Here is a 57,671-nt window from a genome sequence, read left to right as displayed (position 1 = left end):
AGAAGAAAAATTAAAGAACAGATCGAACGCGGTCAACTGGTCTGTTTAACCCATCCAAACCGTAGAACGGTGATTGCTCGAAACTATGTCAAAAACGGCTTAGAAGTCATCCGTGATCGTGAGCAGCGGGGGCAGCTGATTCGTTATAGCTCCAATCTTCTCAACTCAATGATCAAGGAACGTGAAGTACGCACGCTGATTTTTAATCGTCTGAAAAGTGCTTTGTTTTAACCCTTACCCTTTAATCATTTGAGTGAAAATCCATGTCACTTACATCCAATTTGCGGCAGTTTCAGTCTGCTGCTCGTCTGGAGCAAATTTTAGGCTCCGTACATGATAACAACAACGATTTTTCTTGGTCCGCTGCCATCGAGCGTGATGAGAAGGAGCAATATCCTCAACGTGCTGTTGATTTTCTGAATGCGGTGGGTATGAACCGTTTCTATGTGCCTTCAGAGCTCGGAGGTCGTATGGAAATTGGTGAAGAGTTGCTATATCTGCATCGCGTGTTGGCACGACGAGATCTAACTATCAATTCGACCTATAGCACGAATGCTTGGTCTGTGATCGTATGGATCGGCGGTAATGCGAATCAATGCCAAAACATTGCTAGCCGAATTTTAAGTGGTGCTGCTCCAGCATTGGCTTATAGCGAGAAAGCGCATGGTGCTGACCTACTATCTAGTGAAGTGACAGCACAGCCTGCCGAGAGTAAATACATCTTAAATGGAGAAAAATGGTCAATCAACCGCGCCACTTTAGGAGACTCTTTAAGCCTGATCGCTAAAACATCGAACGATCGTGGACCACGTAGTTTGAGCGCATTCTGGCTTGATAAGCGTCATATGGCTTCTAAAGGAACATATAGTTTGAACCGCCTGCCAACAGTGGGTATGCGTGGTTTAGATATTAGTGGTATTGGCTTTAACAACGCTGAAATTCACAAAGATGCTTTGATCGGTGAAGAGGGCCAAGGGTTGGAACTTGGACTCAAAACCCTACAGGTAACGCGTGCATATTGCAGTAGTTTCTCGCTGGGGGCTGGCGATACGATGCTACGAATCGCGACCGAGTTTGCTATCGAACGCGAGTTATATAACAAAAAAGTAATAAGCATTCCATTAGTGCGTGAGCAACTTGCTACAGCCTATGCCTATCTATTAGCAGCGGAGGTGTTATCACTCGTTGGCGCGCGCGGATTACACGTTTGTATTAATCAGTTCAGTACATGGTCGCCAATCGTCAAGGTACTGGTGCCTGAGTATGTAGAGTCACTTGCCAAGATCACTTCTTCAGTGCTTGGGTCACGTTTCTTCTTAAGAAATGCATATGCAGATGGAATGTACCAGAAAGCATTCAGAGACCATCTGATTGTTAGTGTGTTTGACGGAAGTAGCACCGTTTGTCTAGACAGTCTGAGTTTCCAGCTCAAATCTGCCAATAAAGGTCGTAGCAAAAAAGCCGACCATCTCAACCAAGTTGAAGCTAAAGCACGCTATCGCCAGTTGTATGACTTACAAGTGGAGACAGACGCTATTGATTTCCGTGGGCTTGAGATTTTCAACCGAGATGGCGATTTGGTGTTGGAGTCACTGGAGACAATCATTGAAATGCTCAACGATGCCGAAGCCACAGTAGGGTTATCTACTGAAATGCTATCTACGCTACGTGAGCATGCAGATCGGCTTCTCGTTGAACAGCGTACATTAGATCAAAAAATTCAGAATTACTTTTCAAGCTCTGAGGAAAGCAAAGAGTTTGAAACGTTGCGTTTTAGTCTCGCTCGAGGCTACGCCGAGCTATTTGCCCGCATTGCTGTGCTGGGTTTCTGGGTCTTTAACCGTCATGGCTTAAGGACTGCTTTAAAGGATGGAGCATGGTTGATCATTTTCCTAAATGCTGCTGAAGGGCAGACATCTCCTCCTATTACGTCATTACGTGAAAGCACATTAGCAGATTTGCTAGACCGAATTTCAACCAACCACATGTTATCTGTTATCGATTTCGCATTGGCACCGCGTGATGCCAAACCAGTTAAAGAGGAGATTACCCCATGAATAAGGATAAAGTTTACTGGAGCGCGATCATTCGTACGCTAGTAGCTAAAGAGATGCGTGTAGAGCCTGAGACGATTGATCCAGAGCAAAAATTTACCAGTTATGGTCTTGATTCGATCGTTGCTTTGTCTGTGTCTGGGGACTTAGAAGATCTGACAAAACTGGAACTTGAGCCGACACTGCTATGGGATTACCCAACAATCAATGCATTGGCTGAATATCTGGTTTCTGAGTTGCAACAGGGAGTTGCTTCATGAATAACATTGCGAGCCTAGAACCAAAAATTCTGTCGCGTCATGCGATTTCTGCAGAACAACTTGGTATTTGGTATATCCAGCGTCTTGAGCCAACTTGCAGTGCCTACAATATGGTGGTGGCTTTTGATGTGAAGGTCAACCAGCCATTAGGCAATAAGCCGATGGAGATTTTGGAAGCAGTGTTACATGATTATCCGTTACTACGTGTAAGCATGCCTGCCAATGATCAGGGTATCGAGCAAATCATTTGGGATCGTGTATATCCTAATATCATTCTCTCTGATGCTCGTCATGTTGAAGCTTCTGATTTGACGAAATTAGTCGAACAGGATACCAAGCAACCATTTGACCTGACTCAGCCACCGTTGTGGCGTATCCATTGTTATGAGCGTGGTCAGAATCACTATGTGATTGCAGTTGTGATTCATCATGCCTTAATGGATTTCTGGTCGATTGGTCTATTGCTGCGTGATGTCTGCAAGCGTTTTGGACTGGTAACAGAGTCAAATGTAGTGAACGGAATCGAGTTCGCTCAATATGCAGATAAGCAGAAGAGCAACGTGATCGGTGATGCTGATGAAAGCTTACTGTTTTGGAAAAATGCGTTAAAGCATGCTCCACATGTGCATAGCATTCCACTTGATTATCCACGTCCAGCTGTGCAACAACATAAAGGTAGCTCGGTAATTTTCCGTGTACCTGAGTCAGTATCGTCTGGTCTTGTAAACTTGGCGAAAGATTATGAAATTACCTTGTTCGGTCTTGTATTATCGGGCTTCTATATCCTGCTGAACAAACTATCGAATGAAAATAATCTAGTCGTTGCCACAGCAGTAGCAGGTCGACTTGAACGCTCTTTGCGCAATGCACTAGGACAGTTTGTCAATACAATTGCTCTTAACATAGACATCGATGCTGATCAGACTTTACGTCAATTTACACAGCAGGTGCAGGAACAATTAAAACAGAGTCTTAAACATCAAAAAGTTGCTTTTTCCAGAGTGGTTGAAGCTGTTTCACCAAAGCGTGATGGCAGTATCAACCCATTGGCTCAAGTTGGAATGTTTTGGGAGCGTCTAGGTGGTTTGGATGAGTTTAAAGAATTACTCTTACCAATCCAGAATCCAGCTACTTTAGCTGGTCAAGACTTGACGCTAGGAAGCTTTCCAGTCCGCCAACAAGAAGGCCAACTAGATATTATGCTAGAAATGGGCGGTGAATATCAGGGTGAACTGGTTGGTGTACTGAAATATAACTCTGAAATATTTTCTGCGGAGTCTGCCGAGAATATGGTGCAACTACTGCAAGTTGTACTATCGGAAATGGTGGCTCATCCTGAACGTAAGATCGTTGAGTTAGATATCGCACCTGATTATGCGAATGGCATTCAGCTAGGCTATCTATCTGGTCAGGTGACTGATTATCCTCGACATGATCTACTGGGAATGATTCTGAAGCAGATCGATGAGCGTGGTGACAATCATGCTATGACTTCTAGAGATCATGCTGTCAGCTATCATGAGTTAGGTCAGCATATTGCTGGGATTGCTGAATATTTACGTGCACATGGTATTACCAATGGGGATCGTGTAGGTCTGATGGTAGACCGCACTGTGCTATTGCCCGCGGCAGTCCTCGGAATCTGGGCGGCAGGAGCAGCATATGTACCGTTGGATCCTAGTTTCCCAAGAGAACGTCTGCATAACATCGTAGAAGATGCTGAACCTAAAGTCATCTTGACCCAAACTGACTTGATGGATGCTCTTACAGTCTCTGTACCACGTCTAGATATCAATCAAGCTGGTGTTATTCCCCTTGAGCAAGTACGTGAGACGCTTGCCTTTGGTGATACCGCTTATGTGATGTACACCTCAGGTTCGACAGGTAAGCCTAAAGGCGTGCGTATTGGGCATCCTTCAATAGCTAATTTCTTGTTGTCTGTGAACGATAGGCTTCACGCAACTGCTGATATGCAGTTATTAGCGATCACTACTTATGCGTTTGATATTTCTGTTGTTGAACTATTGATTCCACTGATGTACGGCGGTGTGGTGCATGTGTGCCCACGTGAGATATCTCTAGATGGTAACCTGCTGGTTGAGTATATGCAGGCGAAGTCGATCAATGTTATGCAGGCAACGCCGTCCTCTTGGAAAATGCTCTTGGACAGTGAGTGGAAAGGTATCCCACATCTAACTGCACTTAGCGGAGGCGAAGCGCTAGATCCTGTACTCGCAGAAAAACTACTGAGCAAAGTCAGCTGCCTTTGGAATGTCTATGGCCCGACCGAGACAACTGTGTGGTCCAGTGCAGCCCACATCACCGATGCCAAATATATTGATTTAGGCGAACCAATGGCGAACACCCAGCTTTATGTTCTTGACGAACAGCAGCGATTGGTTCCACGAGGCGTTATGGGAGAGCTCTGGATTGGAGGCGAGGGTCTTGCAGTCGATTACTGGCATCGACCTGAGTTGACAGATGCACAATTTAGAACTTTACCATCCCTACCAAATGCTGGTCGACTCTATCGCACCGGAGATAAAGTCTGTCTGCGAATGGATGGACGTTTGACTCATCATGGACGTTTGGATTTTCAGGTCAAAATCCGTGGATTCCGTATTGAGCTAGGCGAAATCGAGAATGTTCTCAAACAGATCGATGGTATTACAGATGCAGTAGTCTTGGTTAAGACCACAGCCGACAATGATCAGAAGCTGGTGGCTTATGTGACCGGACATGACATTGAAATGGCTGGTCTAAAAAAGACTCTGCAAATCCATCTTCCGGCTTATATGGTGCCAAGTACGTTTATCCGATTGGATGAGTTTCCAATGACGGCTAACAATAAGTTAGATCGTAAAGCATTCCCTGAGCCAGTGTTTGAGCAGAACAACGATTATGTTGCTCCACGCGATTCGATCGAAATCGAGTTATGTACTACCTTTGAGCAGATTTTGTCAGTCAAGCGAGTTGGTATACATGATGATTTCTTTGAATTAGGTGGGCATTCATTACTGGCTGTGAAACTTGTCAATCATCTCAAGAAGGTATTTGGTACCGAATTATCAGTTACTTTACTTGCACAGTACTCAACTGTTGAGAGTTTGGGGGAGATCATCCGTGAAAATAAAGAAATCAAACCTTCAATCGTAATCGAACTGCGCCGCGGAACTTATGAACAGCCGCTATGGCTCTTCCATCCGATTGGTGGCAGTACCTTCTGTTATATGGAACTCTCGCGTCATCTCAACCCGAACCGTACTTTACGTGCTATTCAATCTCCGGGTCTGATTGAAGCAGATGCTGCTGAAGTAGCGATTGAAGAAATGGCGACACTCTATATTGCTGAAATGCAAAAAATGCAGCCTCAAGGGCCTTATTTCCTCGGTGGTTGGTGTTTTGGCGGTGCGATTGCATACGAGATCAGTCGTCAGTTGCGTCAAATGGGACAACAGGTCACAGGGATTGTCATGATCGATACACGTGCTCCAATTCCAGAGAATGTGCCTGAAGATGCTGATGATGCCATGCTTTTGTCTTGGTTTGCTCGTGATTTGGCTGTGCCTTATGGCAAAAAGCTGACGATATCAGCGCAATACTTGCGTGAATTGAGTCCAGATCACATGTTTGATCATGTGCTTAAAGAAGCTAAGGCCATCAATGTCATACCTCTGGATGCTAACCCATCAGATTTCCGACTTTACTTTGATACCTATTTGGCTAATGGCGTCGCACTTCAAACCTATTTCCCAGAGCCTGAAGATTTTCCGATCCTCTTGGTTAAAGCCAAAGATGAGTCTGAAGATTTTGGGGAAAGTCTCGGCTGGGATCATTTGATCAAAGATACGCTTACACAAGTGGATCTACCTGGTGACCATTCATCGATTATGTTCGCTGAGAACGTTGCGGCTGTGGCCAAAGCAATTGATCAGATGTACCCAATTCCTGCATAAGAAATACAAGAAGGTAGAACCACTATGGTGACCATAGAACATGCTTTCCTTATACCGGCCGAGATTGATAAGGTTTTTAAATATCTTGCAAACCCGGGCAATGATGCAAGCTGGCAATTGTCATGTAAGCATTCAGAGCTACTAGACACTACTCCGCGTGTGGGCAGCAAGTATGAACTTAATTTGAGCTTTGCTAGTCGTGAGTTGGCCTTTAAAGGTGAAATTACACATCTGGTACCGAACGAATTGTACGCCTTCCAAGTGTTAGAAGGACCGTTTTATTATAAAGGTACTTATCGCTTCAAACCGCATCCAGAAGGTACATGGATTGAATGGTTGTTTGAGGCAGAGCCGGGCGGCTTTTTTGGTGTATTTCCTAATGCACTGCTAAAAAAAATGGTTCTTGCCCAGTTCAAGAAAGATCTTGCTAATCTTCAGGCGCTAGCTCAGAAGGGTGGAACCTATGAGGCTGTGAGTACGCAAACGCAAGAGATTGAAGAGCCATTGGTAGAAGTCAAAAAACCATTGCAGGAGATAGAAGAACCATCGCCAGAGATCAAAAAACCATTGAAGGAGATCAAAGAATCATCGCAAGAGATCGAAAAACCAGTTCAAAAGACTCATCTAGTGATGGAGCAATATGCGCGATGGATTCTTAGCCATCGCCGTATTGTACTGACGGTGGTCATGCTTTTGACGATTGCCTTGGCATACCTTGCATCTGGTGTAAAAATTATTATTGATCCAGGCGCACTTGCACCGAATGGGCATCCTTATATCACCTCGACCAAGCTGATCGAAAAAAAATTCGGCTCCAAGTATATGGTTGTGATCGGTATTACACCGAAGCAAGGTGATATTTATCAGCCGCAAGTGTTGGAAAAAGTCAAACGAATTACCGAAGAAGTGGACAACGCCCCCGGCGTTGTTCGATCAACTATGATGAGTTTGGCTGCACGTCAAGCGAAAGGGATCATGGCTAATTCGGAAGGGTTTGATGCCAAAAAATTATTGCCGACCAGTTCAGTCACTCAGGATGATATCGATCAACTGAAAAAAGTGTTGGCAATGAATCCAACTTATATGAATTCAGTGGTGTCTAAAGATCAAAGAACTGCTGCAATTTTGCTTGAGCTTGAGGAAAGTCCAGAGGGCTTCCAGAAGATGATGGCTCCGATCAACAAAATTGTAGAAAGCGAACAATCTAAAGATATGACGCTCAGTGTCGGCGGTAATCCTGTCTATCTGGATAAAGCTGAAGATTACTCTAAGCGTATCAATATTTTGTTCCCGATTGCCGTATTGGTGATTGGATTGTTGCACTTTGAAGCATTCCGCAGTAAGCAGGGCTTGATTCTGCCACTCGTTACAGCTTTGTTGGCTGTGGCATGGGGTATGGGCATGATGGGGCTGTTCAAACAGCCGATGGATATCTTTAACTCGCCTACACCAATTTTGATTCTGGCTATTGCAGCAGGGCATGCCGTGCAGTTGCTCAAACGCTACTATGAAGATTTTGATCGTCTGATTGCTCAAGGGATGGAACCTAAAGCTGCCAATAGCGAAGCTGTGGTGCAGTCTTTAGTTCGTGTTGGTCCAGTTATGGTGCTGGCTGGCGGAATTGCGGCGGCTGGATTCTTCTCTCTGTTGACCTTCAATATTCCGACTATTCGTTCATTCGGTATTTTTACTGGAATCGGGATCATCAGTACGCTGATCATTGAGATGACTTTTATTCCAGCACTACGCTCAATGTTGCCACCGCCTTCGGTTACGAAGGTCAAACGCAAAGGGCTACCGATCTGGGATTGGATTCCAAATCGTATTGGCGATGCCATTTTGTCAGTTCGTCCACGAATGATATTAATGACTGCAATTGCGACAATTGGTGTCTTTCTTGCGATCGGCACGAGCCGTATTGTGGTAGATAACGATAGTCGGAATTTCTTCTCTCGTGACCTACCGATGCAGCAGGATGACAGGTTCTTGAATCAGTCACTTGGTGGCACAAACAGCCTTTATATTATGGTCGATACGAAGGTCCGTGACGGTATTGAAAACCCAGAGATCCTAAAAGCGATTGATAATACAGAGAAGTTCGCGAATTCAATTCCAGAGGTTGGTAAAACAATCTCTATCGTGGACTATATCAAAAGGATGAATCAGGCAATGAATGCCGATCAGCCACAGGCATTTCAGGTTCCTGCAACCAAAGATGTTGTTGCTCAATATCTGCTGTTGTATTCAATGTCTGGTGAGCCGACTGATTTTGAATCCTACATTGATACTACTCAGCGCTATGCCAAGATCACGATTCTTATGAAAACGGGTAGCAACCACCGTATCAAAGAAATCCTTGAATCGCTAAAAACGTATATGGCGGCTCAATTGGGGGACAAGGCTGTAGTGAGTTTTGGTGGTGACGTGACGCAAACCATTGCTTTGACTGAAACAATGGTTCACGGCAAGCTTATGAACATTCTACAAATTTCATTTGCCGTATTCTTTATTTCAGCACTGGTCTTCCGTTCGATTTCAGCTGGACTGATTGTTCTGACACCACTTTTGTTCTCAATTCTTGCCATCTTTGGTGTGATGGGCTGGCTCGACATTCCGCTCAATATTCCAAACTCCCTTATCTCGGCCATGGCTGTAGGTATTGGTGCGGATTACGCAATTTATTTCCTCTATCGTTTGCGTGAAATCTTGCGCGAAGAAGGTGGAGATATCAAAGATGCTATTCGTAAAACATTAAGTACTGCTGGTAAAGCTTCTCTTTTTGTCGCGACTGCGGTCGCTGGCGGGTATGGCGTATTGTCGTTGTCCCAAGGCTTCCACGTACATCAATGGCTGGCGATGTTTATTGTGATTGCGATGCTATTCAGTGTGTTTGCAACCTTAATTATGGTACCTACAATGATTCTAATATTAAAACCTCGTTTCATCTTTTCCTCAAATAAGAAGAGCATCCCTGTTGCACAAACTGTCGTGACAAGCCTTTTGTTGGGTACTGCGCTCACCTTTTCATTACCTAAAACATCTCATGCAGATGAAGTTCAAGACATTGTTAATCGTAGTGATGATGCCTCTAAATTTCTGACCTCAAGTGCTAGTGCCAAATTTATTTTGACTTCTAAAAATGGTGAGCAACGTGTGCGCTTGACTAAAAATATGACCAAGCTTGCTGGAAATACTCAGAACAATATGCGTTTGACCGAGTTCATCTCGCCTGCAGATGTACAGGGAACCACGACGCTATTGATTGAGAACTCAAAAGGCAGTGATAGCATGTTTGTCTATTTGCCTGCATTGAAAAAAGTACGTCGTCTTGCCTCAGCGAATAAGGGGGATGCTTTTATTGGTACGGACTTTAGTTATGGTGATGTACTTGGCTATAAGCTAAGTGACTGGAAGTACACCAAACTTGCAGATAGCAAATTTAATGGCAAAGATTGCTACATGATCGAAGCAACGCCAATTAATAATACGGTGAAGAGTGACTTTGGTTATAGCAAACGTCGCATGTGCATTCTCAAAGACAACTTTGTTACAGCAACCATTGATATATGGGACACAGCAGGCAAACCGTTAAAGCATATTGAGTTCACGGATATCCGTCCTTATGGCAAAGTGAAACCAAGATGGCAAGCCATGAAATCTATGGCGAAGAATCTGCAAACTCAGCATATGACACAAGTGATCGTTAATGATTTTGTCGCAGAGAAAACTTTATCCGATAAGATTTTCTCACCGCAGAGTCTTGAAAAATGACGCAAGGTGCCTATTGGGTATTTGCATGCTGCAGTAGCTTTATGCTGCTGCAGCATGCTTATGCAGATGACAGCGAAATGAGTTTTGTAAGCCAGAACTCAGCCAGACTCGATGTCTGGTCATCAGATCGTGATTTAAGTTCGTTAAAAAACATTGGGCAAGCAAGTTTCTGGTCCAATGGTACGCTCAAGTTTAACCCTGAGTTTAAGATCCATTACGACATAAATATTGGAGACGAAACGAACCATACTGTAAACCCAGATCAGGTGAGTAAGGTGAATCGCAACTTACGTGAGTTGTACGCCTCTTACAACTGGGACCAGACCGTCTATGTCGATGTTGGTCGTCAGATTGTCGTGTGGGGGAGAGCTGATGGGATTAATCCAACAGATAATCTATCGCCCCGTGACTATACGCGCCTAGTACCAGATGAGACAGATCAACGTCTTGGAAATGATGCACTTAAATTGACATATATTCCTGAATCTGGAACTAATAAATGGACTGCATTGTGGTATCCGCGTAGTCGTTCAGATGTGATTCCATTGCGTCAGATTGCTGGTGTTCAATATGACATAGACCGTAAGAGCCGACCTGCATTTGCAGTGCGCTGGGATTATTCTGTAGATGGCTTAGATGTTGGTGCATCATATTTCTCGGGTTTGGACCATATGCCCGATCTGTCACTGCAGTCGTTATCTCCAACAGGAGCAACTTTACAACTGAAAAATAATCCTATGACCGTCTATGGATTTGATTTCAGTTATAACTATAACGATATCGTATGGCGAGGTGAAGCAGCCTATACCCACACTGATTCAGAAGGTAGTGAAGATCTTACGCACAAAAAAAATAATCTGACTGTAGTCATCGGTCCAGAATTAGCATTGAAGAATTCCACCGTGAGTTTAGTAGGTGTCTATAAACATACGGAGGACTTAAGATCTGCCGATAGTCTAACAAATCCATTATTGAGAGAAGTTTACCGTTATCAGCAAACCATCAGTAACCAATATGAGCGTGATCAATATGGAGCTATGCTGCGCTATGCACTTAACCTCCTGAATGACAATCTAAAGTTAGAAGTAACAGGTTTCTACTTTGCACCAGAGCCCAATGAGATGTTGAGAGTTCGTATTAATTACAACCTTAATGATCACTGGCAATTGAATGCAGGTGGTGATCGGTTCTGGGGCAGAAATGATACGGTGTTAGGACAATTTAGAGATAACAGTCTGGTATATGTCCAGGTTCGATATAACTTTTAAGATAATTCGCTCCAAAACAATGCTGGAGTTTGCAGTCCCTAATTAAGGTGATTTATGAATAATTTAAATAATGCAAAAAAAGATAATTTTTCACGGAAGACCATATTAGTAACAGGTGCAGCAGGTTTTATTGGCAGTAGATTGATCGTTGAACTTCTACGAGATGGTCATCAGGTGGTTGCCGCACTGCGTAATGCGGCAACTAAGAAAGAAAAGCTATTAGGTTTCATTGCAACACAAGGGCTGACAGATCCATCTATTTCTTTTGTTGAATATGATTTAAGTCATGACTTTAAGTTGGACTCTCTACTAACGGATACTCAAAAAAAGATCCATGTTGTTTATCATCTTGCAGCATCATTTAATTGGGGCATTAGCAAAGCTGAAGCTCAGCGTACGAATGTTAAATCAGGACTTGCTCTGATTGAATGGGCTGCGACATTGAAGCAGCTTGAGCGATTTATCTGGATTGGTGGATATCGAGTCGCTACTCCACCGCAAGAGTCTGCTGATGATTTGTATTATAAATATGGTGGTTACGAAGCTTCGAAAATTTTAGGGCATCAGGCTTTTATTGAGACATGTAAGCGTTTAAATGTGCCATGGACCGCAATAAATCCGGCGACAGTCATTGATGGTTTTTATACTTATGGTGATATGCAATATATTGGTATTGCCGAAATGATTGATAAGTTATATCAAGGACGTCTGCTGGCGCTGCCTGGAGGGAGTGATACATTCCTGCCACTGTGCAATATGCAATATATCGTGAGCTTTCTCATCCGAACGATATCTTTTCCTGAGACTATTGCTCAAGAGTATGTGTTACTTGATCCTGCGACACCTAAATGTCATCGTCTAGTTCACCTAGCTGCCGAGCACTTAGGGGTTAGCGCACCACATTTGCAAATACCTAAAGTTCTGCTCGAGAAATTACCCGAGGTATTGCTTGGTGGCTCAAAAGAGCAGCTCGCTTTCATTTCTAATGAAAACTATCATGTCACTGAAACAGAAAAGATAGCTGTTAAGATGGGTATCGCAGACCTAATCAATACCAGTCCTTATTTTTCTCGTTGGATTGATCGTCTGGTCCTTACACGTTTTGGTCGTATGCAAGCTCCAACGCCTAACTGTTTCAGCTATCAGAATCGATATTGGATAGAAATCTATACTAAACAACCAGTTGGTTCAGAAAAATCTTCTGCATTATTTTTACACGGTATTCCATTCGATAGCACATGTTGGCTCCCAATAATTAATAAAATCACCTATGATCAGGTCGCTATGATGGACCTACCTGGACTTGGGCGTTCAGGTAGTTACGAGGTGATGGAAGATAACAATCATCAGTTTATTGATAATGCTGCAAAGCTTTTAGCACCAAATAGTGTTGTTATTGCTCACTCGTTAGGATGTTTATTTGCATTGAGTCTTGCACAGAAATATCCAAATAAAGTTGCACGTCTTATCCTTATATCGCCTTATTTCGTGCAGGCACAGGCCGCAAAAATATTTCAAATACAAACGATCTCTAATCTAATTTTCCGTTTTGTATCGAAAGATAAAATTGCTAAAAATCTGCATCCAGATGGACAAAAAAATCTATCTGTTGGTTATGCGATGGATTCATTACACCGGGTGTCGGTAGCCAAGCATATTAGTGAGTATATGCATCGTATTAGTTTGCCTCAGCAGAGAGTATCTCAAACAGCTTTGTTAAACGAGCTTGGCTCTAAAGTTGAAATCATTGTTGGAGAGAAGGATCCAATTGTTACTACAATAAGTCCTAATATTCCTGTACATATCATTGCTGGCGCAGGCCATAATCCGCACGTTACCCATGTAGAAGCGGTTTATGATTATCTCACACCAGTTCTAACCAAATATATCAGCACCACAGTACAGCTCAGTGATGTCTGATATTTCCAAAGTACAGGTTTATGTCTGCCCGGTTTCACGCGTGCCACAAAACCATCTCATATTGAGTCATTATCTCAGCTTTCTCAATGCGGCAGAAAAGTTGAGATATGATCAATATCATCCTCATGCTGCACGACTTTTCTTAATCTCTCGTGTCTTAACGAAGTCTGTTTTAGCAGATAAGTTGGGTATTTCACCCTATGAGGTCATCATTCAATTACAACCTAACGGCAAACCTTTTATACAAGGTAGTAAAGCTATTTATTTTAATCTTAGTCATTCAGCAGATGTTATTGTTCTTGCGATGACTGAAAAAGGAGAAATAGGAGTTGATGTTGAACGGCTGGACCGTGGGTTCGATTGGATGCGTGTCGATAGCGTCTTAGCGCCAAGTGAAATTGAATGGATTCAGGAAAATGAAAGGATTGATCCATCCAGTGTATATCAGCGTTTTTTTCAAATATGGACCTTAAAAGAATCCTATATTAAATGTACTGGCGAAGGAATGAGTCGTCATTTAAAGAAGCTCAACTTTCATGTGTTAGCTGAACATATAGATTTTCTCGATTCAACTCGTGATATTCAAAAGACAGAAGAATATTATTTCCAAAGCTATGTCTATGATCATAACTTTATCTTTTCAATCTGTTTACAGCAGCTTCTTGCCCAAGAAAGATTTGATCTGGATTGTTTTCAATTAGTGCCATGTATATCTACACATCGAATAACGCCAGTACCCTGCAAATATAACTAGATTAACTCGATACAATTACTTATTTAAAAATCTGAGTCTATTAATGAAATATTCGGCCTTGAGCTGAGCTATTCTCAGAATATACTGTGAATTGATAGAACGTAAAATCATCGACCAATAAAAAGAAAAAAGCCCCAGTCTTTCGACTAGGGCCTTTTAAATTTGGAGCGGGAAACGAGACTCGAACTCGCGACCCCAACCTTGGCAAGGTTATGCTCTACCAACTGAGCTATTCCCGCATATATAAGCAGTTTTTACTAAAACTTTCTCAAAAAAAACCAATTTGGAGCGGGAAACGAGACTCGAACTCGCGACCCCAACCTTGGCAAGGTTATGCTCTACCAACTGAGCTATTCCCGCGTGCCGCTTATAATACATTAAGCAAAACAAGGGTCAACAACTTTATGCAAATAATTATGCTGATTGCATAAAATAAAAACAGAAATGACCATTTAGCGGTATTTTTGTTGTTAAGTTGCCGAATAAATAGACATTTTGTTTGAAGTCAAAGCATACAAGAGCAACTTTTGTTTGTGTGTAGACAAGGTATACTAGGTTCAAATATACGAATAATCGTAAAAGGAAAAGCTATGAGCCTTGAACAACAGTTGATTGAACGGTTACAAACACTTGCACCTAGTCATTTGGAAGTGATCAATGAGTCTGCCGGGCACGGTGGTTATTTTCCAGGCAAGGAATCTCATTTTAAAGTGATTATAGTGAGCAACGAATTTAATGGATTGCGTTTAGTTCAACGTCATCAAAAAGTATACGCGTTAGCTTCTGATTTAATGAATCCAGGCCAAATTCATGCTTTAGCGATTCATGCTTATTTGCCAAGTGAGTGGCAAGGTCAAGCACCTGCTAGCCCAGAATGTGCACATGCACCTAAAAGCTAAGGGTTAATTTCATGGATGCACATTTACTCACTAAAATTATTCATATGACTGCGGTAGCTGCTGCACTTATGGTCTTTGTTTTACGCGCTTCAACTCTGTTTATAGGTGTTCAAGGTGAACAACCCAATCCAGCAGGGCGTAAAGTATTAGTTGCCTTACAACATTTGTCATTTACCGTGGTTTTCATTACGGGTGCAATTTTGTTAGTCATGAAAGACTTTCAAGTACAACCGTGGTTTTACGCTAAAATTATTCTATTTTTAGTGTTGTTATCTTCCTTGATGAAAGCCTTTAAAAAAGATGACACTCTTTTGTTGGCACAGCGCCGTGCAGGTTTAGTCATTAGTGCGATTGCATTTATTGCTATTATTATCTTAGTGATTGTGAAACCTGTTTTTGCTTAATTGTTCTACATTCTTTGCCTTTTTGATTAAGCTCTAGGTTAAACTGCGTACAGTAAAATAATATGCAGAGGGAAACATGTTAACTCGTGTGGTGTTTAACCAAAAAGGCGGTGTAGGGAAATCAAGTATTACTGTAAATTTGGCTGCAATTAGTGCCAAACATGGCTTAAGAACATTGGTGATCGATCTTGATCCTCAAGCCAATTCTAGTCAGTATCTTTTAGGTGACGAAGCAACCTATTCTGCTGAAAAATCAATTTTAGAGCCAAATATCGAAAATTTCTTTGATGATGTGTTGGGCAACAATCAACAAAAGGGTTTAATCGGTAACGCATTAGGTTCAATTTTAAAAGCTCCAAGAAATAAAGATCTCGACAGTTTTGTTCATTCAACTCCTTTTGCAAAATTAGATGTGCTTCCAGCAAGCCCTACACTTGGCGCGCTTGAACATGCGCTTGAAAGTAAACATAAAATTTATAAATTACGTGATTCGATCCAAAACTTAGTTGGGCGATATGACCGTATTTATATAGACACACCACCAGCATTTAACTTTTTTACTCTTTCTGCTCTGATTGCGGCAGATAAAGTACTTATTCCTTTCGACTGTGATGTTTTTTCAAAGCGTGCGTTACAAACATTGATTGAAAATGTTCTCGAAACGCAAGATGATCATAATGATCGCTTGGAAATTGAAGGAATTGTGGTGAATCAATTCCAATCCCAAGCAAAATTACCTCGGGAAGTGGTTCAGCAGTTAAAAGATGAAGGGTTGCCTGTACTCAATAGCATGTTACCGCCTTCGATTTTGATGAAAGAATCGCATCAGAAAAATTTACCTTTGGCCCATTTGGCACCCGAACATAAATTGACTCAAGCTTATGAGACATTGTTTGGTGAGATTGAGCCAAAACGATAAGAGAAAAATGATGAAAGGCTTATATATTGCGCCTTTGGTGGCAGCCACTTTACTCCTTGGCGCTTGTGCTACAACGGTAAAACCGACTTATGTGTCTCCGACACAATATCAATCTTTGAGCTGCCAACAGCTACAAAGTGAATATAACCGTATTCAGCAATATATCGACAATGGCGTGCAAACTCCAAAAAGTACAGGTATGGGTGTTGGTCTTGGACTCGGTGGTGGCTGGGGACGAGGTGGTTGGGGATTCGGTCCATCTATTTCTGTAAATATGGGACAGTCTTCTTCAACGAAAAATACCGAACTTTCACGTGTTTTAGGTCAACAAGAAGCAATTGTTCAGGCTGCTCAGTTTAAGAATTGTCCAATTATTGTCCGTAAAAAGACCAATTAATAGTCAACTTTACATCACAATATGCTAACTAAGGCATGTTGTGATGAATAAAGTTTAGCAAAATGTTTCATAATAAAATTAATATAAATAAGTGGTTTATCAATTTTTAAGCTTCCAAAATTCTGTATTTTCTGTAATCAAAAAGCCTTATAAACTTGCTATATTTTGCCTGTTTCGTTTAAGGTGGCCCCATCTTGGATATTATGGAAACTTTATGATTGAGAGTTGGTTTTTTGTATTGGCAATGTTGGCTGTTTTGCTCATTCCTGGGCCGACAAATGCTTTACTTGCAACCGCTGCTCATTCTCAAGGTTTATCTAAAGCATTTTGGCTTATTCCTATGGAATGGTTAGGCTATGCCTACGGTATTAGCTTTTGGGCTGTGTTTATTCATTTGGCAGCACCAGTTTGGCCGGCGTTATTGCTCATTTTACATATTATAAGTGTGGCGTATGTGTTCTGGATGGCATTCCGATTATGGAAAACCACCCATTTACAACAATTTAGTCAAACTCACCGTAACATTCGCCCACGTCAATTATTCTTCTCAACCTTAAAAAATCCGAAATCTTTACTTTTTGCTGCAGGTATTTTCCCTGCCGAAACATGGAATTCGCCTGAAAATTGTCTAATGGTATTTGGTATTTTTACATTGACGCTCATTCCAGCTGCGAGTTTCTGGATGATTTTTGGACGTGCACTATTAACGGGCCCAGTACAAAAAATAAAAGCCGATCATTTATATAAAGGATCGGCTATGTTGCTTATTTTATGTATGCTTCCAGTGGTATTCCGTTTCTTCTAAATTAAGCCTTAAGCATTGGTTTTACGGCTTTTTAGCTTTTCACGTATAAAGCCGATGATGCCCGGTAAAACACTAATAATAATGATGCCAAAAATAAGATGAGTGAAGTTATCTTTAACGATTGGCATATTTCCAAATAGATAGCCCAACGCCACAAAAGAAGCGACCCAACAAAATGCGCCAATCACATTATAAGTTAAGAAAAACTTATAGTTCATGCTACCAGCACCCGCAACAAAAGGGGCAAAAGTACGGGCAAATGGAACAAAGCGAGCAAAAATAATCGTCTTGCCACCATGACGAGCAAAGAATTCTTGAGTTTTAATTAAATGCTGCTTATTAATGAATCGTGAATTCATTTCAAATACACGTGGACCGATAAAACGACCAATATGGTAGTTCACTGTATCGCCTAAAACGGCAGCAATGAAGAGTAGAGCACCCAATAACCATGGATCCATCGCACCTGTAGATGCTGCTAAAGCACCAGCTGCAAATAGTAAACTATCTCCCGGTAAAAACGGCATAACCACTAAACCGGTTTCGACAAAGATAATTAAAAATAAAATGCCATAAATCCACGTCCCGTAATTTGTAATAAACTCGGCGAGATGTTGATCAACGTGTAGAATAAAATCAAGAAGTTCCATGAGATGATTAAGTGGTAAACCGTGCTCAAATCCTAGCAGTGACCCTATAGAAAGTCAGTATAAAACATCAAAAATATACAAATTGATCATCCTGTTTGTGCAACGATATATATGGATTTTGAGTATTTAATTATCAATGTCCCAAACCTAGAATGAGCTCATCAATAAATAAGCATTTAAATAAAGGTGGCAAAATGTTTAATCCAAATGTAGTGGTCAAAAATATCGTAACGCAATCAGGCGCGGACAGTTTTATTAGCCTTATTGCTCGTCTTCTTATGGCTTATATCTTCCTTGTTGCTGGTTGGGGGAAAATTACCGGTTATGCAGCAACTGCAGGATATATGGAAGCAATGGGTGTACCAGGTGGGATTCTTCCTTTAGTGATCTTGGTTGAGTTTGGTGGTGGTTTAGCCTTGTTATTTGGTTTCCAAGCACGCTTTGCAGCTTTTGGTCTTGGTATCTTTAGTATTTTAACTGCATTCTTGTTCCACCAAGGTGGGGCTGATGCAGCGGCACAATACAATAATGGCATCCACTTTATGAAAAACTTAGCAATGGCAGGTGGTTTATTCTTCCTAATGCTTCATGGTGCTGGCCGTATTAGTCTGGATCATGCAATCGAGAAATAATATTCAAGACAAAATAAAAACCGGATGAGCAATTCATCCGGTTTTATTATTTCTTTATTTTAAAAATTAAAGCATAAATTGGATTTGCAATTCCCCAACCACGAAACCAAGAACTGCGCCGACTGCAATCAAGGCCCACTCATCTTCTTTAAATGCAGGACGTAACATCCCTTCAAATTCAGAAGGTGTTAATTTTTGCATACGTTCAATGAGTGTGCTACGAATATTCATTGCATCTTCTGCATAAGACTCTACATATTTCATCGTCTCTGGAAGCTGTTGCATAATACGTTCAGCAACTTGTGATTTCATATTCTGATATTTTTCTCCGCCAATTGCATATACAACTAACGGACGAATAACCCCAGCTTGCATATCAATTTCTTGTTTAACATGGCGGTTAACCAGATCAATAACACGTGCAGAATGTGTACCCGAAAATAACTCTTCCATCATGTGACGTGAAGTCAAAAGCTGTTTAGAAATTAAAGCTGCATAGTCAGCTGCAACTTCATTTTGACGTTTAATAAACAGCCCTTGCCATGTGTAACCCAATATCTTTTTAGGATAAAGTGGTCTAAACATCATTTGTAGTGCAATCCAGTCACTGAAGAAACCCACAAAACCACCAAACAAAGGTAGCATCCAAGGATATTTTCCTTGAGTGACAATCCAGCACAGCATCTGAATCACACCAATACCGAAGCCAAATACAAAACCTACATTACTGAAAAATTTAAATTCTTGTTTCCCTACACGTTTAAAAATATTGTTCAGTAAACGTTTATCTTTAAGCAAGTTACTGATAACAAGATGTTTAATATCAAAGTATCGATTCACATCACGTTGTACTTCGCTCATGATGTGTTCAACAATTTCTGGTGCTTTTGATTGCACACGACGGATGAGTCTTTGGCGAGCAAATTCTGGCATGCCTTCCCATAAACCAGGCTGATACTCTTGAGCAACGTCACGGGTAATATCTTCAGCCGCTGCAAGTAGGGGTTTTTCTATTTCTTTGGCAATACGTTTAGGATCTAGGCGTGCAAAAATTTCTTCAGGCTTAATGAGCTTTGCTGTCATGAGCTCAACAGCAATGGTTGCCATTTTCTCGGCTTTGCGAGGCACGATGCCTTGCCAACCCAAAAATGGTTTAATACCTTTAAATTCAAGTGGTGAAAACATCATCTGGATGGCAACCACCTTGGTGATATAGCCAATTAAACCACTCATAAAAGGAATAGAGACATACAACCAAAAATGTTGCTGGAAATCTGCAATCATAGTTTGAAGCATTGTTGTTCCTTAGATTTCTATTGATTTTGATAGGGGGCAACAAGCCATAAAAATGGATAATTGTTTAAGCACAGACAAATATCGCTTATGGTATTTACCTTTCCATGGTAATGCCTGTTTTATCGGCTCATCTTAACATCAAATTCAAGGTGATGTTGCATAGAATGTGATGAATTTATCAATACACATGGAGTTTTTAAGCGTAACCCATACAGTTGATAAATATAAGTAAATTTTGATTTATATCAAACAATCCAATTATAGAAATGATTCTGATATGAAAAAAATAAGATATATGATGATTTGCGGTGCGCCGAAGCGCGAAAAATGTTAAAATGGCGCGCTTAATTCTTTTGCCATTTAGTGGTTTGTCATGACTACCAATACTCAAATTACTGAAGATCGTATCCTGATTCTGGATTTCGGCTCTCAATATAGTCAGCTCATTGCACGTCGTGTACGTGAAGCTGGTGTTTACTCTGAAATGTATGCTTTTGATATGTCTGAAGAAGACATTCGCGCTTTTAAGCCAAATGGCATTATTTTGTCAGGTGGACCTGAGAGTGTGCATGAAGAAGGCAGCCCTCGCGCACCACAAGTAGTGTTTGAGTTAGGCGTTCCAGTATTGGGTATTTGCTATGGCTTGCAAACCATGTCTGAACAGTTAGGCGGTAAAGTTGAGCCAGGTACTGTACATGAGTTTGGTTATGCCGAAGTTGATATCGTTAAACGCGACCAACTGATTGGTAACTTACAAGACCGTGAAAACCAACTTCATGTTTGGATGAGTCATGGTGACAAAGTTAGCCAGATTCCAGAAGGCTTTACCATTACTGCAAGCACACCAAGCTGTCCAGTTGCTGCTGTAAGTGATGAAGCGCGTCGTTTCTATGGCGTGCAATTCCACCCAGAAGTAACACACACGGCAAAAGGTGAAGAGTTACTTGCAAACTTCGTTCATAAAATTTGTGGATGTGGCGGTCTTTGGACGCCTGAACACATCATTGATTTACGTGTAGAACAATTACGTGAACAAATTGGTAATGAAAAAGTTCTTTTAGGTCTTTCTGGTGGTGTTGACTCATCTGTCGTTGCTGCGCTTTTACACAAAGCAATTGGCGACCAGTTAACATGTGTATTTGTTGATAATGGTTTACTTCGTTTAAACGAAGGTGACCAAGTGATGCAAATGTTTGCTGAAAACATGGGTATCCGTGTTATTCGTGCAGATGCTGAACAACGTTTCTTAACTGCATTGGCTGGTGAAGTTGATCCAGAGAAAAAACGTAAAATCATTGGCCGTGAATTCATCGAAGTATTTGCTGAAGAAGCACGTAAACTTGATGGCGTGAAATTCTTGGCACAAGGTACGATTTACCCAGACGTAATCGAATCTGCTGCAAGCAAACAAGGTAAAGCACACGTAATTAAATCACACCACAACGTGGGTGGTTTACCAGAAGATTTAGCATTTGAATTGGTAGAACCTTTACGTGACTTGTTCAAAGATGAAGTTCGTAAGTTAGGTACTACACTTGGTTTGCCACATAGCATGATTTACCGTCATCCATTCCCAGGGCCTGGTTTAGGTGTTCGTATTTTGGGTGAAGTGAAGAAAGAATATGCTGATATTCTTCGTCTTGCTGATGACATCTTCATGCAAGAGCTTCGTGACAGTGGTTGGTATGATAAAACTGCTCAAGCATTTGCTGTTTTCCAACCAGTTAAGTCAGTTGGCGTAGTAGGTGATGGTCGTCGTTATGCATGGGTAATCGCACTTCGTGCAGTTGAAACAGTTGACTTTATGACAGCTCGTTTTGCACATTTACCATACGAATTAGTTGATAAAATCTCAACACGTATTATGAATGAAATTAAAGATGTATCACGTGTTGTATACGACGTGTCATCTAAACCACCAGCAACGATTGAGTGGGAATAATTAAATGAAAAGGCAGGATTTAATCCTGCCTTTTTTATATCTGTTTCTTCCGAAGGAGGTGAGAGATGCCTGATTTAATTCAGTTAGAATATCTACAAGAAAAATTACAGCAACTTTTAGCGGAATCATTATTTGCAATTTATCTTTATGGTTCAGCTGTTGACGGTGGTTTAGGGCCAGAAAGTGATCTTGATGTACTGGTCGTGGTCACTCAACCATTAACTTCTGCTTTACGTGAGCAGCTTGCACAAGAATTACTAAAAATTTCACAGCCTGTTGGGGAATTACAAAGACCATTAGAAGTTACTATTTTATTAAAAGATGAGATTCAGTCTGGAATTTATCCTTTAAGTTATGAAATGCAATTTGGTGAATGGCTGCGTGAAGAGCTCAAAGAAGGTGGCACACTGAGCTCACAGAAAGACCCAGATATTAGTATATTGCTTAGAAAAGCGAGATCTCATCATACAGTTTTATTTGGGCCAGCTTTAAACCAATGGGCACCTGAAATTTCTGATCAAGAACTATGGCAAGCAATGTCTGACACTTATCCCGAAATTGTAGCGTATTGGGATGAAGATGCAGATGAAAGAAACCAGATTTTAGCTTTATGCCGGATCTATTTTAGTTTAGTGATGAAGGATATTGCTTCAAAAGACAATGCTGCACGATGGGTTATGTCTCAGCTTCCTGATGAGCAGAAATTCGTATTGCAGCGACTTATACAGGAATATAGAGGGGAAATCGGCAAACAAAATTGGCAAGAGGAGCATTATGCTTTGCAGCCTATTGTCAATTTTTTGAGTTCAAAAATTGAAGAGCAGTTTGAGCAGAAAAGAAATCTGATCACATAATAATTTTTGATTCTGGCTTTATTTACCGACTTTGCTAAACATGTGGCTATATAAGAGTGCTTAAGCACTCTTTTTTATTACTTAGATTTTAAAGCTCAAAATTAATTTTGATAACTATCAAACCAATAGAACAACTCTTATTACTTTTACTTGATCAAAGATATATTAAGATATATCTTAATAATTATAAATTGATCATTTTGGATCTTAAAAGATGAAGCAACAATCAGAACAGCATCATACTGAACATCATCGTTCGGGACGCCGTGGAAGACTTTTTGAAGCTGGACGCATGAAACTTTTGGTACTTCATCTCATTCAGCAAAACCCAAAGCATGGCTATGAAATCATTAAAGAAATAAGTGATTTGGTAGGCGATGGCTATACGCCAAGCGCAGGAACAATTTATCCAACATTAACCAGTCTTGAAGAAATGAATTTGATTAATTTGCTGGATGTAGAGCGTAAGCAATATCAAATCACGGAATTTGGGAAGGCTTACTTAACTGAACAACAAGACAAGTTGAAAGAGTTATTAGAAAAACTACGTTTAAGACGAGAAATCCACAGTAATGATGAATTAATCGAAATTCACCGTGCAATGGAAAACCTAAAAACAGCCTTGCGTTTGAAGCTGAACTCGGCAGGTTTACAGCAAGAGCAGATTTATCAAATTGCCGAAAAAATTGATCAGGCTGCTGTTGCGATTGGGCGCCTATAAGTCGACCTTAAACAAGTTGAAATTTTTCAAAGTTATTAATTTTAAGAGAGAATTTATATGTGAAACAACATCAATATCATGTCACGGTACAACACTTAAAAAATGCAAAAGGAGAAGCGTCTACTTATACAGAACGCCTTGAATTCTATGCGGGAAATCATGACGATATTTTTGAAATTGTTGAACGCTTAAAAAAATCAGATTTTTTTGATGATGAAACAACAAAATCTTTTGGAGTTGGACTAAAACTTTTTAGTGAGGTTATGCTTGAAAACCGTGACCACCCACTATTTCAAGAGTTTCTCCCACAATTTGGTCAATTTATGAAAAACCTAAAACAGCTCGTTAAAACTCAATCATCTTAAGCTGCTCAATGCAGCTTTAATTTTATGTAATTAACAAATGATTGTCTCATTCATAGCACCCTGTGTATTACTAAAAGACTATATTGAATAATGAGTGTATTGTTAAGATCATTACAACGACTCATTGCAAAAGCATAGGTAAAAGAGAGTAATATCATGAGCAATAATAATGATTACGATATTTCTGATTCAAAGGATTGCGAAAAATTTGCCAATCAGTTTATTCAGGAATTTCCAATTCGCTCTGCTGAAATTGGACAGGGGACAGTCATTAAGCGGGCTTTACCTAGCCGACAAAAACGAATGATTGGTGCGTGGTGTTTCTTAGATCATGCAGGCCCAGTAACTTTTCCGGCGGGTGATGGTTTAGATGTTGGTCCTCATCCTCATATTGGTTTGCAAACCTTCACGTGGATGATTGAAGGCACCATGATGCATACCGATAGCTTAGGCTCAAAACAACTGATTCGACCTAAACAAGTTAATTTAATGACGGCAGGTCACGGAATTTCACATACAGAAGTTGCACCTGATACTGAAACTCAAATGCACGCTGCTCAGCTCTGGATTGCCTTACCAGATGCTAAGCGCAACATGGATCCGAAATTTGAACATTATCCTGAACTGCCTGTTGTTGAGAAAGACGGTCTAGAGTTTACCGTGCTTGTGGGTGAATATTTGGCAACGACTTCCCCAGTCTTGGTACATACACCGTTAGTGGGTGTTGACCTCATTGCTACCGAAGATACTAAAACCCGCATTCCATTAAATCCTGAGTTTGAATATGGTTTTATGGCATTAGATGGTGTTGCCCATGTGAATGGCCATGAGTTAACGGCTGACAACATGGTGGTATTAGATACTGGTCTTAGTGAGATCGAAATTGAAGTAAAGAAAGGGAACCGTGTGCTGTTAGTTGGTGGTGAACCGTTTGAGACTCCAATTTTGCTATGGTGGAACTTTGTTGCACGTACAATGGATGATTTAAAAGAAGCCCGTGAGCAATGGATTAACCATGATGCACGTTTTGGTGAAATCCCAGATTATGTTGGTGCACGTTTAGAAGCCCCTGTTCTTCCAGATCAAATGAGAGCATCAAAATGACAGCAGTAATCGCAAGCAGTAAAGCAAAGCCCCTTGCTGAACAATGGAAGGGCGAAATCACCAGTGGTCGTCACCAATATTTTTGTGATGAGCCAGAGAAGCTAGAAGGGCAAGATCAAGGCCCAGCGCCATATGATTTGCTCACTGGAAGTTTAGCCGCGTGTACGCTCATTACTTTAAGAATGTACGCAAAGCATAAGGGTTATGATTTTGGTGAGTTTTCGGTTGAAATCGATTTTCATACCAATAGAGAACATGAAGAACATATAGAACGTCGTATTGTTTTTAAAGACTTGCCAAACGAAGAGCTTCAACAAAAAATCTTAGCGGTATGCGGTAAAACCCCAGTCACTAAAACTTTGTTACGTAGTTTAGACATTCATACTGTGCTTGTTACAGCGTAAAAATGCTATTTTGTTGAGGTGGATGATTTTATATCCATCCCACAAATGGAATAAAACAGCATGTTCACATGCTGTTTTTTATGTAAAAAAGAAAAATAAAAGCAGGCAATAACATGATTAGTGTACACCACCTGGAATGTTCGCGATCGTTTCGAATTCTATGGGCTTTAGAAGAGTTGCGCTTAGATTATGATATTCATTATTATCAACGTCTACCTAACTATTCCGCTCCAGAAACATTGAAATGTATTCATCCTTTAGGTAAAGCTCCAATTTTGACTGATGATGAACAAGTCATCGCAGAATCTGCTGTGATTTTAGAATATTTACAGCAGCGTTATGATCAGAAGCAACAATTTAAACCTAAAGAGCCACAAGATTTACAGCAGTATATTTACTGGATGCACTATGCAGAAGGTTCACTTATGCCGTTATTAGTCATGACTTTGGTCATGAATGGTGTAAACAAACATGTGCCATGGTTAATTCAGCCAGTAGCTAAAAAAATTACAGAAGGGGTGAAGGCAAATTTTGTTCGCCCACGCATGAAAGATCATATTAGTTTTTTAGAAAACTATTTGGCAGAGCATGAATATTTTGCAGGTGACTTTTCATTTGCTGATATTCAAATGAGTTTCCCACTGGAAGCTTTGCAATCACGTTTGCAAGGGAAATACCCTAATATTCAGGCTTTTTTACATCGTATTCAGCAAAGACCCGCATTTCAGAAAGCGAAACAAAAGGGAATTGGTTCTAATGAAAGGAATTGTGCTGATATTTAAAAGAAAAGGAACAATTATTTGTTCCTTTTTTATTTGCCGTTTACTTGCGTTTGATCACGATAGAATCAATGCCGCTATGTTGTAAGGTTTGTTGAGCGGCCAATGCAGCGTCTTGAGTATCATACGGTCCAGAAATAACGCGATACCATGTTTGTCCGTTTTCAGTACTTTTGACTACATCAGCAGATAAGCCATTTAAAATGATTTCTGCACGACGAGCATCAGCCTGATCAGGATCGTTATAACTACGAACTTGTAAAATATATGTAGGTTGCTGAGGAGTTGTAGCTGACTGATTCGGGTCAATTCCTACACTTTCAGAGGCAGCTGGTTGAGTGGTACTTGGTGCCTCAACGATCATAGCAGTGCCTTGATTTTTACTTTCAGGGATCGCTTGTTCAGGAATAGGGGTAACCTGTTGTTGAGGCAATAGGTCGTAGAAGCGATAGTCTTTATTAGTATCTTCTTCTTGATAATGTTCAGAAGTAATCTGATTTTTCGCAGGAACAGGTTGCCAAGGTTTCCAAAGCATAAGCATTACAGCGATACATAAGACCGCCAAAATAGCGACAAGTGTCCCTAACCATTTGGGAATTAGAGGCTTTTTAGGCTTATTAGGTCTTTCAGATACACCGCGTTGCGTTTTGCCAAACACGTGGATTATTCCTCTGTATTTTGATTGTTTTTTAATTCGAGTTTGAGTCTCGTCTTACGATGCTAAAAACAGTGGTTTGTATTGATATTTTAACTATACAAACCACTGCTGACTATATATTGCATGACCTTTAATTTGCTGTCATGCAATATATTTATTACATAGATTCTGGTGCAGATACACCAAGTAATTCTAAACCATTACGAAGCACTTGTTGTACATTGATTGAAAGCAATAAACGGGCTTGTGTAAGCTCTGCATCATCGCTTAATACTTTATGTTCATTGTACCAACCGTGGAACAGGGCGGCTAACTCTTTTAAGTAGTTACCAACCTGATGAGGTTCATATGCATTTGCAGCACGTAATACCGTGTCTGGGTATGCTGCCAGTTTAGCAAGAATCTCAATTTCTGCATCAAGAGACAAGCGAGCTGCATGTGGACGAGCAGCGTTTACATCGAATTGTAAATCTGTGCTTACTGCTTTTTCTAACATACGACAAATACGTGCGTGTGCATATTGAATATAGTACACAGCATTGTCTTTACTTTGTGAAACAGCAAGGTCAAGGTCAAAGTCGATGTGTTGTTCACTCTTACGCATTACGTAGTAGAAACGAGCTGCGTCATTGCCCACTTCTTTACGTAAGTCACGTAAAGTCACGAATTGACCTGAACGAGAAGACATTTGAACCATCTCGCCGCCACGCCATAAACTTACAAACTGAACTAAAAGAACAGTCAATTTCTTAGAGTCGTAACCCATTGCATCAATCGCCGCTTTTACGCGAGAAATATAGCCATGGTGGTCAGAACCCCAAATATCGATTAGGTCAGTATAACCACGTTGTAGTTTATTTAAGTGGTATGCAATGTCAGATGCAAAGTAAGTCGTTTGGCCATTACGACGCTTAACAACACGGTCTTTTTCATCACCAAATTCAGTCGACTTGAACCAGATGTTGCCATCTTTTTGATAAAGGAAGCCACGTTGATCAAGTGTTTCTAAAGCTTCATCAATTTTTGCACTAAGAGATGCTTCACTAAACCATTGGTTGAACGTTACACCAAAGTCAGCAAGGTCATCTTTAATATCATCTAAAATGGCGTGAAGAGCAGCTTGGTGGAATACACGGTAGCCTTCACCTAATAATTGTTGTGAGTTGGCAATAAGTCCATCAATATGCTTTTCTTTATCGCCAGATAAAACGACTTTGTTACCTTCGCTATCTAGCTCTTCAGCATATTGCACATCTTCTGGTACATCTTTATAAACATTCGCAACTTCACGAACGTAAGCGTCGCCATCTTTATCAATAATGCCTTGTGCGATTTCTTTAACGTAATCGCCTTGATATGCATTTTTAGGGAATACAAGGTTTTGTCCAAGTAGTTCCAAATAACGTAAATAAGTAGAAGTCGCCAAAATATCCATTTGACGGCCAGCATCATTCACGTAGTACTCACGGTCAACTTTAGCACCCGTTGCTTCAAGTAAATTAGCAACAGTCATACCGTATGCCGCACCACGACCATGACCTACGTGTAGGCTAGACGTTGGGTTTGCAGAAACAAATTCGACTTGAATCTTTTTCGCTGCATTTGCTTGGCTACGACCAAAAATTTCTTTTTGTGCTTGAATTTGATCAAGAATAGCAAAACGCTGGTCTGCATTTAAAAAGAAGTTAATAAATCCGGGCCCTGCGATTTCAGCTTTACTGATATCTGCCACTTCTGGTAATGCAGCTAGAACTTTCTCAGCTAGATCACGTGGTTTCATACCAGCAGCTTTCGAGCCGATCATGGCAATATTAGAAGCAAAGTCGCCATGGCTTCGGTCTTTGGTGCGTGTTAAGTTGCTTGTGTTTTTCCAGTCGGAAGGAAGCACCCCTTCTTGTTGAAGAGTTTGCACTGCATGGTCGAGAGCTGCTTGTATTGCCGTATTCATATCAATCGAAAATAGATGTCGCAGAAAAACGTCAAATATAGCAAATTTCCGATGACTTAGGGGAGGGGATTTAATATTCCAATAATTCTTTATGCAAATTACTGATGATTATTTTTTAAATGAATGTCGGTTGATGAATCACCTTACTATTCTGAAAATAATGAATTACAAGCCTTCTGGGTAGTTTTTGTGAGTAAATTACGTGTTTAATTTAATACTATTTCCTGAGGAAATACCTGTTGCCGCTAAATCATATAATTATGGCTTTTAAATTTGAGAAAATAAAAGAAATTTTTAAAATCATAAAAATATTAAGATACTGATTTTTATTATTTATTTTTAAACATGTTTTAACTAAATAGTATTTAATTTTAACATCATGGTTTAAAATATCTATTTTGATCGAATTAGGCTTAAGCTTATACGCACAAAGAGTTTTAGAGACCATACAAAACGTGTTTTTCTCTACTCTAAGCTGGAAAATGAGATAGGCAATGATATCAGGACACCCAAGTAAACATCCCCTTTATATTCCATATGCAGGTTTTACACTTTTAGAGTTACCACTCTTAAATAAAGGTTCGGCTTTCACTGAAGAAGAAAGAAGTAACTTTAACTTACACGGTTTACTCCCCCATATTATTGAAACTATTGAAGAGCAGAGCCAGCGTTCTTATCAGCAATATTGCGCTTTTACTGATGATATCAACCGACATATCTATCTGCGTAATATCCAAGATACTAATGAAACCTTGTTCTATCATCTAATCGAAAATCATCTTGAAGAAATGATGCCGATTATTTACACCCCAACAGTAGGTGAGGCATGTCAGCGTTTCTCTGATATCTATCGTCGTCATCGTGGTGTTTTCATTTCATATCCAGATCGTGATGTGATTGATGATATTTTGCAAAACGTAAATAAAAATAATGTAAAAGTGATCGTCATTACTGATGGTGAACGTATTTTAGGTCTTGGTGACCAAGGTATTGGTGGTATGGGTATTCCTATTGGGAAACTTTCACTTTACACCGCTTGTGGTGGAATTAGCCCAGCCTATACATTGCCAATCACAATTGATGTGGGGACGAATAATCCACAATTGTTAAATGATCCGATCTATATGGGTTGGCGTCAGCCACGTATTAGTGGTGATGAATATTATGCATTTGTCGATATGGTGATTGAGGCTGTGAAGCGTCGTTGGCCAAAAGCGTTAATTCAGTTTGAAGATTTCGCTCAAAAAAATGCGATGCCACTTTTAGAAAAGTATCGAGATAAAATTTGTTGTTTTAACGATGATATTCAAGGAACAGCAGCGGTATCTGTAGGTAGTTTGATTGCTGCAAGTCGTGCAGCAGGCAAGCAATTAAAAGATCAAACAATTGCTTTCTTAGGCGCGGGCTCTGCGGGATGCGGTATTGCCGAGCAAATCGTTGCGCAAATGGTTGCTGAAGGTCTGACTGATTCTGAAGCACGTGCTCGCGTTTATATGGTAGACCGTTTTGGTTTGATCACTGAGAATCAGCCAAACTTGCTCGACTTCCAACGTAAGTTAGCACAAAAAGCTGAGGTGGTTGATCAGTGGGGCAATATTGAAGAAGTGATTTCACTACTTGATGTTGTTAAAAATGCGAAGCCTACAGTGTTAATTGGTGTTTCTGGTCAACCAGGTCTCTTCACAGAAGAGATTATTAAGACCATGGCAGCGAATTGTGAACGCCCAATTGTCATGCCATTGTCTAACCCAACTTCACGTGTTGAAGCAGTACCGGCTGATATTGTGGAATGGACTGAAGGTAGAGCATTAATTGCAACAGGTAGCCCGTTTGCTCCTGTGAATCATCACGGCAAGCTTTATAATATTTCTCAGTGTAATAACTCGTACATTTTCCCGGGCATTGGCTTAGGGGTGGTGGCATCGGGTGCTAAACGCGTTACTGAAAATATGTTAATGGCTTCAAGTAGTGCTTTAGCGAATTGCTCGCCATTACTGAAAGATCCGCAAGCTGATTTATTGCCACCTTTAGGTGAAATTCAGCAAGTCTCTAAAGTGATTGCATTTGAAGTTGCCAAAGCTGCAATGGTCGATGGCGTGGCAGTAACGATTAGTGATGATTTGCTACAGCAAAAAATTGATCAATCATTCTGGAAACCTGAATACCGCAAATATAAGCGTATTCCTTTCTAAGGTTGAGAACGTAAAAAGAGGAGCTTAAGCTCCTCTTTTTTATTTTAGTCTTCTAAAACTTCTTCTAGCAATTCTTCACTAGGTGCAAAGTAATATGCGCCGTCTAGTGGTGTCACGAAATGCAATAAGCGATCATGGATACCATCTCCACTTGTACCAAACATACGTTTTAACATGGCATCAATAATATTCAGGTCCTTGGTGTACGCAATGAAAAATAAACCCTGATCACCTCTGCCGTCGCCATAAGGCAGACTATGACGCAAGATTTCCATTTCTTCGCCTTGATCATCTTCGACAACAGTACGTGCGACATGAGCATTTTCTGGTTTAACGTCATCATCCAGTTCAATTGACTCAAGCTTAGTACGACCCATGACATTTTCTTGAGCATCAACTTTTAGTTTTTTCCATTTTTCTAAGTCATGTGCATAGCGCTGCGCGAAAATGAAACTGCCATCAGCAAAAACTCCCGCGCTTTCTGGCAATAGAGCTGTTTCTGCACGGTCATCTGGAAATTGAGGGTTTTCTGTACCGTCTATAAAGCCTGTAATATCTCGGCCATCAAAATAGCGGAAGCAAACACGCTCATCAAGAACTTCAACTTTATCTTTAATACCTTCAAAAAATGCTTGGCTTAATGCAAAACAAATATCAGAACGCATACTAGCAATATGGATGAGGACATCAGCGGGAACGGCTGGCATGTTGAATGCGCCGTTTTCTGGTTCAAGTTGTTTAAAGCCAGCAGGAGATTGACTGTAAAGTTGCTTCCAAAGTTCTGGACCAAAAGCGACTGCTGTTTTGATTTGCGCGTCTGAATGCTGAGTAATGAGACGGTCGCGTGTTTCAAACAACGCTTCGAGTTGTTCTTTTAATTCATCAATTGATAAGTCTTTTAAACGAAGAACAATAAATCGGGCATGATCTGATGGCAACGGCAAAATGACAGATTGAGCAGTCATTGGAAGGTATCTCCTCAATTATAATTTAGTATGAGCTTTAATTATTGTGCCTGATGCGAAGAGCGGTTAGTAGTCTATTTCTTGATTTTATTGTTTGAATTCTCATCAATATAGTTTTATAAAACAGTATAATTCCACTTTTATTGTCTATTTTTACTATGTCTTTGCAAGTTTGGTTTGCCTATATGTTGGCCTGTTGGGTCATTAGTATCTCTCCGGGTGCGGGAGCTATTGCCTCAATGTCGAGTGGTCTAAATTATGGCTTTAGACATGGTTACTGGAATGCAATTGGTTTACAAGTTGCCTTGGTGCTTCAAATTATGGTGGTGGCAGCAGGTGTCGGGGTTTTATTTGCAACGACTCCTTTAGCTTTTCAGGCCGTTAAGTGGTTTGGCGTAGCCTATTTATTATATTTAGCCTATTTGCAGTGGACAGCACCTGTAAAAGATATAGAAATTCAACAAGAAAAAAGAGATAAATCTGCTTTAGCTCTGCTATTAAATGGTTTTGTAGTCAATATTAGTAATCCTAAAGCGATCGTATTTTTATTGGCAGTTTTGCCGCAGTTTTTAGATTTGAGTAAGCCTCAATGGATACAATATCTAATTATGGCAGCCACTATGATTACGATCGATTTGATTGTAATGGCTGGATATACGGGGCTGGCATCCAAGGTTTTAAGATTACTTAGATCCCCTAGACAGCAAAAATATTTAAATCGGGGCTTTGCTGTAATGTTTAGCTGTGCGGCTTTATTATTGAGCACTGTTCATCAGGCGTCCTAAGTTAAGCCGCCTGTGTTTGATTTTTTACTTTTTGAGTTATAAAAATAACAGCAAAACTTAATGCCATACATAAAACAATACTAAGACCTGTAGAGATATTGAGTGCTGCACTTGACCATAAACCGACACTAACACCGAGCTGGGCTAACACGAATGCCCAAATAACCATTTGCTTTGGTGAGTTTGCCAATAGACGAGCACTTAAGGCTGGTATTACGAGTAATGCACCCATTAGCAAAGAACCCACAGCACGCAAGGCTAAAACTGTAAATAAGGCTAATAACAGCATGAAAATAAGGCGTTGCCAGTTTGCATTCACTCCTTCACTAATTGCGATATCCGGATCAATTGCAAACTGTATTTGTGGCTGCCAAAAACGGTAAAGAATTACGAGTGATATCGCAATAATCAAAGTGAAAACAGGGAGGTCAGGCCAATCAATGCTGAGCAAGTCGCCAAATAAATAACTTAAAAGCTCTGGTCTTAAACTTGGTACATGTTGAATAAACAATAAACCACTACACAGTAATGTCGCTGAGCATAAGGCTAACAGAGCATCGTTGGGCAAACGATTGTCGTGTAAAGCCCATAATACGCCTACCAGTAAAACCGCTGTGCCTGCAACGCCAAGCCATAATGGAAGACTTAAGGCTCCTGCAATAGCAACCCCGAGTAGTGTTCCGTGCGCCATCGTGTCAGCAAAAAAAGACATGCGTCTCCAAAGCATTAAACAACCCAGAGGTGCAGTCAAAAATACCAGCAGGGTTCCCATAATCCATGCGGGCAACAATAATTGTAACCATTCCATCATGGCTTAAGCTTCCGGTTCTGGGTGAATATGAGGGCGGTCATTATGAGGGCAAGGGTGAGCAGCATCACCGTGAGCACAATGGTCATGATGATGTTGATAGAAGACCCTTTGAGTTCCAAATATTGCCTGATATTCAGGGTGTTGCTGAATATTCTCGGGTAGCCCACTACAGCAAATATGTTTATTTAAACACACTACGCGGTGTGTTCCTTGCATAACCCATTGTAAGTCATGAGAGACAATTAAGATCGCACAACCATATCGTTCTGGCAGGCTACGAACATAATCATAAAGTTCCGCTTCTGACTGAATATCTAGACCTTGCATGGGTTCATCAAGAACTAAAATATCTGGCTGACGAAGCAGTGCACGAGCCAATAGTACTCTTTGGCGTTCTCCACCTGAAAGTTGTTGTACTTTTGATTGTTGTAACTTTGAAATACCTGTGTCTTGAATAATTTCCTGACGCAGGGCAGAGCTGCATTTTTCTAAATCAAGAAGGTCCTGAACACGTAAAGGGAGACTGTGTGAAGGGTTAAACTTTTGTGGCACATAAGCCATTTTAAGTTTTTTATGATTGATAACACGCCCACTACTCGGCTGGAGAATACCGAGTAGAACCTTTATCAGTGTTGATTTGCCAGCGCCATTGGGGCCAATTAAAGACACAATTTCATTTTCATGTAAGGCAAAATCAACTTTTTTTAATATATCCCGATCATCACGATGAACAGAAACCTGCTCAAGCTGAATTAATACAGGATTTAAGGAGTTGTGCGGCACTGTTGGCATTTCCCCGAAATTTCAATAATGCTGTGTTGAGCCACGAAGTCATCTGAAGCTGCAAGCTGGTCAAGCTGGTGTGTGAGGCCTTGAGAGGAAGCTTCTTTAACCATATGGCATTCGGTACAAATCAGGAATGCTGCTTGATGGCCTTCACGCGGGTGGCAACAAGGAATATACGCATTAATAGAAGTTAGGCGGTGAATGAGACCTTTTTCTAATAAGAAATCTAAAGTTCTATATACAGTTGGAGGCGCAGCAGGGCGATCAGTTTGACTTTTTATACGTGCCAATAAGTCATAGGCACCCATCGGACCCGAAGCATTTAAAATGAGTTCCAGAACTTCTTTGCGCAAAGGTGTAAGGCGTGCGCCAGTCGCAGAACATAAACTTTCTGCTTCAGCTAAACGACTTGCGACATTATGATGATCATGCACACCATGCAAAGAATCATGATGTTCATGCGAGCAGGAACTCATAGGGGTAACCTCGAATTTTTAACGGAATATTAGCATGAAGCGATGCTTCATTCGATTAATCTTAGGTATTTTTGTAACTTTGTTATATTATAACATGCTTCGAGCTAATTTAAATTGATGGTCTGTCATGTTCCGTTTTTTTGTTTTCAGTATGTTCTCACTTTTGAGTACGTTAGGGTGGAGTCAGGGTTTGGTGGTTTCTACACACCCGATTTATCTGATTGCAAAAGAAGTCACTCAAGGGGTTGAAGAACCACAACTCTTATTAAAGGGACAAACTGGGCATGACGTACAATTAACTCCAGCGCATCGTAAAGCAATTAATGATGCGTCTTTGGTGATTTGGTTGGGTAAAGCGCATGAAGCGCCCTTAAATAAATTATTAGGTAATAATAAAAAGGCGATTGCACTATTAGATAGTGGCATTGTTTCTGTTTTGCCCCAGCGTAGTACACGTGGTGTAGCTTTACCTAATACAGTAGATACACATGTATGGTTAGAGCCTAACAATGCGGTTCGAATTGGTTTCTTTATTGCGGCTTTGCGCTCTCAGCAACATCCTGAAAATAAGGCAAAGTACTGGAATAATGCCAATGTATTTGCTCGTAAAATGTTGCAGGCAGCACAAGCTTACGATAGTTCAAGTAATGGCAAACCGTATTGGGCATATCATGATGCCTATCAATATTTAGAGCGTTCACTAAACTTAAAATTCGCTGGTGCTTTAACAGATGACCCTCATGTTGCACCAACAGCAGCTCAAATTAAGTATCTTAATGATAGTCGACCAAAAAATCAGATGTGTTTGTTGGCAGAGAGTTTTACCACTAAGGGTCAATACCAAAAATTAGGTAACATTACTTTTCAGCCAGTAGACGAGAGCATGAATAATGAGGATGATTTCGTCACTGCATGGAAGAAACTGGCTATAAAAACAGATAAATGTGTATTAAGTACGCAAAAGTAAGATAAAAAGTAAACAAAGGCTGACTGTAGCGTCAGCACCACCTGTCATGAAAAACCCCGACTAAAGTCGGGAAAAGATTGCATGTTCAGGGGTGTAACTCTATAATGCCTGCGATTAAAAGCGATCATCAGCTAAACTTGTCAAGCATTTATGCTGTGAGTGGATAAATAATGAGCCAAACTAGTCGCTTGATTGACCGACGATTAGCAAAAGCTTTGGTCTTCTTACAAGCATGTATGATCCCTGTTTCCGCACTTGTGGCGTGGAGCATAAAAGACATGACAGCAGCATTAAGTGCGGCACTTGGTGCGTTGGTCTGCTGGCTTGCTACGGGTTATTTTTCGTGGCAATCCTTCAGAACAGCAGGTGCACGAGCATCAAAACAAGTGCTGTCTAACATGTATAGGGGCATGTTAGGCAAATTTGCAATCATGATCGTTGGATTTATTTTGATTTTGAGCAATGTTAAACCTTTATCACCGTTAGCATTGCTGTTTGGTTTTATTCTCGTTCAGGCAATGTCGTGGGTCGCTCCGTTTTGGGTGTCACGTCTACAAAAACGGGTGTAGAAACAAGAAGAATTGAAGATTTTTTGGAGGGTGGCGAGATATCGACAGTACGCCGATGTTCGTTTCCCTTCTTTTTAGTAATTGACATTGACCAGGTGTGATTTATGGCTGCTGAAGAACATGCCCTCACTTCGACAGAGTATATCAAGCATCACTTGACCAATATGACCTATGGCAAAATGCCAGACGGTACATGGAAATTGGCTGAGACTGCTGAAGAAGCTCATTCGATGGGGTTCACTGCAATTCACTTGGATTCAATGGGTTGGTCAATTGGCCTTGGTGTGATTTTCTGTTTGATGTTCTGGATCGTTGCGAAAGCTGCAAATGCAGGTGTTCCAACTAAATTCCAGTCAGCAATCGAAATGATCATTGAGTTTGTTGACTCAAGTGTCCGTGATACTTTTCATGGCAAATCACGTTTAATCGCTCCGCTTGCACTCACTATTTTCGTGTGGATTTTCCTCATGAACTTAATGGACTTGATCCCAGTTGACTGGATTCCTCAAGTTGCAGCGTTTGTAGGTGCAAACGTATTTGGTATGGACCCTCACCACGTTTACTTCAAGATCGTTCCATCTACAGATCCAAACATTACTTTAGGTATGTCTTTATCTGTATTTGTACTTATCTTGTTCTACAGCATCCGCGAAAAGGGTGTTGGTGGTTTCGTTGGCGAGTTGGCACTTAACCCATTTAACCCAAGTAATCCAGTTGCAAAAGCGTTGCTTATTCCAGTGAACTTGATTTTGGAATTGGTAACATTCCTTGCTCGTCCGATTTCATTAGCTCTCCGACTATTCGGTAACATGTATGCCGGTGAGTTGATCTTTATCCTAATTGCTTTATTGCCGTTCTGGATTCAATGGGCGTTGTCTGTGCCTTGGGCGATCTTCCACATTCTTGTAATCACGTTGCAGGCATTCATCTTTATGATGCTTACCATCGTTTACTTGAGCATGGCAAGCGAAAAACATTAATGGTATTGCCTAACTATCAAATGATGGTTGGGCTGAATTTTTTTAATTTAATTTGGTAATAACCTAACCTCTGAGGAATTTTTCATGGAACTCACTTTAGGTCTAGTTGCAATTGCATCTGCTATCTTGATCGCTTTCGGTGCTTTGGGTACTGCGATTGGTTTTGGTCTTTTGGGTGGTCGCTTTTTAGAAGCTGTTGCTCGTCAACCAGAATTGGCTCCACAACTTCAAACTCGTATGTTCTTAATCGCGGGTCTTCTTGATGCTGTGCCTATGATCGGTGTTGGTATTGGCTTGTTCTTCATCTTCGCTAATCCATTTGTAGGTTAATCATCTTAATTCCTAAATCCACTATTTGAGGAATTGCAATGAATATCAACCTCACATTGATTGGTCAAGCGATTGCGTTTGCATTCTTTGTTGCATTCTGCATGAAGTTTGTTTGGCCACCACTAATCAATGCGATTAGTGAGCGTCAGCGTAAAATCGCTGATGGCTTAAATGCAGCAGAAAAAGCGAAAGCTGACCTTGCCGATGCACAAGCGCAAGTTAAGCAAGAACTTGATGCAGCTAAAGCACAAGCGGCTCAATTGATCGAACAAGCGAACCGTCGTGCAGCGCAATTGATCGAAGAAGCTCGTACTCAAGCTGCGGCTGAAGGTGAGCGTATTCGTCAACAGGCTAAAGAAGCTGTTGATCAAGAAATCAATTCTGCTCGCGAAGAATTACGTCAACAAGTAGCTGCTTTGGCAGTAACTGGTGCAGAAAAAATCCTGAACCAGCAAGTTGATGCAGAAGCTCATAACGCCATGCTGTCTCAGCTGGCTGCTAAACTTTAAGCGAGGCGAATTATGGCTGAACTCTTGACGTTGGCACGTCCGTATGCCAAAGCAGCATTTGCTTATGCTTCTGAGCAAGGTGCAACAGACAATTGGTCGAATGCGTTACAAGTGCTCAGTGCTGCGGTGCAAGACGAAGCATTTTCCGCTTATTTAAATCGCCCTGAACTTACTCCTGCGGAGCAAGTGAAGCTTTTTGCTAAAGTTTTAGGTGAAGATCAATCTCAAGCAGTGTCTAACTTTTTGACACTTCTTGCAGATAACGATCGTTTAATGCTGTTACCTGAAATTGAAGCAGAATATGAACAGCTTAAATCACAGAATAACAACAATGTGGATGTCGTGATTGAATCGGCTTTCCCGTTAACTGCTGAACAAGAGCAACTGTTGAAATCTGCTTTAGAAAAGCGTTTTAACAGTACAGTAACTGTTTCAGTTGAAGTTAAACCTGAGCTTATTGCAGGTGTTGTAATTCGTGCAGGCGATCAAGTGATAGATGATTCTGCGCTTAACAAGCTTGAAAAAATGCGTACTCGTCTTCTTGCATAATGCAAATGATGAAGACTGAACTAATAAAAGATTGAGGAATAGCGCAATGCAACAACTGAATCCATCCGAGATCAGTGCGCTCATTAAACAGCGTATCGGAGATCTGGACACCAGCGCGACCGCTAAAAACGAAGGTACCATTGTTATGGTATCCGACGGTATCGTGCGCATTCACGGTCTTGCTGATGCAATGTACGGTGAAATGATCGAATTCGACGGCGGCTTATTTGGTATGGCACTGAACCTAGAACAGGATTCAGTGGGTGCCGTTGTTTTAGGTAACTACCTAAGCCTTCAAGAAGGTCAAAAAGCTCGTTGTACAGGTCGTGTATTAGAAGTTCCAGTTGGTCCTGAACTTCTTGGCCGTGTTGTCGACGCTTTGGGTAACCCAATTGATGGTAAAGGCCCAATTGATGCGAAATTAACTGATGCTGTTGAAAAAGTAGCACCAGGCGTAATTTGGCGTCAATCTGTAGATGAGCCTGTTCAAACTGGTTATAAATCAGTTGATACAATGATTCCTGTTGGTCGTGGCCAACGTGAGTTGATCATCGGTGACCGTCAAACTGGTAAAACAGCGATGGCGATCGATGCGATTATCGCTCAGAAAAACTCTGGCATTAAATGTGTATACGTTGCGATTGGTCAAAAACAATCAACAATTGCAAACGTTGTACGTAAGCTAGAAGAAACTGGCGCTATGGCGTATACAACTGTTGTTGCTGCTGCGGCTGCTGATCCTGCTGCAATGCAGTACTTAGCTCCGTACTCTGGCTGTACAATGGGTGAGTACTTCCGTGACCGCGGTGAAGACGCTCTTATTATTTATGATGATTTGTCTAAGCAAGCTGTTGCTTACCGTCAAATTTCATTACTTTTACGTCGTCCACCAGGTCGTGAAGCGTATCCAGGTGACGTATTCTATCTTCACTCACGTCTTCTTGAACGTGCTTCTCGTGTATCTGCTGACTACGTTGAGAAATTCACTAATGGTGCAGTAACTGGTCAAACTGGTTCTTTAACTGCATTGCCAATTATTGAAACTCAAGCAGGTGACGTATCTGCATTCGTACCAACGAACGTAATTTCGATTACTGACGGTCAGATCTTCTTAGAAACATCATTATTCAACGCAGGTATTCGTCCTGCTGTGAACGCGGGTATCTCTGTATCTCGTGTTGGTGGTTCTGCTCAAACCAAGATCATCAAAAAATTGTCTGGTGGTATCCGTACTGCTTTAGCACAATACCGTGAATTGGCTGCGTTTGCTCAGTTCGCTTCTGACCTTGATGAAGCAACTCGTAAGCAACTTGAACATGGTCAACGTGTAACTGAGTTAATGAAGCAAAAACAATATGCTCCTTACTCAATTGCTGACCAAGCTGTTTCTGTTTATGCATCTAACGAAGGCTACATGGCTGACGTAGAAGTTAAGAAAATCGTAGACTTTGATGCTGCGTTAATTTCTTACTTCCGCTCAGAATATGCTCCGTTGATGAAACAAATCGATGAAACTGGTGATTACAACAAAGACATCGAAGCAGCAATCAAAGCAGGTATTGAAAGCTTTAAAGCGACTCAAACTTACTAAGTTTAGTTTTAGTTAAGTTTGGTTCACGGATCAACCTTCGGAAGCTCGAAAGAGCTTTCGAATACTAGGTTAAGCGTATGGCAAATTTAAAAGAAATTCGCGCCAAAGTAGCTAGTATCAAGAGCACGCAAAAGATTACTCGCGCGATGCAAATGGTAGCTGCTTCTAAAATGCGTCGTGCGCAAGAGCGCATGGCTCAGGGCCGTCCGTATGCCGATAATATGCGCCGTGTAATTGCTCACTTGGTACAAGCAAACCCTGAATACAAACACCGTTATATGGTTGACCGCCCAGTTAAGCGTGTTGGCTATATCGTAGTGTCTTCAGATCGTGGTTTGGCAGGTGGCTTGAACATTAACTTGTTCAAGAAAGTTGTGCAGCATGTCAAAGCACAACAACAGCAGTCAATTGAAGTTGAATTTGCTTTAATTGGTCAAAAAGCGGTTTCGTTTTTTAAGAATTACGGCGGTAAAGTGCTCGGTGCAACTACCCAACTTGGCGATGCGCCGAGTTTGGAACAGTTAACTGGCTCAGTCCAAGTTATGCTTGATGCATTTGATAAAGGCGAATTAGATCGTATCTATCTCGTATCAAATGGCTTCGTTAATGCAATGACTCAGCAGCCTAAAGTAGAACAACTTGTTCCTTTAGCACCAGCAGAAGAAGGCGATGATCTCAACCGTACTTATGGTTGGGACTATATCTACGAACCAGAAGCAGAAGAATTGTTAAATGGTTTGTTGGTTCGCTATATCGAGTCTATGGTTTATCAAGGTGTGATTGAAAACGTTGCATGTGAGCAGTCAGCTCGTATGGTCGCGATGAAAGCAGCGACAGACAACGCAGGACAATTGATTAAAGACCTACAACTCATTTACAACAAGCTGCGTCAAGCCGCGATTACTCAGGAAATTTCCGAGATCGTTGGCGGTGCCGCTGCCGTTTAACATTATTAAGTTTGAATTGAGGAGACAGCAATGAGTAGCGGTCGTATCATTCAGATCATCGGCGCGGTTATCGACGTCGAGTTTGAGCGCAATAGCGTTCCTAAGATCTATGACGCTCTCCAAGTTGACGGTACTGAAACTACATTAGAAGTTCAGCAACAGCTTGGCGATGGTGTTGTTCGTACCATCGCAATGGGTTCTACAGAAGGTCTTAAACGTGGCCTTAATGTAACTAGCACAAATGCACCGATTTCTGTTCCAGTAGGTCCAGCTACGCTTGGTCGTATCATGGACGTTTTGGGCCGCCCAATTGATGAAGCAGGTCCTGTAGCGACTGAAGAGCGTTTGCCGATTCACCGTCAAGCCCCTTCTTATGCTGAACAAGCAGCTTCTACTGATCTTTTAGAAACTGGTATTAAAGTAATTGACTTACTTTGCCCGTTCGCAAAAGGTGGTAAAGTTGGTCTATTCGGTGGTGCTGGTGTTGGTAAAACCGTTAACATGATGGAGTTGATCAACAACATCGCGAAAGCTCACTCAGGTTTATCTGTGTTTGCTGGTGTTGGTGAGCGTACTCGTGAAGGTAACGACTTCTATCACGAAATGAAAGATTCTAACGTTCTTGACAAAGTAGCAATGGTCTACGGTCAGATGAACGAGCCACCAGGTAACCGTTTACGCGTAGCGTTAACTGGTTTGACTATGGCTGAATACTTCCGTGATCAAAAAGACGAAAATGGTAAAGGTCGTGACGTATTATTATTCGTCGACAACATCTACCGTTATACACTTGCGGGTACTGAAGTATCAGCATTGTTAGGTCGTATGCCATCTGCGGTAGGTTACCAACCTACACTTGCAGAAGAAATGGGTGTTCTTCAAGAGCGTATTACATCTACTAAATCTGGTTCGATCACATCGATCCAAGCGGTATATGTACCTGCCGATGACTTAACAGATCCATCTCCTGCAACTACATTTGCTCACTTAGATGCAACAGTAGTATTGAGCCGTGACATCGCATCTTCTGGTATCTATCCAGCGATCGATCCACTTGACTCAACTTCACGTCAGTTAGACCCATTAGTTGTTGGTCAAGAGCACTATGAAATTGCGCGTGCAGTACAAAACGTATTGCAACGTTATAAAGAGCTTAAAGACATCATCGCAATCTTGGGTATGGATGAATTAGCTGAAGAAGATAAATTGGTTGTTTACCGTGCGCGTAAAATCCAACGTTTCTTCTCTCAACCATTCCACGTAGCTGAAGTGTTTACTGGTGCTCCTGGTAAATTAGTACCGCTTAAAGAAACGATTCGTGGCTTTAAAGGTCTATTAGCTGGTGAATACGATCACATCCCAGAACAAGCGTTCTATATGGTTGGTGGTATTGACGAAGTGATTGCTAAAGCTGAGAAACTCTAATTTAAGGAGATCATCTCATGGCGACTATGCAATGTGATGTCGTAAGTGTTAAAGAGTCTATTTACTCTGGCGCAGTAACGATGTTAATCGCGAAAGGTGCTGGTGGTGAGCTTGGTATTTTGCCAGGACATGCTCCACTTGTAACCTTGCTTCAACCGGGCCCGATTCGTGTTCAGTTGGAAAATGGTACAGAAGAAATCGTCTATGTATCTGGCGGTGTTTTAGAAGTTCAACCTCATGTTGTAACGGTTCTTGCAGATACTGCAATCCGTGCAGACAACTTGGATGAAGCGGCAATTTTAGAAGCACGTAAAAATGCTGAACAATTGCTTGCAAACCAAAAGAGTGATTTGGACTCAGCTGCTGCGTTGGCTGCCTTGGCAGAAACAGCTGCACAGCTTGAAACTATCCGTAAAATCAAAAACCGCGCACTATAATTGCCGGTTTGAGATTGAAAAAGCCACCGTAAGGTGGCTTTTTTTATACGTTGTTTTTTTAAGATTCAGTTTTTGAATCTGACTTTTCATCTCCTGCCATAATCATGGCAGCAAGCTTCACCATATCCATTTGAATGGTATTAAGCTGTTTTTCAATTTGGTCAAAATTGATTTGATCTAATTTCCCATTGAGTAATGGCATGCTAAGAGCTTGTTGGTTGGCATGTAATAAACTTTGGCGAATATTCTCAATTTCCTGACTTTTGATATCTAAAGTCAAAAGTGCTTGATTTAAACCTTCTAGTTGCTGTTTTAACGTAGTGACAGTAGTTTTTAGTTCATTCTGATTCTTATCTTGGATGGCTTGTTCAACATCAAGCTGAGTATCTTTAAGCTGTTCAACATAGTCACCAGCTTTAAGCTGTAAATTAGCAGCGTCGCGGACCATATAAAAAATATTGCCGCTTTTAAGTTCGGCTTTGTTGGGTGCAATTTCTGACTCTTGTTGTTCAATGTTTTGGTCAGCTGCCTGTTCAGCTATTTCAGTTTTTTCTTGTTCGGTAGCATGGTCTTGTGCCTGATCACACCCGAGTAAAAGCATGCCTGAGGCAAAAATTACAAAAGGAAGAAATGCGCCCTGTAAAATTTTTTTCATAACTACAAACAACATCAAATAAAGCAAATGGATACTATAGGCATAAAATATGAAGAAAGATTGTATTTTTGCAAACGAACAACACTTTGAGGAGAGCATAAAAAAGAGCGTATAAAACGCCCTTTCTCATATTTTAAAATATTATTTTGCTAACTCTGCTTCAACTGCTTTAACGATTTGTTCATCGTCTGCTGTTAGGTTTGGAGCAAAGCGAGCTACGACTTCGCCATTTTTATTAATTAAAAACTTTTCGAAGTTCCATAAAACTTCTGGAGCAGGGTTGGTTGGAATACCTAAGCCTTCTAAACGCTCACGGAAAGGACCTTCACCAGTGCGTTCCGGCTGAGCCGCTGTCAAAGTTTGGTAAAGTGGGTGCTTATCTTCGCCGACTACAGAAACCTTAGAAAATAAAGGGAAATGAACATCATAATTTAATGAACAGAACTGTTGAATTTCTTCATCAGAACCTGGTTCTTGCTCTTTAAAGTTATTTGCTGGGAAACCTAAAATTTCAAGACCTTGGTCTTTTTTTGCTTGGTAAAGTTTTTCTAAGCCTTCGTATTGTGGAGTTAAACCACATTTAGAAGCAGTATTTACGATAAGTAGAACTTTACCTTTATATTGTTCAAGATCGACCGTTTCGCCTGAAATAGCTTTTACTGGAATGTGATATACAGATTGTGTCATGAGTCTTTCCTAAAGATTGTAATTGATATCAAGTAACGCATTTGTTTTAACTGCTATTGAAGGGTAGTGCAATAATATTCGTGTTCAAAAAAGAAAAAGTTTTTAAAGATAAACTGAATTCTAGTTATTTCTGATTTGGATAGGTGTTTGCCCAGTGTAACGTTTAAAAAATTCAATAAAACTTGAGCTATGTTGATAACCTAAATCATATGCTAAACGCTTGATAGGCGTCCCTTGGCGAATCTGATGAATGGCATAAATAATTTTGGCTCGGTTACGCCATTCGGACAACGAAAGCTGAAGCTCTTGTTGACTCAAACGTAATAAGTGGCGATCACTGACCGAAAAGTTTTGTAGCAACTGCTGTAAAGAGTGATCAAAAAGTAATGGATCTGAAAGTTTTTCTAAAATAGGCAATAAAACAGGATGCCGTGTTTGCGGTAAATAATGCGAATATGCAGGAGCTTGTTTGAGTTGATCGAATAAAACTTGTAAAAGATGTTCTAAATATTCAGGTTGTTCGGTTTGTTTTTGCTGCTCTAGAATTTGTAAAACTAAAGTGCGAAAAAAAGGCTGAATACTAAAGCATCGACAGCTATTTCCTAAAATAGAGCATAGGCGAGGGTGCAGTCGAATACAGATATAATGAATTTCATGGTCGATATGGGTTGACTGATGAACAGTTTGAGGTGGAATCCAAAGACCATAGCTAGGTGGAGAAAGATATAGCTGTTCTTCAATCTCCATTTCTAATATGCCATTTAAACTGAAATTAAAATCTCCCCAAAGAGATGCATGAGGACGAACAATATCTTCTTTTTGGTATAGAAATTCATGAACTTCTATACTGTTTAATAATGAAAATTGCTGATCCTCATTGTTCATCTATATGCTCTGACTCATATTTTAATTTTCACAAGTAGCTTTAGGGTTATTAAGACCTTTCGCTAAGGTAAATGTACTCAGTAATGCTAGGGCAACAAAGCTTAATACACCATAAATTAAAGTATTTTCATTGAAATGATCAACCACATATCCCCCTAATAATGAACCTGTCGCAATCATCACCTGAAACATACCTACAAAAAGCGGCATACCTTTTTCAACTGCATTTGGCGCATGTACAAACATCCAAATATTCGCTGAGGTAGGGAAGGCACCAAATGCAAATCCCCATAACGCGGTTAAGACAATAGCACCAAACTCATGAACGGCAAAAAGAGGAAATCCAAAGAATACGATTGCAAAGCATGTACCCACAAAAGCTAATGTATAACGGACATTTAGATTCCCACTATATCCGGCAAAAGCATTTCCGAAAATACCAGCAATTCCATAGAGCAATAATAATGAACTAATGGTTGTTCCATTAAAACCGGCAACATTTTTAAAGAAAGGGGCTAAATAGCTATAGGCACAGAAATGAGCAAGTCCGATCAATAAAACAATCAACATGCCACTACGTGCTTTGGGAGTACGTAATAGTGCTGGTAAGTCTTTCAGGTGAATTGCCGAGTCTGGAATAAGTTTAGGTAAAAAGATTAATTGTAAGATTAAAACAATTAAGCCAATTCCTGCTGTAATTCCAAAAGCACTACGCCAGCCATAAAACTCGCTTAACCAAGTTCCAATCGGTACACCTAGAACTGTAGCAAAAGTCACACCTGCCATCACGACCGCAGTTGCTTTAGCAATAGGAAGATGCGAAGGAGCTAATTTTCCACTTAGAGCAATGGCGGTCGCCCAGAAACCACCAATTGAAATACCTAAAATTAAGCGGCTTAACAATAAAATATGAAAGTTTTCAGCAAATGCGGTAATGGTATTGGCAATAACCATAATAGCTGTCAGCAAGATAAGCACATAACGCCGATCAAGTTGTTTTACTGATACAGGCAATAGAGGGGCTGCAATTGCTGCCATAATGCCGGGTACTGTAATAATCAGGCCTGCTGTACCTACAGAAATATTTAAATCAGTTGCGACACTATTTAGAACACCAACAGGTAAAAATTCACTTGTTACTAATGCAAATGCTGCGATAGAAACGGCCAAAATGGCAAACCAGCTTCCTTGAGTAGAGGTCGTGGGTCGCGCTTTAGAGATAGACGATTGGTCCATAGGAAATCCTTACTTGGCTAAATTTGGAGTAAAGAAAGGCAATTTATTAATTAACTAACGATCATTATGAAAATAAAATAGTTGATAAAAAATCGAACGTCAATTAATTTAATAACGATTGTTATAAAAATAGATGTGATCTTTATGACAAATAGGCATGAAACGAATTTAGCTGTTACAGAAGATACGCTGAAAAAAAAGCGCGGACGTCCTAAATGCTTTGATGAACAAGAGGTTTTGCAAAAAGCAATGTTGCTCTTTTGGGAGCATGGCTATGAAGCAACGTCTATTAGCGATTTAACGCATGCTTTGGAAATTACAGCACCAAGCCTATACAGTGCCTTTGGCGACAAAGAAGGGCTGTTTTACAGAAGTGTTGATTATTATTTAGCTCATGAAGGATGTCCGATTGACACTATATTTGTAGAAGCAAAAACTGCAAAAATTGCTGTTGAGTTATATCTTTATGACATTGTTAAAAGATTGGTTCAGCCGAATAAGCCAGCAGGTTGTATGGTGGTCGTTGCTGCGATGAACTGCTCTGATGCAACTCAAGATGTACAGCAAAATCTATTAGATAAGCGCATAAAGACAAAAGAAAAATTATTAAAACGTCTTCAGCAAGGGGTAGAGCAAGGGGATTTATCTTCTCATGCACCTTTACAGGAAATGACTGATTTTTATACTACTGTCATTCAAGGCCTTACCATTCAAGCAAGAGACGGTGCGAGTAGCGAGCAATTACATAAAGTGGTAGGTCATGCCGTGAAAGCTTGGACATTATTCTAAAAAGGATAATGTCCTAAGTTCGATATCAATGTCGGAAATACGATATTTCAATTTATTAAGACATTCTTCAAAATAAAACCATCTTTTGTAGATGGTGTATTGCTATGAGTCAGGTCATGAAATATCACAAATGGGCGTTTATTTTTCCCATTTTGGCAGTATTGATTTGGTCTTTAAATATTGTAGTCACCCGCTATGTCTCGGATTATATCTCTCCGGTAAGTATTAGTTTTTATCGGTGGTTAATCGCTTTTATTATTTTGACTCCATTTATGTTTATGTCTGTGTGGAGACAAAGACGACTAGTCATACCCTATTTACCTAAGCTTGCTGTGTTAAGTGCATTTGGGATGGTGCTTTATCAAGGCTTAGCTTATACGGCTGCCCATTATACCAGTGCAACCAATATGGGAATTGTGAATGCATTTATTCCCATCTTTACGATCTTTGTTTCGCTTGCCATTTTAAAAGATGTGCCTAATCGCTTTGCAGTTTTTGGCAGTATTCTATCTTTTGCAGGTTTGCTATATGTCATGTCCCAAGGAAATATTAATAAGCTTTTAAGTGGTGGCGGACACCTTGGTGATGCTTTGATGATTATTGCCGTATTCTTCTATGCATTTTATGGAGTATTCCTTAAAAAATGGCAGTTGCCACTACCAATTATGACAAGCTTATATGTTCAGATTGGATTTTCTGTCATATTTCATATTCCTTTAATTCTCTGGTTTGGACTCGATGCTTTAAATGTAGAAAATGCACCAAGTGCTATTTATGCAGGTGTATTTGCTTCACTTATTGCGCCTTTAGTTTGGATGTTAGCTGTTCAACAACTCGGTCCTAATAGAACAAGTATTTTTATGAACTTGGTGCCTGTCTTTACAGCAGTTATTGCAAGCGTCTGGTTGTCTGAGCAGTGGACCATTTATCATACGTTAGGTGGGATTGTTATTTTAATTGGTATCATTATGGCTCAGAAGAAGGTGAGTCCTAAAAAGAGCGAATTAATGCAAGAACAAAACTAAAGTTGCTAAAAAAACTATGGCATATTTTGAAAAAAACTCATAAAAATATGCCAATTTTTTCTTAGTTAAAGTTTTTCTATATGATTTATAAATAGTTTATAGAAATAGGTTGTAATATAAATATTAAAAAAGCCGAGTAAAAATATTAATATAATTTTAATTTATAGGCAAAAAACCGCAAATTCCCTACACTTTTCATGCTTTTTTTAGAGAAATAATATATTTCTCTCATTGAATCTCTTACCACATAATAGCGGCCACTACGAAAGGCGCTCTTTTCTTTGTAAATTACCTTTTGTTCCACAGATATCCAAACCCTCTGGATGTGGTATATACCCATCCTTTTTTATGCTCAGTTATCCCTATATAACTGAGCTTTTTTTTGTTTGAAATTAGGCGCGAATAATCTCTCTGGTAAGAGCGTTAATGATTCGGCTTGGTTGTTGGCTCTGGCCTAAGTCACCATTCAGATAGTTTAATTGTGAACCAAAGTATTGGCAGGCATCCTGTAGTGAGTGTGCAGGTTCTTGTCCACTTGGGTTCGCACTAGTCGAGACAATAAAGCCATGAAAAGCATTGCATAATGCCACACATAAAGGATGTGTAGTGACTCGAACAGCGACAAGTGGATGCTCACCTTTAATCCATGAAGGAATATGTTCACCAGCAGGTAATAGCCAAGTTGTTGCTCTTTCTGAAGGTTGATGATTAGTCCAACAATCAATAATTTCTTGTTGAGTTGTTTGAGGTAGAGAAGTTAGTAGGTGCTCAACTTGGTTAATATGACCTGCTAATAAAATTACACCCTTTTCAATAGGCCTTTGCTTTAGTTCAAGAATCTTTTGAAAAGCTTGCTCATTAAAAGGGTCGCAACCTAGCCCCCAAACTGCCTCAGTTGGATATGCCAAAACTTGACCTTGTTGTAAACATTGGGCTGCTTCGGTAACTGAGGTGGTAATCATGGTAATACTCTTCCTTTCAATCAGACAGAATTGCTATTGTGCGCTCCAATACTAAGAACGACAACGTAAATACAATCCTGATTGTTGCATACATAAACCAAGTAGTTCTAGTTCCATCAGTGAAGAGGTGAGTTCTGCAACAGGCTGAGAGTGATGTAAAACAAGCTGATCAATATTTTGTCCGACCCAGTCTAAAGATTGATAAAGGTTAATTAAATGCTCAGGAATTTCTGGAGTACTAGAAACTACAGCCTCCTCGGTGGAGTTTTGTTGCTGACTTTGCCATTGAGTGGGTAAAGCAAGGTCTTCAATAATTTGTTCAGGATGATCGACTAAAATTGCTCCCTCACGAATAAGTTGATGGCAACCTTGATGAAACTCACTGTAAATATGACCAGGAATGGCAAATACAGTCTTACCTTGTTCGGCAGCTTTGTTCGCAGTGATGAGAGAACCACTTTTTAAGGTAGCTTCTACCACTAACACGCCTAAACTCAAACCGCTGACAATTCGGTTTCTACGTGGGAAATGCTGTTGTAATGGGGGTGTTCCAGGCAAAAATTCAGTAATAATCGCGCCGTTTTGAGCCAAAATATGTTCTGCAAGTTTTTTATTTTGAGCAGGGTAGGTACTGTCTAAACCAGTTCCTGTTACTGCAATTGTACGTTGATGTGCTGATGCTCCTTGGTGAGCAGCTTCATCAATCCCATATGCCAAGCCACTACTCACATAAAAACCTTTTTCACTTAAGTAATAGGCAAAATCATAAGCAACCTGACGACCATGTGGGCTTGGTTTTCGGCTACCTACAATCGCAATTTGTGGTTGCAACAAAGCTTGAGCTTGGCCTTTTCCAAAAATGATAGGTGGATGATCTGTATAAGGTAATAACTGAGCGGGATAACCTGAGTCATCTGCCGTTAAAATAAAGTCGGTATATTGCTGGATCTGCTCAGTTAGTTTTTCAAACTGAGCTTGACCCTGAGCAGTTTGAAATTCATCTACGCGTTTTAAATGATTAGCATGTAACCCGAGATTGCGCCATTGAGATAATCCAGCAGGTTGGACCGCCTTTTCACAGCTACCAAAATAATCGACAATTTTTTTAAAGCTGACTAAAGAGTGTTGCACCAAATACCACACTTTAAGCGTGTGGTAATGGTGTGAAGAAAGTTGAGTAAGCATTGTAAAAGGTACATCCAGCATTAATCATTAAAGCGGGGTGGCTGGATGCTTGAACCAACTTTAACTGGTAAATCGCTTTCTAATACGTAGGCATAACTCAACTGATCAAAAGTTCTAAAGACCATCAGACTACCAATTTGTTGTCCTGGTAACTGTATTGGTTCTTTGGTTTTAGGATCTCGAATGGTTTCACCTTGTTGCGTAATATCAAAAACTTGTCCTACTTGAATACCTTGTGCCGTACCGCGATCTAAAGTGACCACACTATTTTTGGCAGCAGTACCAATTGAGCCCATTACACGAATAATTTTGCCGCCGTCCGTCACCTGAGTGGCATCTACCGGATAAAACAAAGTAGGCAATGTTGCTTCTTCTTCTGGCATTACCCGATCACCACGACGTACTTCAGAATTGTAGCTATCAGTTAACTCAAGCGTGGTAATGTCTTTTTCAGAAGAGATCGCAATCCCTGAGGCAACTTGTTGTAGCTCAATACCTAGACTGTGCTTTTTGCCTTTATTATCGGTGAAATAATAAGGTTCACCTTCACGATAAACTGCGTAACGTTGACCATCAATTAAACCTTGTCCGCGCGCATAAATAGTTTGACCTTTTGCTGCAAGTACACGTTGATCGGCAGTACCGACTACATAAGGAGTGTGTTGAATTGCATCGATAGGTAGAATAGTGCTGTGTTCTAACCATTGTTTGATATGTTCAAGGGGAATAACAGGTACGTTATTGTTAAGTGACTCCACACGAACTTGAGGTTGTAAATTTGTCATTTGGCCTGTGTAACGGCGAATAATGCCGACACAGCCATCTCCCTCATCTTTACCGATCAATGGGCGGCCATCTAAACTACACAGCAGTAATCGATCACCAGGATAAATCCAGTGTGGATTTTTGACATGCTGATTGTTTGCCCAAATTTCAGGCCAGCGCCAAGGTTTACTCAGAAAATGACCGGAAATATCCCATAGCGTATCTCCTCGTTTTACAACGTAGACATGTGGTGCATTACTTTTAAGAGAGGGTGGATTATGGTTCGGACTAGCAGCATAAGTCTCTGCTACCGTACTGAATGCAACCCCTGTAAAAAGTGCCAAAGCAAGTAAATGCTTTTTTATCCCCAAAGCATGAAATTGAACCATGCCGTCAAAAACCTTTTTCATTATGATAATTCCTAAAAATTATGCGTGCAGATGCGTTATAATAGGCGGCTAACACACAATTTTTCGATGAAGTATTTCCTTCATTTGGTTTTTCAATCAATGGCATAAGTGAGGACGTCAGTATGGCCTTATTACCTATTTTAAGTTTTCCTGATCCCCGTCTTCGTACCATTGCTAAGCCTGTTGAAGAAGTTACTGATGAAATTCGTCAACTTGCAGCAGATATGCTTGAAACCATGTATGCGGCACCGGGTATTGGTTTAGCAGCTTCTCAGGTCGATCGTCATATTCAGCTTATCGTCATAGATTTGTCTGAATCTAAAGATGACCCTATGGTTTTCATTAACCCCAAAATAACTCCACTGACAGAAGATAAGCAGCAGTACGAAGAAGGCTGCCTATCGGTGCCACAAATATACGACAAAGTTGAGCGCCCGTCACGTGTGAAAATTGAGGCAATTAACCTTGAAGGTCAAGCATTTGAGTTAGAAGCTGATGGACTTCTCGCTGTTTGTATCCAACATGAAATGGATCACTTAAATGGCAAATTATTTGTGGATTATTTGTCGCCACTTAAACGTCAGCGTGCTCGAGAAAAAGTCGAAAAAGTTGTTCGTCAACGTGAGCGTGAAAAAGTTGCAGTAAAACGTTAAAAATTTCTATTCTTGAAACATTAATGTAGTGTGGATGTGATTTTTGGTTTTTCGTAGTGGCTTACTGCTTGCATGTGCAGCAGTATTTTTACAGGTTGCGGTATTTCTACAGCCGCTATTACCGAAGCAGTATCAAATTGCTCCGGTCTGTGAAACTATTACCCTCGCTTTGCTTAAACCTAAAGCACAAATGGAAACCATGTCACATGCCATGCATTCACATCATGAACATCCTGTTGAACAGGCTCAAGCCTCTGAGCAACATGATCATCATGATGCAAATCACCAGTGTCAATATTGTACCGTCTATGCCAATCTGGTTTTGCCACCTGAATTTGGCGTAAAAGAAGTTTTAGTCCGCATACAAGTCCGCTTAGTCGCTTATCAACAAGCATTTAGACATGTCTACTTTGCACTACAGCGACTTTTTTTACTCCCGCAAGGGCGTGCACCACCTCTATTTGCATAAATAAAAGCAATTTTTTGTTGGGGTCTTAACTGACTTCGATATCACTTTATTTATGTTTTAGAGCGTATAAAAATGCCACATTCTAAATTTTTACTACAACCTTTATGGGTTGCGATGTTTGCTGTCTCTCATTCGGGGCTAGTTTTTGCTAATTCAGAAAAAAATGATGCCGATACTAAAGCGCTTCACTCATTAGCACCTATTGTTGTTACAGCACAACAAGGCAACGATGCAAATGGCTTGATTGTACATGCAGACCCGAAACAGCCCATTCAGCCAGTGCCTGCTACAGATGGTGCAGACTACCTACAAAGTATTATGGGTTTTAACTCAATACAAAGCGGTGGAACCAATGGTGATATGACCTTCCGAGGCATGTTTGGTTCACGCATCAAAATTCTAACTGATGGAACTGAAAATTTAGGTGCATGCCCAAACCGTATGGATGCACCGACTTCCTACATTTCACCAGAAAGTTATGATCGTATTTCTGTGATTAAAGGCCCGCAAACAGTTCAATATGCCAATACAGGTTCTGCTGCAACAGTCCTTTTTGAGCGTCAGCCTGAACAGCTCACCACAGAAAAACCTTATCGGGGTCAAGCGAGTGTCTTGCTAGGTTCATTTGGACGTATTGATCATAATGTTGAAGCGGCAATTGGCGATGAGAAAAAATATATCCGTTTAAATGCCAACCGTTCAGAGTCGAATAGTTATCAAGATGGTGATGGAAATACCGTGCCGTCAGCATGGAAAAAGTGGAATGCTGATGTAGCGCTTGGCTTTACTCCAGATGAAAACACGTGGGTCGAAATCACGGGTGGGAAATCTGATGGTGAATCGCTTTATGCTGGACGTTCAATGGATGGTTCTCAGTTTGCGCGTGAAAGTTTAGGGCTTCGTTTTGAAAAGAAAAATATCACTGATGTGATCAAGAAAATTGAAGGGCAGGTGAACTACAGCTATAACGACCATATTATGGATAACTTTAGTTTGCGCACACCGCCATTAGTTGAAATGAATCATGGTGGTATGACCATGCTGATGCCGAATCCAATGGCAATGCAAGTGACACGCCGTACATTAAACTCACGTTTGGCAATGACTTCTGAATGGAACAAATGGAGTTTGATCACAGGCGTTGACTCTCAATTTAATAAACATGGCGGTAGCATGTCATCGCCAACAATGCCTTCTATGAATATTCCATATCGCCAAGATATGCGTTTTCAATCATATGGTGCTTTTGGCGAACTCGGCTATCAATGGAACGATTTCAACAAAATGGTTGCAGGTGCACGTTTAGATCGAGTTACAGTTGAAGATGAGCGTGCTGATTCTGAAGCAAAAGGCTTTAATACTAAACTTGAAAAGACTTTACCGAGTGCATTTGTCCGTTGGGAAAATAAGCATCCAGAGCATGACCTAAAAAGCTATATTGGTTTAGGTTATGTAGAGCGTATGCCTGATTATTGGGAACTTTTCTCGCCTAAACATGGTAACGCTGGCTCAACTAATACTTTTAACGGTGTGAATCCTGAAAAAACATTACAGTTAGATCTAGGTTTTCAGCAACAGCATGGTGCTTTAAACACATGGGCTTCTGCTTATGCAGGTTTGGTGGATGACTACATTTTAATGAGTTATCACCATCACCCAAGTACTGGAATGGGTGGGCATGATATGAGTCATGATATTACTGCGGGTGCCAAGAATGTCGATGCAACCATTGCAGGTGCGGAAGCGGGTATTGGATATCAATTTACCGATCATATTCAGGCAGATTTGAGTGCGATGTATGCATGGGGTAAGAACACCACAGATGACAAACCACTACCTCAAATTTCACCTTTAGAAGGTCGCCTAAATATTCGCTATGTGGCTGATAAATATAATTTAGGATTATTATGGCGAGCGGTTGCTGAGCAAAACCGCGTGAGTCTACATCAAGGTAATATCGTAGGATATGACTTAAAACCAAGTAAAGGTTTCTCGACTCTTTCTCTAAACGGAAGTTACAACCTTCGTAAAGATATCGATGTCTCTGTTGGCATTGATAACGTATTAGATAAGACCTATACCGAACACTTAAATAAAGCGGGTAGTGCAGGTTTTGGATTTGCGAGTGAAGAGCAGTTTAACAATATCGGAAGAAACTACTGGGTCCGTATGAGCATGAAATTTTAAAAAGCTTAGCGAATTAAATGAACTGAAAATATTAATTTAAAGAGAGAAATGAAATGACTGATAAATTATCACCTGAACAGTCTTGGTGGGGATGGAAGTTACTTATTGTGGCTTCTATTCTGAGTTTATTGTTTATGATTGTTTTTTACTTGGCGATCAACAATGAACCTGACTACATGCCAAGTCAAAAAAAGAAGCAGATGACGGAGTCACACGAGCAAATGAATCACGCTGAAATGCACAGTTCATCAGCTCAATAAGTTCCTTAATATTTGAAAATGGAAGTCTAATTAACGGGCTTCCATTTTTGTTTTTAAGTTTTAAAAGTTATTGATGCATACTCGCTAAGGTTTTTGCCTTACCTTGATTCTGATAAAGCGTTAAGCCAAGTTTTTGTATATTACGGCCTGATTTAGATAAAAACTTTTCAACTTTTGGTGAAAGCTTTGCACCATTATAAAGTAGTGAATTACGCACAATTAGATAATAAGCAAACCATGAGGCAGACTGCTGAGGCAATCCGAGTAGTTTCATTCTCTTCTTGCCAATAAAAAATTGGGTAAGTTCTAAATGTTGTCGATAAGCAAGCTTCTGCTGCAAAGAACGTAAATGTAGATATTTTCTCTCAAAAGGCTCTTTGGATAAGCTTGATCCTAACTCAACACTGCTGTGATCGGAGCGAGGGTGAGCAAACTGCATCCAGTAAAGTAACCTCCAACCCTCAGATTCAGATTGAATAAGCCATTTTTCATCAATACCCATCAACCAGCCAACATAACGCCAAAAATGTAGAAAACTCTTGGCTTCTTGTTTGGTCGGCCATACACCCAAAGCTCTAATACCGAGTAAAACTACACTGCTAAAAGCCAAATTAGTCATTGCTAAATCAAATTGATTAAGTGGAATTCCCCAAACCTCACTATTCCAACGATCAGACTTTTTTAATTGTCGGCGAACGAGTGCATGAATAAAGCGAACATAAATCGTTGAAGTAAAACCTGCGCTTAAACGGACAAGTCCTTGAGGTTCAGTAATATCGACCCACCATTTTGTGGTTTCAGCTAAACGAGTACCCGCCTGTTTCTTTAATGCACCCGTTAAAATTAGCGGCTGATTAAATCCCGGATATAAATATCCCGCCATTAAGGATAGATCTCTAAGAATAAAACCATTATTTATTCCTAAACGATGAGTAAATTTAACAGCCTCATCAATTTGACGCTCATCTAACCATCCAGGCTTTTGTTCAATGTAATTAAAGAAATTTTCTAACTCGGTAGGTATAGGCTCAGATAGATTATCGCGGCCTTGAAATAATATCTTCTCAAAAATCATGCGGTGATCTTTGGGATTTTGCATAACCCAATCAATCACCTGATCCATTTCAATATCCCCTTCATAAAGAGCATGTTGTAAAGACATATATTCCGTATAGTTTGGTTGTACAGGTTTTTCACAACAGATATTTAAAAACTGAGTAAAAAAATTGCTGTCTTGCATGTCATTAAAAGAAGCAAGTCGAGTCGGGCTAATCATTTGCATATCGTTACTTACTTATTGAACTGAATAATAAATAGGCTAATATGAATAATTATTCGCATTCAATTCGCATTTAACGAATAAAAACGATGAGAAAAGCCCCACAGCAACAGCGTTCAAAAATTATTGTTGACCATATTTTAGAGGCGACACAGCAGTGTATCGCCCAGTATGGATTACTACATACGACGACGCCTAAAATTGCAGAGAAATCTGGAGTAAGTGTTGGGTCGATTTACCAATACTTTGAGAATATAGATCAAATCATAGAAGAACTATTGCGCCGTAAAAGCGAATTGCTGGGGCTACAACTTAAAGAATTAGTTGTGCGACAAGGAAATATTCCTTTAGAGCTGCTCATTCCCTTAGCAATAGAGTTGGGATTTAATGCATTAAAAGCCGATCATGGATTTTTTATAGAAGTGCTGAAACACTGGCATGACTATAGTCATTCGCAAGCTGCTCAGATTTTAGAAAAGCATTTTTTTGAAGTAGGGTTATATACATTCAGTAGAAATCCTCATCAGTGGGACTTCGAACAGGTAAAGCATAAATCCTTTGTAATTATTAATAGTACGCTTTTTACGATGATGCGATATGTAAGCCAAAACAATTTTCTTATCTCAGAACAACAACTTAAACGCGAATTATCGAGCATGATACTGGCTTATTTAAGTCAAAAATAAAAAATTAAAATAATTATCAATATAAAACAATAGCTTAATTCGTGTGGTGGTTTAAAAGTAAACGCTCAAGTCATTAATTTTTAATTTTCGCTTGCAAAGGGGATGAGATGGTCTATAATGCACATCCATCGGCGGTGATGCGGATAGAAACTTGTTGAAAAACAGTTACTTGAGATTAGATTGGTTGCTTTAAGTGATGAATTTGATGGTAAGTTGGTTTGAGAGATAAGTTTTAAAAATATCGAAATTACCTGTTGACTTTTAAGAGATTAAGAGTAATATAGCCGACCTAGCTTGCTGGTGACGAACCAGGAAGAAGATCATTAAGAGAATTGAAGAACAACTTGTGTGGATTTTTACTGGTTGATTAATCGAAATAATTTTCATTGATTGATTGGTTTAAATTACTCGAAGTTTATTTGAGCGAAATTTAAGTCAGTAATTGATGAGCCAGAATTG

At 40.3% G+C, this 57,671-nt stretch carries 55 protein-coding genes, 2 tRNA genes and 1 pseudogene (1 of these 58 running past the window's edge); 40 read left to right on the top strand and 18 right to left on the bottom strand.

What is annotated here, in order from left to right; all coding sequences use genetic code 11:
- The 8 genes in view from HMPREF0013_RS22610 to HMPREF0013_RS22575 are tightly spaced (at most 54 nt apart) and all read left to right on the top strand, a layout consistent with a single transcriptional unit that may run on beyond the window.
- Positions 1-231: the 3' portion of a fatty acyl-AMP ligase gene (locus HMPREF0013_RS22610; protein ID WP_005804775.1), read on the top strand. It extends 1,659 nt beyond the left edge of the window; 231 of the gene's 1,890 nt are visible here — the last part of the coding sequence; the start codon falls outside the window, past its left edge; its stop codon occupies positions 229-231.
- Positions 232-281: 50 nt separating this feature from the next.
- The gene (locus HMPREF0013_RS22605) at positions 282-2,057 is read left to right on the top strand and encodes an acyl-CoA dehydrogenase (protein ID WP_078210245.1); all 1,776 of its coding nucleotides are present in this window, start codon (positions 282-284) and stop codon (positions 2,055-2,057) included.
- Entirely contained in the window at positions 2,054-2,314 is a 261-nt protein-coding gene (locus HMPREF0013_RS22600; RefSeq protein ID WP_002118032.1) for an acyl carrier protein, read from the top strand. The genes HMPREF0013_RS22605 and HMPREF0013_RS22600 overlap by 4 nt, the downstream gene beginning before the upstream one ends.
- Positions 2,311-6,270 carry a non-ribosomal peptide synthetase gene (locus HMPREF0013_RS22595; protein WP_005804773.1) on the top strand — a complete coding sequence of 1,320 codons (3,960 nt, stop codon included), beginning with the start codon at positions 2,311-2,313 and terminating at the stop codon, positions 6,268-6,270. The genes HMPREF0013_RS22600 and HMPREF0013_RS22595 overlap by 4 nt, the downstream gene beginning before the upstream one ends.
- Before the next feature lie 24 nt (positions 6,271-6,294).
- Positions 6,295-10,041: an outer membrane lipoprotein-sorting protein gene (locus tag HMPREF0013_RS22590; protein WP_005804772.1), complete on the top strand. Its 3,747-nt coding sequence runs from the start codon at positions 6,295-6,297 to the stop codon at positions 10,039-10,041.
- Complete coding sequence (locus HMPREF0013_RS22585) at positions 10,038-11,309, top strand: DUF1302 family protein (RefSeq protein ID WP_005804771.1); 1,272 nt, start codon at positions 10,038-10,040, stop codon at positions 11,307-11,309. The genes HMPREF0013_RS22590 and HMPREF0013_RS22585 overlap by 4 nt, the downstream gene beginning before the upstream one ends.
- A 54-nt stretch (positions 11,310-11,363) precedes the next feature.
- Positions 11,364-13,229, top strand: coding sequence for an alpha/beta fold hydrolase (locus HMPREF0013_RS22580; RefSeq protein WP_005804770.1), 1,866 nt, complete (start codon positions 11,364-11,366; stop codon positions 13,227-13,229).
- Entirely contained in the window at positions 13,222-13,983 is a 762-nt protein-coding gene (locus HMPREF0013_RS22575) for a 4'-phosphopantetheinyl transferase family protein (protein WP_017482317.1), read from the top strand. Before HMPREF0013_RS22580 ends, HMPREF0013_RS22575 begins: the two co-directional genes overlap by 8 nt.
- Before the next feature lie 163 nt (positions 13,984-14,146).
- Here HMPREF0013_RS22575 and HMPREF0013_RS22570 read toward each other — a convergent pair.
- Together HMPREF0013_RS22570 and HMPREF0013_RS22565 are read right to left on the bottom strand one after the other, a co-directional pair.
- Positions 14,147-14,222 (bottom strand) — tRNA-Gly (locus HMPREF0013_RS22570).
- Positions 14,223-14,267: 45 nt separating this feature from the next.
- Positions 14,268-14,343 (bottom strand) — tRNA-Gly (locus HMPREF0013_RS22565).
- A 230-nt stretch (positions 14,344-14,573) separates the two neighbouring features.
- On the opposite strand from HMPREF0013_RS22565, the gene HMPREF0013_RS22560 reads away from it, so the two are divergent.
- The 5 genes from HMPREF0013_RS22560 to HMPREF0013_RS22540 all read left to right on the top strand — a co-directional run bounded on the left by HMPREF0013_RS22560 (position 14,574) and on the right by HMPREF0013_RS22540 (position 17,407).
- Positions 14,574-14,882 carry a BolA family protein gene (locus tag HMPREF0013_RS22560; protein ID WP_005804768.1) on the top strand — a complete coding sequence of 103 codons (309 nt, stop codon included), beginning with the start codon at positions 14,574-14,576 and terminating at the stop codon, positions 14,880-14,882.
- A gap of 11 nt (positions 14,883-14,893) precedes the next feature.
- Positions 14,894-15,286, top strand: a complete 393-nt coding sequence (locus HMPREF0013_RS22555) for a SirB2 family protein (protein WP_005071964.1) — start codon at positions 14,894-14,896, stop codon at positions 15,284-15,286.
- 76 nt (positions 15,287-15,362) lie between these two features.
- On the top strand, positions 15,363-16,205 hold the full coding sequence (locus tag HMPREF0013_RS22550) for a ParA family protein (RefSeq protein ID WP_005071966.1): 843 nt from the start codon (positions 15,363-15,365) through the stop codon (positions 16,203-16,205).
- A 10-nt stretch (positions 16,206-16,215) separates the two neighbouring features.
- Entirely contained in the window at positions 16,216-16,602 is a 387-nt protein-coding gene (locus HMPREF0013_RS22545; protein WP_002114091.1) for a hypothetical protein, read from the top strand.
- Positions 16,603-16,816: 214 nt separating this feature from the next.
- Positions 16,817-17,407: a LysE family translocator gene (locus tag HMPREF0013_RS22540; protein ID WP_005804766.1), complete on the top strand. Its 591-nt coding sequence runs from the start codon at positions 16,817-16,819 to the stop codon at positions 17,405-17,407.
- An 8-nt stretch (positions 17,408-17,415) separates the two neighbouring features.
- On the opposite strand, the gene HMPREF0013_RS22535 is transcribed toward HMPREF0013_RS22540, so the two are convergent.
- Positions 17,416-18,057 (bottom strand): DedA family protein, encoded by a 642-nt coding sequence (locus HMPREF0013_RS22535; RefSeq protein WP_005071971.1) that lies wholly within the window; start codon positions 18,055-18,057, stop codon positions 17,416-17,418.
- A gap of 194 nt (positions 18,058-18,251) precedes the next feature.
- On the opposite strand from HMPREF0013_RS22535, the gene HMPREF0013_RS22530 reads away from it, so the two are divergent.
- Entirely contained in the window at positions 18,252-18,689 is a 438-nt protein-coding gene (locus HMPREF0013_RS22530; RefSeq protein WP_002114126.1) for a DoxX family protein, read from the top strand.
- 66 nt (positions 18,690-18,755) lie between these two features.
- Here HMPREF0013_RS22530 and HMPREF0013_RS22525 read toward each other — a convergent pair whose 3' ends face one another.
- Positions 18,756-19,973, bottom strand: a complete 1,218-nt coding sequence (locus HMPREF0013_RS22525) for a DUF445 domain-containing protein (protein ID WP_014208114.1) — start codon at positions 19,971-19,973, stop codon at positions 18,756-18,758.
- Between the two features lie 385 nt (positions 19,974-20,358).
- Here HMPREF0013_RS22525 and guaA point away from each other — a divergent pair, with 385 nt between their 5' ends.
- The 7 genes from guaA to HMPREF0013_RS22495 all read left to right on the top strand — a co-directional run bounded on the left by guaA (position 20,359) and on the right by HMPREF0013_RS22495 (position 26,157).
- On the top strand, positions 20,359-21,927 hold the full coding sequence (gene guaA, locus HMPREF0013_RS22520) for a glutamine-hydrolyzing GMP synthase (protein ID WP_002114136.1): 1,569 nt from the start codon (positions 20,359-20,361) through the stop codon (positions 21,925-21,927).
- A 65-nt stretch (positions 21,928-21,992) separates the two neighbouring features.
- Positions 21,993-22,781, top strand: coding sequence for an ANT(3'')-II family aminoglycoside nucleotidyltransferase (locus HMPREF0013_RS22515; protein WP_005804765.1), 789 nt, complete (start codon positions 21,993-21,995; stop codon positions 22,779-22,781).
- Positions 22,782-22,995: 214 nt separating this feature from the next.
- Positions 22,996-23,502: a PadR family transcriptional regulator gene (locus HMPREF0013_RS22510; RefSeq protein ID WP_005804764.1), complete on the top strand. Its 507-nt coding sequence runs from the start codon at positions 22,996-22,998 to the stop codon at positions 23,500-23,502.
- A gap of 59 nt (positions 23,503-23,561) precedes the next feature.
- Positions 23,562-23,867 (top strand): DUF3861 domain-containing protein, encoded by a 306-nt coding sequence (locus HMPREF0013_RS0105775; RefSeq protein ID WP_025464197.1) that lies wholly within the window; start codon positions 23,562-23,564, stop codon positions 23,865-23,867.
- Positions 23,868-24,023: 156 nt separating this feature from the next.
- On the top strand, positions 24,024-24,971 hold the full coding sequence (locus HMPREF0013_RS22505) for a pirin family protein (protein ID WP_005071982.1): 948 nt from the start codon (positions 24,024-24,026) through the stop codon (positions 24,969-24,971).
- On the top strand, positions 24,968-25,375 hold the full coding sequence (locus HMPREF0013_RS22500) for an OsmC family protein (protein WP_002114081.1): 408 nt from the start codon (positions 24,968-24,970) through the stop codon (positions 25,373-25,375). The genes HMPREF0013_RS22505 and HMPREF0013_RS22500 overlap by 4 nt, the downstream gene beginning before the upstream one ends.
- 113 nt (positions 25,376-25,488) lie before the next feature.
- Complete coding sequence (locus tag HMPREF0013_RS22495) at positions 25,489-26,157, top strand: glutathione S-transferase (protein ID WP_005071984.1); 669 nt, start codon at positions 25,489-25,491, stop codon at positions 26,155-26,157.
- A gap of 40 nt (positions 26,158-26,197) precedes the next feature.
- On the opposite strand, the gene HMPREF0013_RS22490 is transcribed toward HMPREF0013_RS22495, so the two are convergent.
- Both HMPREF0013_RS22490 and argS read right to left on the bottom strand, forming a co-directional pair.
- Positions 26,198-26,812: an SPOR domain-containing protein gene (locus tag HMPREF0013_RS22490; RefSeq protein WP_005804763.1), complete on the bottom strand. Its 615-nt coding sequence runs from the start codon at positions 26,810-26,812 to the stop codon at positions 26,198-26,200.
- A 157-nt stretch (positions 26,813-26,969) separates the two neighbouring features.
- Positions 26,970-28,760 (bottom strand): arginine--tRNA ligase, encoded by a 1,791-nt coding sequence (gene argS, locus HMPREF0013_RS22485; protein ID WP_005804762.1) that lies wholly within the window; start codon positions 28,758-28,760, stop codon positions 26,970-26,972.
- Between the two features lie 494 nt (positions 28,761-29,254).
- Here argS and HMPREF0013_RS22480 point away from each other — a divergent pair, with 494 nt between their 5' ends.
- A complete protein-coding gene (locus tag HMPREF0013_RS22480) occupies positions 29,255-30,952 on the top strand; it encodes an NAD-dependent malic enzyme (RefSeq protein ID WP_005804761.1) in 1,698 nt (565 codons plus the stop codon).
- Between the two features lie 44 nt (positions 30,953-30,996).
- Here HMPREF0013_RS22480 and HMPREF0013_RS22475 read toward each other — a convergent pair whose 3' ends face one another.
- Positions 30,997-31,917, bottom strand: a complete 921-nt coding sequence (locus HMPREF0013_RS22475; protein ID WP_005804760.1) for a Dyp-type peroxidase — start codon at positions 31,915-31,917, stop codon at positions 30,997-30,999.
- Positions 31,918-32,075: 158 nt separating this feature from the next.
- On the opposite strand from HMPREF0013_RS22475, the gene HMPREF0013_RS22470 reads away from it, so the two are divergent.
- Complete coding sequence (locus tag HMPREF0013_RS22470; protein WP_005804759.1) at positions 32,076-32,702, top strand: LysE family transporter; 627 nt, start codon at positions 32,076-32,078, stop codon at positions 32,700-32,702.
- A gap of 1 nt (position 32,703) precedes the next feature.
- On the opposite strand, the gene znuB is transcribed toward HMPREF0013_RS22470, so the two are convergent.
- Genes znuB through HMPREF0013_RS22455 form a run of 3 tightly spaced genes read right to left on the bottom strand, consistent with a single transcriptional unit; the run spans position 32,704 to position 34,775 of the window.
- Complete coding sequence (gene znuB, locus HMPREF0013_RS22465; RefSeq protein ID WP_005804758.1) at positions 32,704-33,513, bottom strand: zinc ABC transporter permease subunit ZnuB; 810 nt, start codon at positions 33,511-33,513, stop codon at positions 32,704-32,706.
- Positions 33,514-33,516: 3 nt separating this feature from the next.
- Positions 33,517-34,305 (bottom strand): zinc ABC transporter ATP-binding protein ZnuC, encoded by a 789-nt coding sequence (gene znuC, locus HMPREF0013_RS22460; RefSeq protein ID WP_005804757.1) that lies wholly within the window; start codon positions 34,303-34,305, stop codon positions 33,517-33,519.
- Positions 34,278-34,775, bottom strand: a complete 498-nt coding sequence (locus HMPREF0013_RS22455) for a transcriptional repressor (protein WP_002114130.1) — start codon at positions 34,773-34,775, stop codon at positions 34,278-34,280. The genes znuC and HMPREF0013_RS22455 overlap by 28 nt, the downstream gene beginning before the upstream one ends.
- A gap of 127 nt (positions 34,776-34,902) precedes the next feature.
- Between HMPREF0013_RS22455 and HMPREF0013_RS22450 the strand changes: the two genes are divergently transcribed.
- The 10 genes from HMPREF0013_RS22450 to HMPREF0013_RS22405 all read left to right on the top strand — a co-directional run bounded on the left by HMPREF0013_RS22450 (position 34,903) and on the right by HMPREF0013_RS22405 (position 43,079).
- Positions 34,903-35,742: a metal ABC transporter substrate-binding protein gene (locus HMPREF0013_RS22450; protein WP_005804756.1), complete on the top strand. Its 840-nt coding sequence runs from the start codon at positions 34,903-34,905 to the stop codon at positions 35,740-35,742.
- Positions 35,743-35,912: 170 nt separating this feature from the next.
- Positions 35,913-36,311 carry an ATP synthase subunit I gene (locus HMPREF0013_RS22445; RefSeq protein ID WP_005072004.1) on the top strand — a complete coding sequence of 133 codons (399 nt, stop codon included), beginning with the start codon at positions 35,913-35,915 and terminating at the stop codon, positions 36,309-36,311.
- 104 nt (positions 36,312-36,415) lie between these two features.
- Positions 36,416-37,291: a F0F1 ATP synthase subunit A gene (gene atpB / locus HMPREF0013_RS22440; RefSeq protein WP_002114072.1), complete on the top strand. Its 876-nt coding sequence runs from the start codon at positions 36,416-36,418 to the stop codon at positions 37,289-37,291.
- A gap of 84 nt (positions 37,292-37,375) precedes the next feature.
- Positions 37,376-37,621: a F0F1 ATP synthase subunit C gene (atpE, locus tag HMPREF0013_RS22435; protein WP_000424060.1), complete on the top strand. Its 246-nt coding sequence runs from the start codon at positions 37,376-37,378 to the stop codon at positions 37,619-37,621.
- Positions 37,622-37,659: 38 nt separating this feature from the next.
- Positions 37,660-38,130 (top strand): F0F1 ATP synthase subunit B, encoded by a 471-nt coding sequence (locus HMPREF0013_RS22430; RefSeq protein WP_001024691.1) that lies wholly within the window; start codon positions 37,660-37,662, stop codon positions 38,128-38,130.
- Between the two features lie 12 nt (positions 38,131-38,142).
- Positions 38,143-38,679 (top strand): F0F1 ATP synthase subunit delta, encoded by a 537-nt coding sequence (locus HMPREF0013_RS22425; protein ID WP_002114070.1) that lies wholly within the window; start codon positions 38,143-38,145, stop codon positions 38,677-38,679.
- Between the two features lie 46 nt (positions 38,680-38,725).
- Positions 38,726-40,270: a F0F1 ATP synthase subunit alpha gene (gene atpA / locus HMPREF0013_RS22420; RefSeq protein WP_002114049.1), complete on the top strand. Its 1,545-nt coding sequence runs from the start codon at positions 38,726-38,728 to the stop codon at positions 40,268-40,270.
- A gap of 77 nt (positions 40,271-40,347) precedes the next feature.
- Positions 40,348-41,217, top strand: coding sequence for a F0F1 ATP synthase subunit gamma (gene atpG / locus HMPREF0013_RS22415; protein ID WP_002114131.1), 870 nt, complete (start codon positions 40,348-40,350; stop codon positions 41,215-41,217).
- Between the two features lie 30 nt (positions 41,218-41,247).
- Positions 41,248-42,642, top strand: a complete 1,395-nt coding sequence (gene atpD / locus HMPREF0013_RS22410; protein ID WP_002114045.1) for a F0F1 ATP synthase subunit beta — start codon at positions 41,248-41,250, stop codon at positions 42,640-42,642.
- A gap of 17 nt (positions 42,643-42,659) precedes the next feature.
- The gene (locus tag HMPREF0013_RS22405) at positions 42,660-43,079 is read left to right on the top strand and encodes a F0F1 ATP synthase subunit epsilon (RefSeq protein WP_002114076.1); all 420 of its coding nucleotides are present in this window, start codon (positions 42,660-42,662) and stop codon (positions 43,077-43,079) included.
- 58 nt (positions 43,080-43,137) lie between these two features.
- On the opposite strand, the gene HMPREF0013_RS22400 is transcribed toward HMPREF0013_RS22405, so the two are convergent.
- From HMPREF0013_RS22400 to HMPREF0013_RS22385, 4 genes are all read right to left on the bottom strand, one after another.
- Positions 43,138-43,734: a hypothetical protein gene (locus HMPREF0013_RS22400; RefSeq protein WP_005804755.1), complete on the bottom strand. Its 597-nt coding sequence runs from the start codon at positions 43,732-43,734 to the stop codon at positions 43,138-43,140.
- Positions 43,735-43,875: 141 nt separating this feature from the next.
- Positions 43,876-44,421 (bottom strand): glutathione peroxidase, encoded by a 546-nt coding sequence (locus tag HMPREF0013_RS22395; protein ID WP_005072014.1) that lies wholly within the window; start codon positions 44,419-44,421, stop codon positions 43,876-43,878.
- A 120-nt stretch (positions 44,422-44,541) separates the two neighbouring features.
- On the bottom strand, positions 44,542-45,306 hold the full coding sequence (locus HMPREF0013_RS22390) for an AraC family transcriptional regulator (protein ID WP_005804753.1): 765 nt from the start codon (positions 45,304-45,306) through the stop codon (positions 44,542-44,544).
- Between the two features lie 21 nt (positions 45,307-45,327).
- A complete protein-coding gene (locus tag HMPREF0013_RS22385; RefSeq protein WP_005804752.1) occupies positions 45,328-46,542 on the bottom strand; it encodes an MFS transporter in 1,215 nt (404 codons plus the stop codon).
- Positions 46,543-46,677: 135 nt separating this feature from the next.
- On the opposite strand from HMPREF0013_RS22385, the gene HMPREF0013_RS22380 reads away from it, so the two are divergent.
- Together HMPREF0013_RS22380 and HMPREF0013_RS22375 are read left to right on the top strand one after the other, a co-directional pair.
- Complete coding sequence (locus HMPREF0013_RS22380; RefSeq protein WP_079377716.1) at positions 46,678-47,331, top strand: TetR/AcrR family transcriptional regulator; 654 nt, start codon at positions 46,678-46,680, stop codon at positions 47,329-47,331.
- Between the two features lie 104 nt (positions 47,332-47,435).
- A complete protein-coding gene (locus HMPREF0013_RS22375) occupies positions 47,436-48,356 on the top strand; it encodes a DMT family transporter (protein ID WP_002114137.1) in 921 nt (306 codons plus the stop codon).
- Between the two features lie 392 nt (positions 48,357-48,748).
- Here HMPREF0013_RS22375 and HMPREF0013_RS22370 read toward each other — a convergent pair whose 3' ends face one another.
- Genes HMPREF0013_RS22370 through HMPREF0013_RS22360 form a run of 3 tightly spaced genes read right to left on the bottom strand, consistent with a single transcriptional unit; the run spans position 48,749 to position 51,678 of the window.
- The gene (locus tag HMPREF0013_RS22370; RefSeq protein WP_005804750.1) at positions 48,749-49,318 is read right to left on the bottom strand and encodes an L-threonylcarbamoyladenylate synthase; all 570 of its coding nucleotides are present in this window, start codon (positions 49,316-49,318) and stop codon (positions 48,749-48,751) included.
- A gap of 51 nt (positions 49,319-49,369) precedes the next feature.
- Positions 49,370-50,503 carry a DNA-processing protein DprA gene (gene dprA / locus HMPREF0013_RS22365; RefSeq protein WP_005804749.1) on the bottom strand — a complete coding sequence of 378 codons (1,134 nt, stop codon included), beginning with the start codon at positions 50,501-50,503 and terminating at the stop codon, positions 49,370-49,372.
- Between the two features lie 20 nt (positions 50,504-50,523).
- Entirely contained in the window at positions 50,524-51,678 is a 1,155-nt protein-coding gene (locus tag HMPREF0013_RS22360) for a LysM peptidoglycan-binding domain-containing protein (RefSeq protein WP_005804748.1), read from the bottom strand.
- Positions 51,679-51,800: 122 nt separating this feature from the next.
- Between HMPREF0013_RS22360 and def the strand changes: the two genes are divergently transcribed.
- The 4 genes from def (at position 51,801) to HMPREF0013_RS22340 (ending at position 55,247) form a co-directional block, all read left to right on the top strand.
- A complete protein-coding gene (gene def / locus HMPREF0013_RS22355; RefSeq protein ID WP_002114101.1) occupies positions 51,801-52,331 on the top strand; it encodes a peptide deformylase in 531 nt (176 codons plus the stop codon).
- Between the two features lie 43 nt (positions 52,332-52,374).
- Positions 52,375-52,800 (top strand): DUF2946 family protein, encoded by a 426-nt coding sequence (locus tag HMPREF0013_RS22350; protein ID WP_005804747.1) that lies wholly within the window; start codon positions 52,375-52,377, stop codon positions 52,798-52,800.
- A 72-nt stretch (positions 52,801-52,872) separates the two neighbouring features.
- Positions 52,873-54,987, top strand: a complete 2,115-nt coding sequence (locus HMPREF0013_RS22345; RefSeq protein ID WP_017482415.1) for a TonB-dependent copper receptor — start codon at positions 52,873-52,875, stop codon at positions 54,985-54,987.
- 53 nt (positions 54,988-55,040) lie between these two features.
- Positions 55,041-55,247, top strand: coding sequence for a hypothetical protein (locus tag HMPREF0013_RS22340; protein ID WP_005804745.1), 207 nt, complete (start codon positions 55,041-55,043; stop codon positions 55,245-55,247).
- Positions 55,248-55,314: 67 nt separating this feature from the next.
- Here the strand turns inward: HMPREF0013_RS22340 and HMPREF0013_RS22335 are convergent, their stop codons facing one another.
- A complete protein-coding gene (locus HMPREF0013_RS22335; protein ID WP_017482416.1) occupies positions 55,315-56,529 on the bottom strand; it encodes an oxygenase MpaB family protein in 1,215 nt (404 codons plus the stop codon).
- Positions 56,530-56,615: 86 nt separating this feature from the next.
- On the opposite strand from HMPREF0013_RS22335, the pseudogene HMPREF0013_RS22330 reads away from it, so the two are divergent.
- Positions 56,616-57,186 (top strand): annotated as a pseudogene (locus HMPREF0013_RS22330) (TetR/AcrR family transcriptional regulator).
- The last annotated feature ends 485 nt before the right edge of the window (positions 57,187-57,671 follow it).

The sequence above is a fragment of the Acinetobacter sp. SH024 genome, assembly GCF_000163635.1.
GTDB lineage: Bacteria > Pseudomonadota > Gammaproteobacteria > Pseudomonadales > Moraxellaceae > Acinetobacter > Acinetobacter pittii.
Note: the sequence above shows the minus strand (reverse complement) of the source record. Positions and strands in the feature narration are given on the sequence as shown.

Bases quoted from the DNA above. Each gene is read 5' to 3' on its own strand.
- HMPREF0013_RS22495 (WP_005071984.1), top strand. From the start codon at position 25,489: ATGATTAGTGTACACCACCTGGAATGTTCGCGATCGTTTCGAATTCTA.
- HMPREF0013_RS22600 (WP_002118032.1), top strand. From the start codon at position 2,054: ATGAATAAGGATAAAGTTTACTGGAGCGCGATCATTCGTACGCTAGTA.
- dprA (WP_005804749.1), bottom strand. From the start codon at position 50,503: ATGCTTACTCAACTTTCTTCACACCATTACCACACGCTTAAAGTGTGG.
- atpD (WP_002114045.1), top strand. From the start codon at position 41,248: ATGAGTAGCGGTCGTATCATTCAGATCATCGGCGCGGTTATCGACGTC.
- HMPREF0013_RS22475 (WP_005804760.1), bottom strand. From the start codon at position 31,917: ATGACTGCTCAATCTGTCATTTTGCCGTTGCCATCAGATCATGCCCGA.
- HMPREF0013_RS22480 (WP_005804761.1), top strand. From the start codon at position 29,255: ATGATATCAGGACACCCAAGTAAACATCCCCTTTATATTCCATATGCA.
- HMPREF0013_RS22385 (WP_005804752.1), bottom strand. From the start codon at position 46,542: ATGGACCAATCGTCTATCTCTAAAGCGCGACCCACGACCTCTACTCAA.
- HMPREF0013_RS22535 (WP_005071971.1), bottom strand. From the start codon at position 18,057: ATGGAACTTCTTGATTTTATTCTACACGTTGATCAACATCTCGCCGAG.
- HMPREF0013_RS22555 (WP_005071964.1), top strand. From the start codon at position 14,894: ATGGATGCACATTTACTCACTAAAATTATTCATATGACTGCGGTAGCT.
- HMPREF0013_RS22545 (WP_002114091.1), top strand. From the start codon at position 16,216: ATGAAAGGCTTATATATTGCGCCTTTGGTGGCAGCCACTTTACTCCTT.
- HMPREF0013_RS22505 (WP_005071982.1), top strand. From the start codon at position 24,024: ATGAGCAATAATAATGATTACGATATTTCTGATTCAAAGGATTGCGAA.
- atpB (WP_002114072.1), top strand. From the start codon at position 36,416: ATGGCTGCTGAAGAACATGCCCTCACTTCGACAGAGTATATCAAGCAT.
- HMPREF0013_RS22395 (WP_005072014.1), bottom strand. From the start codon at position 44,421: ATGACACAATCTGTATATCACATTCCAGTAAAAGCTATTTCAGGCGAA.
- HMPREF0013_RS22580 (WP_005804770.1), top strand. From the start codon at position 11,364: ATGAATAATTTAAATAATGCAAAAAAAGATAATTTTTCACGGAAGACC.
- HMPREF0013_RS22515 (WP_005804765.1), top strand. From the start codon at position 21,993: ATGCCTGATTTAATTCAGTTAGAATATCTACAAGAAAAATTACAGCAA.
- HMPREF0013_RS22400 (WP_005804755.1), bottom strand. From the start codon at position 43,734: ATGAAAAAAATTTTACAGGGCGCATTTCTTCCTTTTGTAATTTTTGCC.
- HMPREF0013_RS22335 (WP_017482416.1), bottom strand. From the start codon at position 56,529: ATGCAAATGATTAGCCCGACTCGACTTGCTTCTTTTAATGACATGCAA.
- HMPREF0013_RS22450 (WP_005804756.1), top strand. From the start codon at position 34,903: ATGTTCCGTTTTTTTGTTTTCAGTATGTTCTCACTTTTGAGTACGTTA.
- HMPREF0013_RS22370 (WP_005804750.1), bottom strand. From the start codon at position 49,318: ATGATTACCACCTCAGTTACCGAAGCAGCCCAATGTTTACAACAAGGT.
- HMPREF0013_RS22455 (WP_002114130.1), bottom strand. From the start codon at position 34,775: ATGAGTTCCTGCTCGCATGAACATCATGATTCTTTGCATGGTGTGCAT.
- guaA (WP_002114136.1), top strand. From the start codon at position 20,359: ATGACTACCAATACTCAAATTACTGAAGATCGTATCCTGATTCTGGAT.
- atpA (WP_002114049.1), top strand. From the start codon at position 38,726: ATGCAACAACTGAATCCATCCGAGATCAGTGCGCTCATTAAACAGCGT.
- HMPREF0013_RS22425 (WP_002114070.1), top strand. From the start codon at position 38,143: ATGGCTGAACTCTTGACGTTGGCACGTCCGTATGCCAAAGCAGCATTT.
- argS (WP_005804762.1), bottom strand. From the start codon at position 28,760: ATGAATACGGCAATACAAGCAGCTCTCGACCATGCAGTGCAAACTCTT.
- HMPREF0013_RS22560 (WP_005804768.1), top strand. From the start codon at position 14,574: ATGAGCCTTGAACAACAGTTGATTGAACGGTTACAAACACTTGCACCT.
- znuC (WP_005804757.1), bottom strand. From the start codon at position 34,305: ATGCCAACAGTGCCGCACAACTCCTTAAATCCTGTATTAATTCAGCTT.
- HMPREF0013_RS22595 (WP_005804773.1), top strand. From the start codon at position 2,311: ATGAATAACATTGCGAGCCTAGAACCAAAAATTCTGTCGCGTCATGCG.
- def (WP_002114101.1), top strand. From the start codon at position 51,801: ATGGCCTTATTACCTATTTTAAGTTTTCCTGATCCCCGTCTTCGTACC.
- HMPREF0013_RS22445 (WP_005072004.1), top strand. From the start codon at position 35,913: ATGAGCCAAACTAGTCGCTTGATTGACCGACGATTAGCAAAAGCTTTG.
- HMPREF0013_RS22575 (WP_017482317.1), top strand. From the start codon at position 13,222: ATGTCTGATATTTCCAAAGTACAGGTTTATGTCTGCCCGGTTTCACGC.
- HMPREF0013_RS22470 (WP_005804759.1), top strand. From the start codon at position 32,076: ATGTCTTTGCAAGTTTGGTTTGCCTATATGTTGGCCTGTTGGGTCATT.
- HMPREF0013_RS22375 (WP_002114137.1), top strand. From the start codon at position 47,436: ATGAGTCAGGTCATGAAATATCACAAATGGGCGTTTATTTTTCCCATT.
- atpG (WP_002114131.1), top strand. From the start codon at position 40,348: ATGGCAAATTTAAAAGAAATTCGCGCCAAAGTAGCTAGTATCAAGAGC.
- HMPREF0013_RS22590 (WP_005804772.1), top strand. From the start codon at position 6,295: ATGGTGACCATAGAACATGCTTTCCTTATACCGGCCGAGATTGATAAG.
- HMPREF0013_RS22405 (WP_002114076.1), top strand. From the start codon at position 42,660: ATGGCGACTATGCAATGTGATGTCGTAAGTGTTAAAGAGTCTATTTAC.
- HMPREF0013_RS22540 (WP_005804766.1), top strand. From the start codon at position 16,817: ATGATTGAGAGTTGGTTTTTTGTATTGGCAATGTTGGCTGTTTTGCTC.
- HMPREF0013_RS22430 (WP_001024691.1), top strand. From the start codon at position 37,660: ATGAATATCAACCTCACATTGATTGGTCAAGCGATTGCGTTTGCATTC.
- HMPREF0013_RS22585 (WP_005804771.1), top strand. From the start codon at position 10,038: ATGACGCAAGGTGCCTATTGGGTATTTGCATGCTGCAGTAGCTTTATG.
- atpE (WP_000424060.1), top strand. From the start codon at position 37,376: ATGGAACTCACTTTAGGTCTAGTTGCAATTGCATCTGCTATCTTGATC.
- HMPREF0013_RS22510 (WP_005804764.1), top strand. From the start codon at position 22,996: ATGAAGCAACAATCAGAACAGCATCATACTGAACATCATCGTTCGGGA.
- HMPREF0013_RS22390 (WP_005804753.1), bottom strand. From the start codon at position 45,306: ATGAACAATGAGGATCAGCAATTTTCATTATTAAACAGTATAGAAGTT.
- HMPREF0013_RS22360 (WP_005804748.1), bottom strand. From the start codon at position 51,678: ATGAAAAAGGTTTTTGACGGCATGGTTCAATTTCATGCTTTGGGGATA.
- HMPREF0013_RS22500 (WP_002114081.1), top strand. From the start codon at position 24,968: ATGACAGCAGTAATCGCAAGCAGTAAAGCAAAGCCCCTTGCTGAACAA.
- HMPREF0013_RS22345 (WP_017482415.1), top strand. From the start codon at position 52,873: ATGCCACATTCTAAATTTTTACTACAACCTTTATGGGTTGCGATGTTT.
- HMPREF0013_RS22530 (WP_002114126.1), top strand. From the start codon at position 18,252: ATGTTTAATCCAAATGTAGTGGTCAAAAATATCGTAACGCAATCAGGC.
- HMPREF0013_RS22550 (WP_005071966.1), top strand. From the start codon at position 15,363: ATGTTAACTCGTGTGGTGTTTAACCAAAAAGGCGGTGTAGGGAAATCA.
- HMPREF0013_RS22525 (WP_014208114.1), bottom strand. From the start codon at position 19,973: ATGATTGCAGATTTCCAGCAACATTTTTGGTTGTATGTCTCTATTCCT.
- znuB (WP_005804758.1), bottom strand. From the start codon at position 33,513: ATGATGGAATGGTTACAATTATTGTTGCCCGCATGGATTATGGGAACC.
- HMPREF0013_RS22340 (WP_005804745.1), top strand. From the start codon at position 55,041: ATGACTGATAAATTATCACCTGAACAGTCTTGGTGGGGATGGAAGTTA.